Raw genomic sequence first — 55,830 nt, forward strand, 5'->3', positions numbered from 1 at the left:
TTCTTGATTAGCGAATTTCAACATGTTTTCGAATTCTTCTGGCGATAAACTGCCATAGTAGAAATTCATAGGGTTGATTCTATCATTGTCTTTCCATACTTCATAATGAAGGTGTGGAGCTTCTGAGCGACCTGTGCTTCCTACGAAACCTATTAAATCGCCTCTTTTTACTTTTTGTCCTTTCTTAACATTGTATTGGCTTAAGTGAGCATATAGACTCAAATATCCATATCCATGTTCAATACGAATATGTTTTCCGTAGCCAGATGAGTTATTGTCAGCTCTAGTTATTTTACCATCACCTGCAGCATATATAGGGGTACCTTTTGGAGCGGTAAAATCCATACCATAATGCATTTTTCTAGCCTTTGTAAAAGGATCTGAACGCCAACCATAACCAGAAGCCATACGTTTTAGGTCTTCATTGTTGATAGGTTGAATGGCTGGTATCGACATTAATAATTTTTCTTTTTCCTCTGCTAGTTTGGTAATTTCATCCAATGATTTAGATTGAATGGCCATTTGCTTTTTAATGATATCTAGTCTCTTTGTAGTAGAAACGATCATTTCAGAATTATTAAAACCTTCTAATGATTTATATCGGTTTATACCACCAAAACCAGCTTTACGCTGCTCGTCAGGTATGGGGTTAGCTTCAAAATATAGACGGTAAATATTGTTGTCGCGGTCTTCGATATTGCCTAGAACCTCTTCAATTTGTTCCATTTTCTTGTTCAAAAGCTCGTACTGTAGTTCATAATTTTTGACTTCACGAGATAAAGAAAGTTCTCTTGGTGTATTGACTAAGTTGGTGTTAAGCAGTAGAATAAGTGCTAAAAAGCCAAAAAGGCATGACCCCAAAATAAAGAAGGCTATATTTCTATAACGTTTAGATTTTTCGGGTTCTATTTTACGGTACGACAGCGTGTCTGGGTCGTAATAGTATTTTACCTTAGACATGAATGTTATTTATCCTATTTTTGTTTTTTCAATTATTAGGGAACAAACAAATATAAAGATAGTTTTATATAAACCGTTAAAATTTGTAAAAGCTTAGCATTTTAGATGAATTCCAAAGATACAAGAACTCAATTTCTGAATTTTTTCAAAGGTAAAGAACACAAAATCGTGCCTTCTGCACCAATGGTCATTAAAGATGATCCGACCCTGCTTTTTACAAATGCGGGCATGAACCAGTTTAAAGAATACTTTTTAGGTATAAGTCAACCTAAAAGTTCTAGAGTGGTAGATACTCAAAAATGTTTACGTGTAAGCGGTAAGCATAACGATTTAGAAGAGGTTGGTAAAGATACCTATCACCATACCATGTTCGAGATGTTAGGTAATTGGAGTTTCGGCGATTATTTTAAAGAGGAAGCCATTACATGGGCATGGGAGCTGTTGACCGAGGTTCTTAAAATTGATAAAGATAGTTTATACGTATCTGTTTTTGAAGGAAGTAAAGATGCGGATCAATTAGAATTAGATAAAGAAGCTTTTGAGCTTTGGAAAAGTATTGTGCCTGAAGATAGAATTATCATGGGTAACAAGAAGGATAACTTTTGGGAAATGGGTGATCAAGGTCCGTGCGGACCATGTTCAGAGATTCATGTAGATATTCGTTCTAAGGAAGAAAAAGCAAAAGTTTCTGGAGCAAGTTTGGTAAATCAAGATCACCCGCAGGTGGTAGAAATTTGGAACCTTGTATTCATGCAATACAACCGTAAAGCAGATGGGTCGTTAGAAAGTTTACCGGCGAAGCATGTAGATACCGGTATGGGTTTTGAGCGTTTGTGTATGGTTTTACAGGGAGTTCAATCAAACTATGATACAGATATATTTACACCGTTAATTCGTGAAATAGAAACTATTACAGGTTCCGATTACGGTAAAAATGAGGAAATTGATATCGCTATTCGTGTTATTAGTGATCATATACGCGCCGTTTCGTTTTCAATTGCAGATGGTCAGTTGCCAAGTAATACCGGTGCAGGTTATGTAATAAGAAGAATATTGAGAAGAGCCGTGCGTTACGGATTCACATTTTTGAATACCAAAGAACCCTTTATGTTCCGTTTGGTAAATGTGTTGACAAACTCTTTAGGAGATGCATACCCAGAATTGAAAAATCAAAAGCAATTAATTGAAAACGTAATTAAAGAAGAAGAGCATTCTTTCTTGAAAACGTTAGATCAAGGATTGTTGTTATTGGATACGATTATAAAAAATACCGAAGGCAAAACAGTTGATGGTGGTAAAGCTTTTGAGTTGTATGATACTTTCGGCTTCCCTATAGATTTGACTGCTCTGATTCTTAGTGAAAAAGGATATCAATTAGATGAAGCGGGATTTGATGAAGCTATGCAGCAGCAAAAAAATCGTTCAAAATCGGCATCAGTAGTTTCAAAGGAAGATTGGGAAGTTTTACAGGATGATAACGAACAGGAGTTTGTTGGTTATGATATGCTAGATGTTGAAGTGAAAATCACCAAATACCGTAAAGTAGTTTCAAAAAAAGACGGTACTCAGTTTCAGTTGGTATTCAATCTAACTCCGTTCTACGCAGAAGGTGGTGGTCAAGTAGGGGATAAAGGATATTTAGAAGATACCCATGGCGATGTCGTATACATTACCGATACCAAAAAAGAGAATAATGAAACTATTCACTTCGCCAAGAACTTACCTAAGCATTTAGGTGAGAGTTTTAAAGCAGTAGTAGATAAAAAACAACGTAACAGAACAGAAGCGAACCACACGGCAACGCATTTGTTGCATCAGGCTTTAAGAGAGATTTTAGGAAATCACGTAGAACAAAAAGGTTCTGCAGTACATTCTAAACACTTACGATTCGATTTTTCTCATTTTTCTAAAATGACGTCAGAAGAATTACAGGAAGTAGAGAATTTTGTAAACGCACGTATAGACGGGCATTTACAACTTCAAGAAGAAAGAAATGTACCAATGAAAACTGCAATAGAAGATGGTGCCATGGCATTGTTCGGTGAAAAATATGGCGATTCGGTAAGAACAATACGTTTTGGTCAATCAATAGAATTATGTGGTGGTACACACGTAAAGAATACTGGCGATATCTGGCAATTTAAAATTAAGTCAGAAGGTGCCGTAGCTGCTGGTATTAGAAGAATTGAGGCAATTACAGGCGACGCAGTTAAAGATTTGCATGTAGATAATGATAAGTTATTGTCGAAAATAAAAGTTGTTCTTGGTAATACTCAGGATCCTGTAAAATCGGTTTCAAGTCTTCAAGAAGAAAATAGCAGTCTAAAAAAGCAAGTAGCCGAATTGTTAAAAGACAAAGCGAAGAACCTAAAAGGAGATCTACTATCAGAACTTAAAGAGGTAAACGGAGTACAATTTCTAGCAAAAAAGATAGATTTAGATGCTGCCGGTATAAAAGATTTAAGTTTTGAAATGGGTGCTAATAAAGATAATTTGTTTTTGCTGTTCGGTACAGAGCAAAACGGAAAAGCATTATTATCGTGTTATGTGTCTAAAGAATTAGTGGCTTCAAAGAATTTGAATGCGGGTACTATTGTTCGCGAACTTGGCAAGTATATACAAGGTGGCGGTGGTGGTCAGCCTTTCTTTGCAACTGCAGGAGGTAAGAATCCGGCAGGTATAGAAGAGGCATTGGCGAAGGCTGAAAGCTATTTGGGGTAAGTTCTAAAGAGACATAAAATACAATAATCATGGTTAAATGTGGTTTTATATCAACCAATTAAACATTTAATCATGAAGAATTATTTTTTATTATTACTGACGTTCATAAGTTTCTCAGGATTTTCACAAGTCTCTTTTGGTGCACGCCATGTAGGTAAGCCATCAGATTTAAAACCTAAAGCTTTAGAAGAATTTAAAGCATCAACAACCATTTTTGTCTTATCAGATGTTATTGACGCCGACGAATACGCTAAAATTTTAGAGGAAACTTGGACAGTGACCCCTTATAAAATAGTTCCTCAAAGTGAATATGATTTACAAGAGTATTATAACAAAAATTACTCTATAGCAGAGCTTGTAGGATTCAAGCGTTCTAAAACTACCAAAATGGGTAGTGTTGTGCATTCATTGCATACCTATATTAATATCGGATTGTATGATGCTGAAACCATAGATGAAAAGTTGTCTAAGGTAAAAGCGAAAAAAGAGAAGAAAAGAGAAGAAAAGATTAATGAAATCTTCAGAAATAATAAAAAGCCGATAGCTAAAATTTATCTTTTTCCAACATCAGATTTTGTAAATACTGCTCTTTCTGAAGAGAAGGAAGTTATTGTAGAAGAAATGTATACTGAAAACGTTTTCTTTAATTATTCAACAGGATTTCTGAAAAATTACTTTCAACAAACAAACGATCTTATAGACAAAGGTGAAACATATTGGATGTATGAGAAAGATCATGATTCTAAAAAGATTGCAGGTTTGACTACTTCTAAATTATATGTACCAAATTATATCACGCAAAGAACAAATGCTTTTACCGCAGAAATTTCTGATGGAGAGAATAAAGATGTAGAGAAGTTATTTAGCAAATACGATTATGATTATGAGTTTATTTCTACTGAAGATTTAGACAAAGCTATTGAAGAGAATAAAGAATTTTATTATTTACGATACGCTAGAGCAAATGCAGAACGGTTTTTACAGGTAGTGAATTCAAAAACAGGAGAAGTGGTTTATAGAGAATACATCACTGGATTAAGTTATAATTTAAAAGCTAAAAATTTAGGAGAACTAAGTGATGTAATAGCTAAATCTGCAAAGAAATTGGCGAAGTAGTATCATTTAAAATGATATTCTATACAGAAATTTAAGATGCTAAAATCTAAAATGGAATTTAGCATCTTAAATTATTAAAACTATCTTCAGAAAATATTATCCTAACTTTACTAGACTAAATTGAAGTTCCCAATGATTAGGTAGGTTTATGAAAAAATATATCATCTTGTTATTACTGTTTATCTGGAGTTGTAATCTTTCGAATAAAAATAAAGATGTTGTAAAAAGTACTCAAAATTTAGAGTCAGAAGTCTTAACTGGTATAGACTCAATGCATATTAGGGAGTATGTTGAAAAATCATTTCAAACTCCGTTGCATTCTCTAGAGCATCAGCAGTATTTAGATTCTGCACTTGCAATAGATCCGGCAAATGCTTGGCTTTGGCAGCAAAAAGCAATGCCGTTATATAAAGCTAGAAAGTATCAATTAGGTAGACCATTTTTAGAAAAGGCTGTTGAGTATGCCCCTGAAAAATATTTAGATTACAGTGGTTTTATGAGATGTATTTTCTCAAAAGACTACCTAAAATCTATAACTGAATTCATGAGAGCAAAAAAAGAATACGGTGATGGCTATGTAATGGACCATACCTATAATTTTTATATTGGGCTAGATTACCTTCAATTAAATAAATTCTCTAAAGCCAAAGAATTCTTGTTGCTTAGTAAAGAGCAGCAGTTTCAAGATTTTCCTAATGACACGCCGCAAGAAGCCTGTCACTATTTAGATTGGTATTATTTAGGTATTGCAGATTTTGAATTGGGTAAATATGAAGAGGCGATTACTTCTTTTGATATGTCTTTGAAAGTATATGAAAATTTTGCCGATGCACTTTATTTTAGAGGTAGAAGTATGACCAAATTAGGAAATGAAGAAGGTGCTGAATGGGAGAAAAAAGCTTTTGAATATGGAGATAATACTATAAATGAGGATAATGTTATTTATGAAATTTATCCATATCAAGTGTTTCATAAGTTAAACGAGAGTGTACGACCTAAATGAATCTCTTAACCAAAATACCATTATCGAAATCTGAAAATTCAATTGATTATTCAAGTCAGTTGTTACTTTTGGGTTCTTGTTTTTCAGAGAATATTGGGGCTAAACTAGAATACTTTAAATTCCAGGGATTACAGAATCCGTTAGGGATATTGTTTCATCCTCTGGCAATTGAAAAACTCATTCAAAAGTCAGTTTATCAAGAGGTGGTTACGGAAAAAGATGTGTTTCATGCCAATGAGCAATGGCATAGTTTCGATGCGCATTCTTGTCTAAGTAATCCATCCAAAGAAAAAATTATTGACGATTTAAATGAAGCAGTACAGAACACTACTGCGCAACTAAAAAAAGCAAGTCACATCATTGTCACTTTAGGTACTGCTTGGGTATATCGTAATAGTGCGAGTGAAAAAGTTGTTGCCAACTGTCATAAAGTGCCTCAGGTAAATTTCAATAAAGAGTTATTGAGTGTTGATGATGTTAAACAAAGTTTAGAACATACTATTGAAATGGTGCAATCGATAAACCCCGCTGTTCAATTTATATTCACCGTATCGCCCGTTCGGCATTTAAAAGACGGCTTCGTAGAAAATCAATTAAGCAAATCGCATTTAATTTCTGCTATTCATAAAGTTTTAGAGGATAATAAAATCTCATATTTTCCTAGTTATGAACTTATGATGGATGAGCTTCGAGATTATCGTTTTTATGCAAAAGATATGATTCACCCTAACGAAGTGGCAATAGATTATATATGGGAGAGATTTTGCGAAGTATGGATTGCTTCAAATGTTTATCCTACTATGAAAAAGATTGAAAAAATACAAAAAGGGATTCTTCATAAACCCTTCAATGATAAATCAGAACAACATCAGAAATTTCTTTTAAAACTAAATGTGTTGAAATCTGAAATTCATAAAGAATATCCAGACCTTGTTTTCTAGGCTAATTAAGAACTTTGTCGAATTTTTTTAGGCTTGGATATTAATACTATAGTTTTTTCAGTACTTTCCAGTTTTACGTCCAATATGATTAAAAAGTTAAGCTGTCTTGTTTTATTAATGTTTAGTGTAATTACTGCTAGCGCTCAGCTTCCATTAGATGAGTTAGAGGCATTACAAGCGTTATATAATGAAACCGGAGGTCCTAACTGGGTTAGTGAAACAGATGTAGATCCTACTGATAATTGGGTTTTTGCTACGCCGTTGATTGATACCGATGTTACTAATTGGTATGGGGTCACCGTAAGTTTAGGGCGCGTTATATCAATAGATTTGGATAATAACACAAATACAGGAAACAATTTGATTGGTACAATACCAACGGAGTTAGATAATTTGGAGAACTTGGTGTATCTAGACCTTTCTGATCAAACTAACCTCACTGGTCCCATTCCAGACAGTATAGGTAATCTTCTAAACCTTGAAAGTTTATTTTTAAATGGCAATGAGTTATCAGGATTTATACCTCCTGTATTGGGAAATTTAAGTAATCTAAAGGTTTTATGGTTGAACTCAAGTAATTTAAGTGGAACTATACCGCCCGAACTTGGTAACTTAAGTAATTTAGAAACTTTACTGCTTTCAGGAAATCAACTTACTGGAACCATACCGATTGAATTGGGGGATTTAAATAGTTTACGTGTATTACAACTTTCTTTCAATCAACTTACGGGAGAAATACCTGCTGAATTAGGTTTGCTTTCAAATTTATTTAGTCTGTCTTTAAGACAAAACAATCTTACGGGAGAAATTCCTGAATCGATTTACGATTTAAGCAATTTAAGGTTTTTATTTTTGGAAAATAATCAGTTAGAAGGACCCATTTCTCCTAGCATTGGTGATTTAAGTGTTCTTGAATTACTGACCATTAGATTTAATCAATTTGAAGGAAGTTTGCCAGAGGAAATTGGAACTATAACTACATTAAACAGTTTGGTGCTATCTCACAATAATTTTACGGGAACAATACCCGATTCTTTCTCAGGTCTAATAAATTTAGCATCATTTGAAATTAATGATAATAACATAGAAGGTGTTTTACCTGCGGCCTTAGTAAACTGGACCAATCTGAGTGGTTTTGATATTTATAATAATAATATTGAGGGTGATATACCAAGTTTTGTTTTTTTAAATGAGGGTACATTTAGAATTTATGGTAATCGTTTTCAATTTGGTGATTTTGAAGATGAATTTAATTACTATAACGGCTTCAATAATTTTGTTGATACCCCACAGGCTTTAGTGAATGATATTGAGAATATAACTGGATGTGTTGGTGGTTCTTTAACCTTAACCACTACAGTTAGCGGTAGTGCAAATGTATATGAGTGGTTTAAGGATGGTGTTGCAGTACCAAATTCTAATACACCAGATTTAGTTTTGACCAACCTTCAAGTAACAGATTCGGGTGTTTATACATGCGAAATTAGTAGTACTATAGTAACAGATTTGGTATTGGAGAGAAACCCAATTACCCTAACAGTGAATAATGACGGACCTACTGCAAACGATATTGATGATATCGTGCTATGTGATATCGATACTGACGGATTTGCCACATTTAATTTAGATTTGACGGCTATTGAATCTCAAGTAGTAGGAAGTCAAACAGGATTAACGGTTTCTTATTTTGACGGCACAGGAAGTCAAATAACGTTAACAAACTCATTTGATAATACTACTGCAAACCAACAAGATATTACAGTTAGGGTAGAGGCATCTGCAACCTGTTTTGACGAGACTGTTTTTAGTCTTATTGTAAATCCTTTGACCGTGGCAGATGTGTTCTCTGATGTCGAAGTTTGCAACGCCTATATTCTACCAGCATTGAGTGCAGGGAATAACTATTATACAGCTACAGTGGGTACTGGAACGATATTGAATGCAGGTGAAGAGATTACCGAATCGCAAACAATATACGTGTATGCAGGGAGTGCTACGGGAGCGGAAGATTGTTTTGATGAAAGTAGTTTTTTCGTTGATATCACTGAGGTCTCAGTTACAGAGTTCGATGATGTAACGGCTTGTCTTACGTATACACTACCAACATTACCAGATGGACAGGATTACTATAGTGAAGCAGATGGTAATGGAGTTATTTTATTGGCTGGAGATGAAATTTCAGCGTCCATGACTATTTATGTATTTGCAGAAGAGAATGGTTGTTTTAGTCAATCTAGATTTACGATAAATATAGATGCTGTTGCTTGCCAAGGTGTAGAGTCTTTGGCGTTGCCTAAGTTTTTTACTCCTAATAATGATTCATATCATGATGTTTGGGATACTTCAAAACTATCTGGTACAGGTGATATAGGTATATTTATTTATGATCGTTATGGTAAGCTCTTAAAGCAGCTTGACCCTAACGCTTCTAATAGTGCTTGGGATGGTATGTATAATGGCAAGCAAATGCCTTCAACTGATTATTGGTTCAAATATCTGAATTACGATACCGGAATAGACCTTTCGGGTCATTTTTCGTTAAAACGATAGGCTGTATATTCGTTTGTTCCTTAATTTCGAATACATTGTTTTTTTATGAAGAAAATACTTTTAGGCTTAGTAATAGGAGCGACATTATTGTTTGCCTTTCAAACTTGTCAAGATGACAAAGAAGATAAATCTATTCTAGAGGAGAATTCTATGCTCATTCAGCAAGAAATCACCAATGTTTCTAAGTTAGTGGTAACAGAAGGGCATTTTGCTGAGGTCTATAATTATAAAGACTCGAAAGAACTTTTTGGTCCGCTTTTAAGAGCGGAGAAAAAAGCATTAGTAGTCGTAAATGCAGATGTAACCGTCGCTTATGATCTAAGTAAGATTAACTTTGAAATTGATGAGGCAACCAAAACGGTAAAAATCAATAGCATACCAGATGCAGAGATTAATCTGAATCCTGATTTTGAATATTACGATGTCACTGCAGATTACTTGAACCAGTTCGATGCTGCCGACTACAATAAAATAAAGAAAACGGTAAAGGCATCTTTAATGAAAAAGGTAGAGGCTTCTGCGTTACGCACCAATGCCGAAAATAGGCTAATAAGCGAATTACAGAAATTCTATATTCTCACCAATTCTATGGGTTGGCGATTAGCGTATCAAGAACAGACTATTGAATCTTTAGATGGCTTGCAAGTCATTAAACCCTAGTTTTTGTAGTTGCTAATTCTAATCCGTCATCAATTAATTGTCCGAGGTTAGGTTGATCCCGCTTAATGTTTTCAAGGTGTACTTTTATTTTCTCTGGCAGTATTTTTTCGTTACTTAAAATTGCCAGTTCATAAATTTCAATCGGCAATAACCAGTCCTTAGGATATTTTTCTTGTATTACTTCAAAAACCTTTGTTCTAGAGATGATGGTGTTGTTACCTTCTCTAAAATCGCGAATAAGCTTATAGTACGATTCCAGCTCACTTAAACCTAGTTGACCGCTATTTTGACTACCGGTACTTAGCGAATGGTCTAAAAGGTCAAAACTCTTTAAATCTGCAGGACCATGGTAGGCAGAAACAATTTCTTCGCCAATAGCCATGTTGTATAATTCTTCGTTAGATTCAAAAAGTGTGATGCCTTTATGTGTCACCTTACAATTCTCGAAAGTGATTAGAATAATGCGCCCCTGAAGATTACGCGTACCGGTTATAATTTTACCGGTAACATTAATACCACCAGTAAAATCTAATGAAACAATTTCTCCTTCATAGATTTTATAGGCTTTAAGATCACGCGGACTCATATCTTCGATAGGAATATTGATACCTTTAAGTCTGCCAATTGGGGATCCAAAACCAGTTTCATGCTGATTGACATCTTGCCCAACTAATTCTTTTTCTCGGTACGCCAAAGCAGATTTCCCTTTTGTTTGAAAGTAAATAGGTTTGCCTTCGTGAGAAATCAACGATTCGAAATTACCGGATACCTGTAAGCCAGTACTTAGTTCGATAGTACCTAATTCTTTAGAGTCGATAAGTTTTTGTAAACCTGAAAGTCCGCCTTTTCGCAATGCCATAGTATTGGCAAAATCTTCTAACACCTGACTTAAAAATGCGAAATCGGGAGTAACGAAGAGTTGTGGTTGTTTTTTTGTAATATCAAAAGATGTCTTAGCCGCTTCAATAGAATAAGGCAGTTTTTTGACGTTGTCGGTCATGCACCATTGACTTTCGCCAATAGAAGATAAAAGCCCCGCACCATAAATTTTAGGGTCTTCTAGCGTGCCTATAAGTCCGTATTCAACTGTCCACCAATGCAGGTTTCTAATAAAAGCCATTTCACTAGGTTCGCCCATATTATCTTGAAGAAATTCTATGTGCTTCTCAGATTTTTCTATTTCTTCTAGAGGTGTGCCTTTGGCTTCTTTAATAATCGAAAGATGGCGTACTGCTTCGTAAAGTTCAAAATCTTTAGCACTAGATATTGCTTTGCATCCTATTTCACCAAAACGTCTTAAATAAGCTGCATATTCTGGGTTAGCAATAATTGGGGCATGCCCGGCACCTTCATGAATAATATCTGGGGCAGGTGTGTAAGCAATGTTCTCTAACTGGCGAATGTCTGAAGCTATTACCAGAACATTATAGGCTTGAAATTCCATAAAAGCAGCAGGTGGAATAAATCCGTCAACCGCAACAGCAGCCCAACCTAAATCCTTCAGAATACGATTCATACCGTACATGTTGGGAATATTGTCAATTGAAATACCTGTTTTGCGTAATCCTTCAGAATAAGATTTATGCGCAACCTTACTAAGGTAATCTACATTCTTGCGCATTACATAACGCCACACCGCCTGATTGATAGGCGTATAATCCTCATAGTTTTGAGGTTTTATGTATTGTCTTAAATGCTTAGGAAGCTTATCTAAAATAGGATTGCTTTCGTATTCAGAAGTATTCATACACTAAACTTTTATGTGGTGAATTCACATTATTTCTATTAAATATATCATTTACAGTCCAATTAATTGTTAATATTATTTAAATTAGGAAATAACACTTTTAAATAATATTATTAAAGGAATAAGTGCTTTTTAGATGTAGCTTATAATCATAAAACAGGAAAAAATTATGACAGAGAAATTAGATGACATAGATCGAGCGATATTAAAAATACTACAGAAAGATGCCAAGACAGTGGCAAAGTCTATAGCAGAGCAATTGGGATTAACCAAAACGCCCGTTTATGAGCGTATTAAAAGATTAGAGCAAGATGGTTTTATCAAGAACTATGTCGCAATCTTGAATAAAGATAAAATTGAAGAGAGTATTACTGTTTTCAGTTTTGTGTCATTAGAAGCACAAAAAGGTGCTATGATGGATGATTTTTTTGAGCAGGTGATGAAATACCCAGAGGTTGTTGAATGTTTTGTTGTGGGTGGTGAATTTGATTTCCATTTAAAAGTCGTCGTTAAAAACCTAGATGCTTATTATAATTTTGCGAAATTTAAAATAGCATCTCTGCCAAGTGTAGGTAATGTTAAAAGTGCATTTGTTTTAAACGAGGTAAAGAACGATACTCATTTTCCGTTACTATAAATAAAAAGGGGTTGTAGATAAATTTATCTACAACCCCTTTTTAAACTTTAATCTTTTATTATTTCATTGCAACCGTACTAGGTGGGTATTGCTCTAAAATTTGAGAAACAAATTCTCTAATTCGTTCTTCTTTTTTAGCAATATTTTTAGTGTTAGATAGTGTACCTACACCTTTACCTTGCCATACCAATTCGCTTGTTTTATTGTCAATAAGGTCAATATATAGAGATCCTTGTGTGCTTGCGCTTACACTGGTACCTCCACCCCAGCCAAAACCAGGACCCCAAGAGTAAGGGTTGTAACCCCAACCCCAGGCGCCGCCCCAACCGTAGTTGTTATTATAAACATCAACTCTTTCTTGTTCTTTAGTAAAAATGCTTACCAATATGTCTGGCGTTTCAGATTTTACAAAGCCTCTAGAACTCATTTCAGTTTCAATAGCTCTTAGAATTCGTTTTTTATCCAAATCAGATATCTGCGCTTTGTCTATACCTGTTTTGTAGAAGGCGTAAGATTTATAACCGTTAAAATCTGCTTTTTGATCATAATCAGAAAGTACACTAACTGATGAACATGAAGTAATAAAAACTAAAAGTAGCAGCGGTAAGCCAAGTAATTTGATGTTTTTCATAACGTTATATATTTTAAGTACTAGATTTTCTATTAAAAAATAAATACAAATATCATGCCGAGGTATGTTAAAACTTATTGCATGTTTGTTTTTGGGTCATAGCCATATGGGCAATGTCTACAACCGCTCTCACAGCAATATCCTCGTTTAAGGTGAAATTGTTTGGTGAATACCCTAAATCCGTTTTCAGACCAGTAAAAATCACCTTCCTCTATGGGGATTATCTCTTTCATGTAATCGATGTTTTTTAATAGCATAAAGTTACTTCTTTCTGTTGATAACCTAAGGGCATGTTGATTAGAAGATAGCTATTAAAGCGCTTAAGCGATAGATTGACCATTAATCGGTTTTGTTGGCAACAAAAACTAGTAATTTTCTGACAACCTATTTTTGGCTTTATCTTTGTAATAGTATTATCAAAGTAAATCTATGATATTGGTTTTTAGACATTTCTTCTATAAAAATTATGTGGGGCTTTCACTATGGCCCTTTATATTTTTAAAAAATGGAAGTTTAAAAAATGATGATGTTCTTATAAATCATGAGAAAATTCATTTGCGCCAGCAACAAGAATTATTGATTTTACCTTTTTATGTCTTGTATTTAACCGAATGGGCAATTCGTGCCATTTGCTATTTAGATACCTATAAGGCATATCAAAATTTAAGTTTTGAACGTGAGGCTTATATTCATGAAAATGATATGGATTATCTTACGAATCGCAGAACGTTCAGCTTTATTAAATATCTTTGGCGATAAATTCGCCCTACTTGCAAAGCATCAATCAACTTGTTCAACATCCTTTATTAGCAGAAAAGCAAGTTACCCTTGTTATTAAACGCGAAGATTTACTGCATCCTTTCATTTCTGGTAATAAGTACAGAAAGCTCAAATACAATTTACTGGCTGCTAAAGCAGATAACCAAAATACCATATTAACTTTTGGAGGAGCATATTCAAACCATATTGCGGCTACGGCTTATGCGGCAAAAGAAAAAGGTTTTGATGCGATAGGAATTATACGTGGCGAAGAGCTTGAAAATTCTTGGCAAACAAACACTACATTAAAGAAGGCGTATGACGATGGAATGCGTTTTAAGTTCATAAGTAGAAGCGATTATCGAGAAAAAGAATCTGCCGCATTTATTGAAGGTTTAAAAATTGAGTTTGGTGATTTTTATTTAGTACCAGAAGGTGGTACAAATAGTTTAGCCGTAAAAGGTTGCGAAGAAATTATTACCAAAGATGATGAAGAATTTGCTGTTGTTTGCAGTAGCGTAGGTACAGGAGGTACAGTATCCGGATTAATAAATGCATCTTTTCCAAATCAGAACGTTTTGGGGTTTTCGGCATTGAAAGGTGATTTTTTGAAAGATGAAATTGATAAATTGATCAATAATAAACGTTGGCAACTATTGACCGATTATCACTTTGGGGGTTACGCAAAAACATCCGAAGAGCTAATTCTATTTATAAATGAGTTTAAAGAAAAAACAGGTATTCCTTTAGATCCAATTTATACCGGAAAAATGATTTTTGGGTTGTTCGATATGATAAAGCGCGATATTTTTGTGCCTAGAACAAAAATTTTAGCAATACATACAGGTGGTTTGCAAGGTATTGCTGGCATGAATAGTGTACTGAAAAAGAAAAATTTACCTTTGTTGAATATATGAAAAAGATAATTTTATTGGTTTTGTTAATGGGTATAGGGTTGACATCTTGTAAATCCAAGAAAAGTTACTCAGACCAATTACGTACAAAAAACGTTCAAAACGAACGTAGAAAATCAACTACAGATATTTCTAAGAAAGAAGGAAATGCGAGTCTGCCTGAAGAGCCATCTAAATTTGTTCGTTTCAATATAAGTTCTCCGACAGAATACATAAGCACATTTGCAGAAACCGCTCAGCTAGAGATGATGGGGTATGGCATACCTGCGAGTATTACTTTGGCACAAGGACTTTTAGAAAGCGGTAATGGAAAAGGAGAATTGGCAATGAAAACCAATAATCACTTTGGTATTAAATGTCATAAAGGTTGGGAAGGTGATTATGATTTTCATGATGATGATGAAAAGGGAGAATGCTTTAGAAAATATAACCACCCAATGTATTCTTTTAGAGATCATAGTATTTTCTTGACCACAAGGTCGAGATATGCATTTCTTTTTAATTTAAGACATACCGATTATAAAGGTTGGGCAAGGGGTTTAAGAAAAGCAGGTTATGCAACGGATCCGAGGTATCCACAAAAACTTATCTATTTAATAGAAAAGTACGATTTGCATCAATATGATAAGCAATCTAGAAAAGTCAATTATAACAATACAGCGGTAGTCACAACAGATTCTAATAACATACATACGGTACAAAAAGGTGATACTTTATATTCATTATCAAGAAAGTACTATATGAGCGTCGATGAACTGATGAAGTTGAATAATTTGCGTAGTGCAGATTTGTCTATTGGGCAGCCTATTAAAGTCAAATAATAGTAAAATTTAGTAAGAGAATGATTTATCAAAGAAGTAGCGCTCTGTTCGCAGAGGCAAAAAAATATATACCTGGCGGCGTAAATTCACCAGTACGTGCATTTAAAGCTGTTGGTGGTGATCCAATTTTTGTAAAGAAAGCCAAAGGTGCTTATTTGTATGATGAGGATGGTAATAAGCTGATAGATTACATAGCATCTTGGGGGCCATTAATTTTAGGTCATGCCTACGAGCCTGTAATCAACGCTGTTGTAGAAAAGGCACAGAACGGTACTTCATTTGGTATGCCTACTGAAATGGAAACAGAGCTTGCGAAACTGGCTATTTCTATGGTGCCTAATATGGATAAAATTAGGTTTGTGAACAGCGGAACAGAAGCTTGCATGAGTGCAGTTCGTTTGGCAAGGGGATTTACAGGCAAAGACAAAATTATTAAATTCGCCGGATGCTACCATGGTCATTCAGATTCGTTTTTGATCCAAGCGGGTAGTGGTGCGGTAACTTTTGGTAGCCCTAATAGTCCCGGTGTTACTCAGGGCACGGCAAAAGATACTTTGTTGGCAGATTATAATGATTTAGCCGGAGTAAAAGAATTAGTAACGGCAAATAAAGGAGAATTGGCTGCTATTATTATTGAGCCAATTGCCGGTAATATGGGGTGTATTGTACCTACGGATGCTTTTATGAAAGGGTTACGTGATATCTGTACCCAAGAGGGAATATTATTGATTTTCGATGAGGTAATGACCGGATTTCGTTTAGCGAAAGGCGGAGCACAGGAAGTTCTGAATATAAAGGCTGATATTGTTACTTACGGTAAAGTTATAGGTGGCGGATTGCCAGTAGGTGCTTTCGCTGCTAGAACAGAAATCATGGACTTTTTAGCTCCTGATGGTCCCGTTTATCAAGCAGGAACCTTAAGTGGTAATCCGTTGGCCATGAGCGCAGGTTTGGCTATGTTGACTGAATTGAACAATAATCCTGAAGTATTTAAAAGTCTGGCTGAAAAAGCAGAATACTTACATAAAGGCATTGCAGCAGTATTGACCGAGAAAAAGGTAGCTCATCAAATTAACCGTTATGGTAGTATGATATCTGTACATTTTACTGATGAGCCTGTTGTTGATTTTGCTTCTTCTGCAAAAGGTAATAATGAAACTTTCAAGAAATACTTTCATGGTATGTTAGAACGCGGGGTTTACTTGCCGCCAAGTGCTTTTGAAAGTTATTTTCTAAATGATGCTTTAAGTTACGAAGATTTAGACGCAACTATAAATGCATTGAAAGAAATAGAATTTTAATTTTTAGACTGATAAGATTTGTAAATCCACCAACCGGCAGCTATAAATAGTATTTGAACAGCAAGACGAACCATAGCACCGACTTTGGACCCGATTGCAGGTATTTCTTTTGTTAAATCCCAAATATGAATTGGTAAGAATAGTATCATCAATATAGCAAAACCGAGTCCGCCCCATTTTCTATATTTAGGAATAATCAAAGCAATACCAATTATTGCTTCAGCAATTGTTGATAGTATATTAGCTAGTTGTTCGGGTATAAAATTTGGTATAAATGCTTTATAAGTTTCAGGTGCATAAATATGATTGAATGCACCTGCAAGCATTAAAAATGCAAATAAATATATTAGAACTATTCGTATAATTTTCATGATGTATTTTAAAATTAGAAGTAAGTATCAATCTAATGATTATTCTAAAACAAAAGAATTATTCAAATATACTATTACTTATGTTTGAAAGCGTGGTTGTCTAGAAAGACCATTAAAATAGTGTAGAAATTCTAAATAATAGCATAGTATTGTTTAGTTGAACTAAAGTAAAAGAGCCCTCATATGAGGGCTCTTTTTGTTTGAGTTAGTTATAATGTTATTTAAAATTATACTGAATACCTAGTTGAACAGCATTTGAGAAAAACTGATCAATTGTAAAGTAAGAGTAGTTTAGATTAATAGTGGTGAAGTTTTTAATTCTGTATGACAACTCACCTTCATAACGTTGAAAGCTATCTTCATCTTGCTCGGCAAAAAGAGAGAAATCACTCTTCAGGTTAAAATCAGAATCATCATTGCCAAGTTGAAATTGCAATCCGCCACCGGCAAAAAGTCTGTCTTCGGTCAACCAGTATGGAAAACCGTTTCTTCTATCTTCAGAACCAACGCCGTAAGCACCCTCGACTAAAGGTCCGAGTTTAAATTTATCTAAGTTTAATAGGTTGTATTCTACGCGCGTACCACCAATTGCATAGTATTGACTATCGGTATAGTAATCTGCTTTTACATAGAATTCATGGTTTAAATTAGATGAGTATTCAAACTCTTGTGTAGCTTTTACCTGTAGGTCGTAGATATTTAAATCATACCCCGGACCAGTTGTAACAGGGTGTGTTTTTAAGGCTAAAGAAGATTTGCTGGTGTCACCAATGAAATCTATGCCCGTTTTAAAATGAAAGAATACTTTATTAAAGTTGTCCATTTCAACTCTTGCGCCAACATAGAATGGGCTTTTTTGGTCAGATTCTTTTTTATAGACATATTCTATGCCTAGTAAATCTCTACCAATATCATTAGGTACTATGGTATCTTTTAAAATAGTATATGCTGTACCTTGAACAATTGAGAACTGGTGAAAATCTAGTTTCTTATTATAAAAACCAAAGTGAAAAGCATTATTAAATAATGTTGGGTTAAACTCATCTGCTATAGCCATTGAGGTAAGCCCTATAGAGTGACCTTTCTTTTTTCTTGCTTCAACCTCTGATTTTTTTACAATGGCATCATCCATTAATACTTTAAACTTACTAATGTATAAAGATTGCTTTTCGTCAGATGTTGCTTTTACTTCATTGTTGAAAGCAATTTTAAAATCGGGATCAATTTTAGACGGTGGTATTTTGATGGCAATTTCACCAGCTGCATTGATATCACCTTTTAATAAGAGCAATTTTGCCATGTGACTCATAGTATTATAATCTCTAGGATTTTTATCTATATGGTTCGCATAGACTTTGTTTAAATATCTGCCGTTTGCAAATTCTAAATTCCAATCTAGTAATTTTGCTACAGGTATGGTATTCGTACAAGTGCTCCAATCCAAAGCTTTTTGGTACTGGGTATAATCGGCAAATAATAATGCTATGTTTTTGGATATTCTTATTAGGTCGGGTCTACATGTTTCAATATCCCTTAATTCTGTAACCGCTTTGTCTGGGTCATTAACCAATAAATATCTTACATAATATTCGAAATCTGTAAACTTCTTACTTTCTATTGTTCTTGTTTTTTCTTTCCATTCTTTAACAATTTCTGGAGAAATATTTCCGCATTTTTGCCATTGCTCTGCCTTTTCAAAATTTAGCTTATCGGCATATACCTTGCTTATCGATGTTGCTAAATCTCTGTTCGAAATACTACAAGGTTCAATGGCATCAAGCTTTTTTAAAAGATCTTCATTATTAGAATTTACTAGAAATTCGTAATAGGTCAATTTATTATTTTCGGTAGGTTCTAAAGTGTACAATACTTCTAAAACCTGTTCTATAATTTCAGTGTTGTCATCAGTATTAAAATTGTCGTAGTATTCTTTTAGTATGGTAACATCATTTTGTCCCCATTCCATCTGTCTTTCCATCCACATTTTTTTAATTGCGGGCGAAGGATAATTACTTACGGTACTAATATCTCTAGAAAAATCAGCATACGAACTAGAAGGGTTTTTTAAGTATAGACTGTTTAATTGAGACCAAAGTTGTTTTGTTTTCCCTTGCTTTTCCATTCCCTCTGCATAGCTGACTATCTGTTGGGTATTAATGAACTTATTATCCTTGAATAATTTCTCCATTAAGTTTGTTGCCTCTTCGGTTTTTTCCTCCACAACCAATCTGTCGATTTTTTGCTTGAGTGGTACCATAGTCTGTTTGCTCTTATTATAAGATTTATAGTCGCTTTTAGTGTTGGTAATCAACGTTGAGGTGGTGCCTATAAGAGTTCTTATTTCTGGACGAATATCTGGTACGCTAATATTCGGCGAATTCGTTTTAATACTATAAAGAAAACCGTTTAGTAAAGGAACCGAAGAGAATTCGACCTGATCAAAGAATAGTTTTTCATGTACTTTAACATTGTTATGTTCTTCAACATACATGAGCCAATACGAGTCTTTTTTCTCATCGGTATTTAAAGAACTAGAAACTTCATATTGCCCTTCGTAGCTTAAATGACGTATACTTTGGTAACGCCAGTCCATTGCAGCCTCTGTAGATTTTTTGGCAGTTAAAAACTTCATGTATGGGTGTCTTTTTTTGTAATCAACAATGTGCTTTTTTAATTCACCAATAGCATTTGATGTGCTACCGATTTTTAAAACATCATTAGTATTTAATACATGAGACCAAATACCGGTATATAAGTATGTAGATTCTATTGCCCATTGTTCTTGCTGTGAAATGGTATAGCCGCTACTTAAACGCGGGTAATCAAAAAAGCGATTGTTTAGTGGGTCTGGGTCGAACTCTCTATTGCCACCTTCATATACATCTCCTAAAAAAGAAGTGTGTAGAAAGTTTAAGCTAGGAAACCCTTTCTTTAGCGCTATAAGACCTAGACTATCTATTTGATTGTCTGGCGCAACATAAGAATTGGGCAATGTTTTTGAAACATTATCTTCCCATTTATTGGCAGAAGCCTTGGCGTTGTCTAAAATAAGATCGGTGTCTTTCCATAATTTTTTAGAAAGCGGTAAGTCGTTGTAACCACGAAAACCAAGTTCATGACCCCTATTGGTAAATTCATTTGTTAACCATTTATTGGTGCCGTTATCATTTTTTCCGTCTAATAAGCCAGTTTGATCCCAGCTTTTAAAATTGGGGTCTCCGGTATTTTTTTCATTGGCATTAAAAGTTACGTAGGCAGAGTACTTAATATCTTCTTCTTGAGCTAGTTTTTTCATTTTTGGCCACCAGTCAGCCTTTAGCATCTCAGATTTGCTGATACCTTTTTGTACGTTAATCGCTTTGCCGTTATCATCGTACATGGAAGATGGAAAATCATCTAGAAATAAAGTTCCAATATTCGCAATAGGATAAGGAATACCTTCAAGCCCTAATAAACTTGCAGAAAATAAAAGACCTCTCATTTCTTTTTTGAGAATTTGAGATGAGTTGTAAAGAATAACTTTTCCGTTACCTATTCTATTTTCAATTAAAACAGGATATTCTTTATTGTTATGTGCCGCTACCAAAATATTTACGTTGCTAGAAAAGTTAGCTCCGTCAAAACCTAAGTGAACAGTTTTATTGTCAAAACCACGCCCTTGCATACCCGGAAAAAGCGCTTTGTTAAAGAATAGACCAGAAGCCTCTTTGTTTGTGCTCCAGTCAGCACCAGGCGTCATTCCGAAAAAGTACGACATGCGCTCATCTTTGGCAGCTTTGGTAACGAATAAAGTTCCGCCTTTAGAAACAAACTTTAAAAGACTGTCTATGGCGATTGTACTTAAGCCTGCAGTTTCGTGTACCATTACAACCCTCGTAGTAGGTGCAATATTAAGTTTCTCGTTGAATTGGTTAACCCATAAAGTTTTGTGGGCAATTTTAGAGTAGTCAAAAGCCTTTGCCAAACTCTCTGTTTCAAGAATAGCGCTATAATTTGTAGGCTCTATCAAAAACTGAACAAGAGGTTCTTCGGTACTCTTTTCAGGAATATTAAACTTGTTGTTAGACTTGTATAGTTCTTGTTGACAACTGGTCAATAAACTAAAGGCTATAAGAAGTAATAAATAACCTATTTTCTTTGATATCATGGTTTTGTATCTTAAAATTCTAATCGTAGACCACAGGTTGAAAATTAATTAGGTCTTTAATTCGAACTAACTAAGTACCTTAATAATAGCAGTATCATAAAATTTATTGGTTAAGTATGCAAATTCATCCATGAATGAATCATTTATGTGCTTAATACTGTGTTTTAGGGTGTTTTAAGAATAAATCACGAATCGATTAAATGCAAAAAAGACCTACTAAAAGCAGGTCTTTTTTTATTTGATGTAGTTTAAAAACTATTCTTTAGACGAACGTTTTCCTTTTTTGTCGCCTTTATCTTTACCATGACCACGCATTTTTTTTCTGTGGCTCATTTTTTCCCATTTATCAAATTGATCAGCGGTAAGAATAGATTTCATTTCTTTCTTACGTGCTATTTGGTGATCCAATCGCTCATTTTGCTTAGCATATTTTTCTTCAGAAGTTAGTACTTTTTTACCATCTTCTTTGCTAGCTTTTCTATCTGCCATTTTTGCTTTTCTAGCTGTAGCATCTTTAGTAAGAATAGTTTTCACTTTAGCTTGTTGCGATTCATTTAAATCTAATGCCAAGGTCATTTTTTTAGTTTGTAGGGTAGCTACTTGTTCAGGAGATAAATCCTTCATGTCGCCTCTTTTACCTTTCATGTTATGATCTTGTGCACTTACCGATATTGCCGCCATTACTAAAATGGCCATTACTATTTTTTTCATGTTTATTATTTTATTTATTTGCTTCTTTGACATGAATACTTCAAATAGGTTTAATGCCAAACTTCATTTTAGTAAAAGTTTAACGGCTGAGTATAGTGCTTAAAATAAAAAAGCGCGGCTGTAGGTAGCCGCGCTTTTAAGTAGGTAAATTTTGTAAATTTTTAATTCGAAGGTGTTCTTCCCTCCATAGTTTTGTAAGGATTAATTACAATGTCAGCTTCTTGAACGTAAGTGTTAGTTACAATTTCTTCTTGTACATTATCATTCGTGTTTTGGTGGTATACAACAGATGCACAAATGAAACAAGCTAGGTAAATAAGACTTTTTAATTTATTGGTCATGATTTGGGGGTTTAAATTCATTGCTAATCTAAAAAAGAATAACGCATGAAAAAGCCCATTGTTGTGTAATGGGCTTTTTTTGATGTCTAGGATATTTAAAATGTGGTTAATACATTTCATTCATCGATGATATTGGTTGTTCATCGAGAAGTGCATTTAATCGATCATAAAATGAGTTCTTACTTAGGGTCTAAAATGACGTTAATACGCTCAGAAACATCGTCGTAATGATATTTTGTCATCATATCAGAGGTTCTATTACGTGCATTTCTAATATCTCGCTTTAATATGTTCAGTTCTGCTCTTGCAATAGTCCTAATGTCAGATTGGCTAGTGTTGACAACTGTCGATTTTCTGTAGCCACCGAAATCAGAAGCTTTCGCTTGATTGTCTGCTGTTAGTAAATATTCTAAACGATCGATATGTGCTTTTTGTAAGTTTCTTCTGTAGGTATCAACGGCTTTACCATTTTTAGCTTCAGACCAAATTCCTTTTCTTAATTCGCTCATCATTTGTGCGAGAGCATATGCTTCAGCCTTATCAATAGTTTCATTTTCTATTAATCTCGCCATTTTACCTAAGCTTAATACATTGTTTAATGTACGTACTTGCATAGAACGCATTTGCTCTAAGAAACCGGAGTATTCTGTGCGCTCCAAAATATCTTGATCTAACATCCACATTGGAGTTTCGAAAAGCTGTTCATGTAGAAAAACCATTGCTCTTTGTTGTTTCTCTTTAGGTACAGTGGTGTAAACAGCACCTTCTTGATCATAGGTTTTGTGGTTTTCGTAAACTCCACCAATGTTATTAGAGACATGACCCATGTATCTATTGAATTGAGAGAATACTTGTCCGTATAATTTATCTAGGTCTTCATAAGTCTTACCATCTTCGGCTGTCCAGTCAATTAATTTCGGAACAATCCTTTTAAGATTGGCAATACCGTATTCGCTAGCTTTCATGGCATCATCACCTAAATCTTCAGTTTGTGAGCTTGGATCAACGATATCACCTACCTGTTGGTGTCCAAAGCGATATAAAGGATCACCTGCATGTGCCATAATCCATTTATCTAATATAGATTTTTCTTCTTCTGCAGTGGTATTCGGTATAGGCTTATATCCCCATTGAATAGCATACTTATCGTAAACACCGATATCTGGCATTAAAGCAACGCCTTCATCACCAGGTTGTGCTATGTAGTTGAAACGGGCATAATCCATAATAGATGGAGCGGTGCCGTATTTCTCTGTAAAGGTTTTAGAACGAAGCGAATCTACAGGATATGCAACACTACTACCCATGTTGTGTGGTAAACCTAAAGTATGCCCTACTTCGTGAGACGATACAAAACGGATTAATCGCCCCATAACATCATCATCGAAAGAAACGCCCCTAGCTGCCGGGTTAATAGCTGCTGTTTGTACAAAGTACCAGTTTCTTAATAGGGTCATTACATTATGGTACCAATTGATATCAGACTCTAATATTTCGCCACTACGAGGGTCACTAACATGTGGTCCGTTTGCATTGGGTATAGGGGATGCTAAATAACGCACTACAGAATAACGCACATCTTCAGGAGACCATTCTGGATCTTCTTCTTCAGTCGGAGCTTCTTTGGCTATAATGGCATTTTTAAAACCTGCAGCTTCAAAAGCAATTTGCCAATCTTCTATACCTTGTTTAATAAAAGGCACCCATTTTTTAGGTGTAGCTCTATCTACATAATAGATAATTTGTTTTTTAGGCTCAACTAATTCGCCATTCTTGAATTTTTCGGCATCCTCATCTTTTACCTCTAAACGCCATCTGTCTAAAAATTTGATGGTCTTGCTCTCTTGAGCTTCTAATCCGTAATCAACTTGACCACGAGCAAACCAACCAACACGTTCGTCAAAATAACGTCGTTTCATCTGTTCTTCAGGTAGCAATACCATAGAGTTATTGATTTCTACAGATATAGAACCCAAACTTTGGTTGCTAGGTGCGGCACTTGCTAAATATGTTTTAATGTGGCGAACCTCTACATTTAGAGGGTAACTCTTGATTGATTCAATATAGCCTCTACCTTCATCTAAACGAGAAACCTTATATCTTTTTCTAAATCTATCTGGCATACCAAAAGCCTTGGTATCCTTTATAAAAATATCATTGACTTCTATAACCGTAGTTGGATTAAGAGAATCTTTTTGGACAGCTTTAATATCAAACGAGTATAAAACTGGCTCAAAATTAGAGTTTAGAACAGCTTCATGAACAGGAAGAGAATCTGCTGCAACCACATCATGAGAAACTACACGAAGCAATACCTTCTTGTCTTTCTTCTCCCATCGTAGAACCTGGGTATTAATTTTTCCGCCACCAAAACCAATGCCCGAAGCTGTCTTGGAAATACGGCTTACCATCAACATTTCTTTATTGAATAGTGAATCGGGAATTTCAAAAAAGTGATTTTCGTCTACTACGTGGGTAGTAAAAAGTCCGGCATCACTAACGGCATCTTTTGTAATAACCTTATTATAAGGTTGAATTTTGTCTTTTGATGATTTACTGGCTTCTTGCTCAGTATTCTTTTTCTTCTTTTTAAAAATTTGAGCTTCGGCATTTTGGTAGCCGAAAACACATACAAATAGCAATAATTTTACTAGTAATTTTCTTTTCATTTGTGAGTTAGTTAGGTAATCTTTCAAAGATTGAAATAATATCTGGAACAAATAGTTAATAATTTCTTAAGCCTATTTGTAACAATGCAGAGAGAAAGGCGTCTATTAAGTAGGAATAAACATTTTTTCATTTCTGAATTAGTCGATTATAAAGCCTTTGCAACTGCAAGGGCTTTATTTTTTTTAGGGAAATTTTAAAACAAAAGCGGCAGAACAAATTGAAATAAACCTATTAATAATGCCACTGCAATAAGGTTTAAGATGACACCCGCACGCGCCATTTCATGAACCTTAATATAACCACTGGCAAAAACAATGGCATTTGGTGGTGTAGCCATAGGTAACATAAAAGCGCAACTACTTGCAATGGTAATAGGTATCAATAAATAAGTGATGGGTATGCCTAAGCCAATCGCAATACCTGCCACTACAGGCGCAAGTACGGCAACAAGAGCTACGTTGCTCATCAGCTCTGTCATGAACAACATTAGTAAAATCAATAAAGACGCGGTGAGTAGAATGCTTAAATCACTTTGTCCAATAAGTGCTGCTACTAAATCGACAATACCGGATACAGACATTCCTTTTGCTAAAGAGAGTCCGCCACCGAATAGAATTAGAATTCCCCATGCGAGCTTTTGGGTATCTTTCCATTGCAAGATGAAATCTCCTTTTTTAAGATTATATGGAAGTGCGAATAGTGTAATGGCGGCAAACATACTGATTAGTGTATCTGATAACCCTAGACTTGGAAATATAGAATTGATTAAGGTTCTAAATACCCAAAGAAAAATAGTTACTCCGAATATGGCAAGAACCATTTTTTCTTTACCAGATGTTGGACCTAATTTGTGAAGCTCTTCGTGAATGATAGTTTTTGATGCTTTAAATTTTAATCCATGAGTAGGAAAAAAAACTTTTACGAGAACAAAATAACAAATGGATATCATGATTAAGGAAAATGGAAGTCCTATGACCATCCATTTTAAAAATGATATTTCAATATTGTATTCATTTTCCAATAAGCCAATGAGAACTGAATTTGGCGGAGTGCCAATAACAGTTGCAATACCGCCAGCGTTAGCGGCAAAAGCAATGCCTAGCATCACACTTAACGCAAAGTTTCGATCTCGTTTTGTGAATCCGTCTTCATCTTCAATCAATAAATTAATAACCGACATCGCAATGGGCAGCATGACTACCGTACTAGCCGTATTACTGATCCACATGCTTAAAACTGCGGTAGCAATCATAAAACCGAGCACTACTTTGTTAGCGGTTGTACCTGTGAGTCTAATAATGTTTAGGGCAATACGTTTATGAAGATTAACTTTCTCTAAAGCCAATGCCATGACAAAGCCACCAAAAAATAGAAAAACTATAGGGCTGCCATAATTTGCACCAACATCGCCAATAGGCATTACTTTTAGAATAGGGAAAAGGAGTAACGGCAGCAGTGCGGTTACAGAAATAGAAACCGCTTCGGTAACCCACCAAATAACCATCCAAAGGGCAACAGCAATTACAGCGTCTGCATTTTCAGAGATGAGTACATTCGGTAAAGAAATAAGAATGAAAAATATGATAGGACCTGCGAACAGACCTATTTTGCTACTTAAATTCATGCTGGTTGGTTTTGCCAGCTTCTAAGCTACTATTTTTTAACGTCCCTTGAAATGACTATTTTATAATTTCTACTAAAAGTACATCGTCTTCTTTGTAGATTTTAGCCAATTGTTGCTTCGTAATCCCTTTAATGCCTTTGTCCCAAGCTTTGTTACTTAAGTCAGATTTAGCTTTAAGAGCGTCAAGCTCCATTTTCTTTTCTGCCTTAAGAATATCGAAAATTACCTTTTCGTTTTCAGACAGTTGTAAAGGCTTCTTTTCTGGTCTCATTTGAGGGAAAAACAATACTTCTTGTATAGATGCATTGTTGGTCATCAACATGACCAAACGGTCAATACCGATACCAATACCAGAAGTTGGAGGCATACCATATTCAAGAGCTCTTAGAAAATCTTGGTCAATGAACATTGCCTCATCATCTCCCTTTTCAGAAAGCTTCAATTGATCTTCAAAACGCTCTCTTTGATCAATAGGATCATTAAGCTCAGAGTAAGCGTTAGCCAACTCTTTACCATTAACCATAAGCTCAAAACGCTCTGTCAATGCAGGGTTGTCGCGGTGTTCTTTCGTAAGCGGACTCATTTCTTTTGGGTAGTCAGTAATAAATGTTGGTTGTACGTAGAAGTGTTCACATTTTTCACCAAATATTTCATCGATCAATTTACCGATGCCCATAGTTTCGTCCACTTCAAGACCTAATTTTTTGGCAGTTTCACGAAGTTCATCTTCTGGCATACCAGCAACATCGTAGCCCGTATGTATTTTTATCGCTTCAAGAATTGGCACACGTGCATACGGAGCTTTAAATTCAATTTCATGCTCACCAACGGTAATTTTAGTGGTACCGTTAGAATCCATCGCAATTTTCTCCAATAATTTCTCGGTAGTATCCATCATCCAGTTGTAATCTTTGTATGCAACATACAATTCCATTACAGTAAATTCTGGGTTATGGGTACGGTCCATTCCTTCGTTTCTAAAATCCTTTGAGAATTCATAAACACCATCAAAACCACCAACAATTAATCGTTTAAGGTAAAGTTCGTTTGCGATTCTTAAGTATAAAGGAATGTTTAATGCATTATGATGCGTTAAAAACGGACGTGCAGTGGCACCACCAGGTATAGGTTGTAAAATCGGAGTTTCCACCTCTAAATATCCGGCTGCATTATAAAATTCACGAATACTCGTGGTTATTTTAGTTCTTTTAATGAAGGTTTCTTTCACCTTTGGGTTAACAACCAAATCAACATAACGTTGGCGGTAACGCAATTCAGGATCATTGAACTCATCATATATTTTACCTTCGGCATCTTTTTTAGGTAATGGTAACGGTCTTAGCGATTTACTAAGCATGGTAAATTTCTTTACCATAATCGTTTTTTCACCTACCTGAGTGGTAAAAAGGTCACCTTCGATACCAATGATATCACCGATATCAAGTAATTTCTTGTAAACATCGTTGTACAAGGTTTTATCTTCACCAGTACAAATTTCATCTCTATTGAAATATACCTGAATACGACCGGTACTATCTTGTAGTTCTGCAAAAGATGCTTTCCCCTGAATACGACGAGACATAAGTCTACCGGCAACAATAACCTGTTTACCTTCTTCATAATTAGATTTGATACTTGCAGATGTGGCATCTACAGGATATAAAGCTGCTGGATAAGGATTAATACCTAGTGCTCTTAATTTCTCTAATTTTTCTCTTCTGATAAGCTCTTGCTCCGATAATTGCATGCCTTCGTTTATTTAGCTGGCAAATATAATCGATATGTATTAATCTTTCAATCTTGTAGACACTAAAGGATAGAGTCTTTCTACAAATTTTTCATAAGCAAGCCCAGAAGGATGCAATCCGTCATCAGCCACCAATTCTGGTTCATCCAAACCTTTTCGCGTGATATCTGTAATATCGAGGAAGGTAACTCCCTTTTCTTTTGCAATAGACTTGGCGAAATTATTATACTCATCCAGCTGTAAAGAGATCAGTTCGTTTCCATTACTTTGTCCATACGGTGTGTAATAGTAATCAGGTATTGAAAGTATGATTACTTTGTTAGCATCATTGCCAGCTAGATTAATTGCTTTGTTTAAAAGGGTTGTAAATTCGGTTTCATATTGAGAAAAAGGTCTAGATTGAAACTGGTTGTTTACACCGATTAATAGCGTAACTAAATTATAATCTGCAGATTCGCGACCACCAACAGCTGAAATAAGCTGGTCTGTTCTCCATCCGGTTTGTGCAATTACCGTTGTATTGACTAGAAGATTTTTATTTTCTTCTATTCGTGTACTTAATTGAGCAGGAAAACTATCTTCAAAATCAACACTTTCGCCTATGGTATAACTATCGCCAAGGGCTAGATAGGTGATAATTTCTTGATTATTGGATTCGTCTACGATTTGTTCAGATCTTATTTCTTCGGTCTGGCTGCATGATGGTATAAAGCTGAGCAGCGAAAAAATGAAGGTTAATTTATAAAGCATGTGAGCGTATTTCATAGTAATCTAACGTAATAGCGGTTATAATGGTTTTAAAAGTTACTATAAAATACGCTCACATGCTTTTGATTGATGAATAATATTAGTCGAAATGTAATGAAGAAGCGTAGTTAGGAATGTATTCTTTTTGCGAAACAATTTGCAATATGTCACCTTCTAAAGAGGTAATAGGCGTTTCGATAATTCTATTCACTTCTCGTCCGTTCCTGTAGAAAATAAATGTAGGAACCCTACGGATGTTCAATCCCCATTCTTCACCTTGCGGACTTTTCTTGTACGATTCTTTTCGATGGTCAAGAGCAACTATTTTCAAGTTTTCCATAGGGTAATCGGCAGATTCTAGAATTTTAAGAAATCTAGGAACTTCGCGTTTGCTGTCACCACACCAAGTACCCATAAAAATTAAGATTTTGTAAGAAGCTAGTTGCTCTTTAAATACATCAATTTGAATTTGGTCACTCTCATAGTCTTCGAAATTAGGTTCGAACCATGTTTTGTAGGACTTGGCTGAGAGTCCGCCAACAGTTATTTCTCCCAATAAAAAGGGTTGTTGATTGTCAATAACAATCTCTTGGTTGGTGTTTTGAGAAAATGTGTTGAAGAAGAAGCTTAAAAGAAGTGTGGTCAATACAAATGATAATTTCATGATTTTCAGTTTTTATATTAGACCTGAAAATTCTAGAAATTACGAGAGTAAAATTAATTTCGTTGGGTGGAAATAGGTACTAGACCCTAGGTGGAAATTTAAAAGATTATAGAAAACGTTGTTTTATTTCGTCTCTCGATGACACCTCTAATTTCTTGTAAACATTGTTGATATGGGTCTTTACAGTGCTTACACTGATAAACATGGTAGCTGCAATTTCCTTATTGGTTTTGTTTTTGAGAATTTGTTGAACAATGTTATGTTCTTGCTCGGTGAGCTTAGCAAGAGAATCGTTTTGCAAGTTTCTTGAAGTTTTTCTTTGTTTTAAAACAAAGTATACATTTAGCGATATAGAGAGTAGAAGTAAGGTAAGAAGTAACCATTTCCAGAAATTAGAATTTGATGAAGTACCATCTTTTAATTGTTGGTCAATAGCTATTTCATTTAAATACAAGTCAGTAAAGGGCGCAATTGGGTATTTCGAAAGTAATCGCTCGCCAAGTTCGTTATAGTAGTTTGTCTTGCTAATATCTTTTAGGTAATAGCTATAGGTGTCATTTCTTTTATCTGATAAAAAGTTAAAAATATAGAGTTCGGCTAAAGGCTCATTTACATTTTCTCCGAAATCTTGCAAGGTCGAGAACCACTTTTTAGAATTTAGCTTTCTATTGGCATCACTTCTAAAGTCATTAAAATCGAAAGCCATTTCCTCTTTTAAAACATCTATATCTAAAAAGGTCGATGATTTACTGTTTGTTGAGGTAATTTCACAGAGCGCTTCATTTGCAAAAGAAGTAGGGAAAGTAATGGTGTCGTTATTATTGGCTATAAATAAAATGTTTTTGCTGAACTCACAACTACCAAAAAAGTGTTCAGAGTTTGAAGAAGCGTCAGAACAATCATCTAAATGAATTCTGTAAATTCTATTGTCATCGTTTAGGTTATTGCCTCTGAAACTAAAATATCCTAACGAGTCGGTAGTAGTTTTTTTAAGAATCTGTTCCATCGAAATTCTACCAAACTTCCTGTAATCTTCAATGATAGATAGGTAAATGGTCTTTCCACTTTGTTCATCGGCAATTTGACCTTCGAAACTATATTGAGATAAACCTTTAAAACAAGAGAAAAGAATAAGGATTAAAAATACTGTTCTGAACATTGATTAGTTTGTGGATAATAAAATTAATAGATTTTGTAACAAAGTGTTTGCAATTGCGACCTATAAGGTACATCAATCAATCAAAATAATAATCAAATGAGTTTAATTCGAGTATTGCTCGCCATCTTTTTTCCTCCTTTAGCAGTTTTAGGCAAAGGTTGTGGTTCTTTTGTAATTGTTCTACTTTTGACTTTCTGTGGCTGGGTACCAGGGGTAATCGCTGCATTAGTTATATTGAATAATCCTAACTAGAACCAAAATACATGAGACTTTTTAAAATTCTATCTGTTGTTATTATAACAGTACTTTTCGCTGCCTGTAATTTTACTGAAGAAATTTATTTCAATGAAGACGGGTCAGGTAAAATGAGCATTCTTTTCGACGGTAATGAAATGATGCAAATGATACCTGAAACTGATTCTACAGAATTAGATAAAGCAATAGATTCTACTTTAGTCTTTAAAGACTTACTAAGAGAAAAAAAGGATAGTATAGCCCAGTTATCGCCAGAAGAGCAAGCTAAGCTAAAAAGATTAGAGCCTTTTAGTTTACGGATGATAGTTGATCCTGAAGGCGGAGTCATGAATTTTAATATGTTTACAGACTTCAAAAAAGTGTCTGAGGTTAATGATGCATTTAATGCTTTTCAAAATGCCAGTGCTATAGGTCCTGTTGCAGGCGGTAAATCAATGCCAGCTGGTGCAACAGAAGAAACAACAACTGTAAATTACAGTTTTGATAAGAACAAATTTAAACGTGAGACGGTAATTTTAAATCAAGAATTATTTGAAAAAAGTTTAGATAGTTTGGCTAGTGCAGAAATGTTTTTGTCTAGTTCTACCTATACTTTTAAGTATCATTTTCCAAGACGTGTAAAGTCTACCAATATTGAAGAAGCAACTTTTTCTATGGATGGAAAAACTATGGTACATGAAGTAAATTTCTTAGAGATGATGAAAGATCCAGAATCTATGGTCATCGAAGTAGAATTAGAAAAATAGGATATTCCTTTTCATATCTTTGTAAGATGAATAAGAAGGTGCACGTACAAGATTTAGGTCTGAAAGATTATAAAGAAACTTGGGACTACCAAGAGCAATTATTTAAAGATACCATTGACCTTAAAATACGAAATAGAAGAGAAGAATTGAGTTTAGAGACTCCTAATCATTTTCTGTTCGTTGAACACCCACATGTGTATACACTTGGTAAAAGTGGAGACATTTCTAATCTCTTAGTAGATGAAAAAGTATTGGCAGCTAAAGGAGCTACTTTTTATAAAATAAATAGGGGAGGAGATATCACCTACCATGGTCCTGGGCAAATAGTGGGTTACCCTATATTGGATTTGGACAATTTCTTCACAGACATACATAAGTACCTTCGATTTCTGGAGGAAATGGTCATATTGACCTTGGCAGAATACGGAATAAAATCAGAGCGATCTCCAGGAGAAACCGGCGTATGGTTAGATGTCGGTACCCCGTTTGCACGAAAAATATGCGCAATGGGCGTAAGAGCATCACGCTGGGTAACCATGCATGGCTTTGCATTAAACGTAAATGCCGATTTAGGATACTTTGATATGATGATTCCATGCGGAATAAAAGGGAAAGCCGTGACTTCTTTAAATGTAGAATTAGGAAAAAAAGAGGTATCGATGGATGAGGTTAAGCAGAAATTACTAAAACATTTTCAAGTGCTTTTTGAAGCCAAGATAAACGAAAAAACCGAGGTGTAAGCCTCGGTTTTTTATGCTTTAAAATCAGATTAATATTCTAATCCATAATAGTCCATAACTGCATAATAGTCACTGGTGTCAATACCTGCAGACTTTAAGTTGGCTAATGTGTTTTCTTTACTAGATTTGCCAGAAGTAGTGCTATTAGATTCTACAATAATTAATTTTAATTCGTCTAATTGACCTGCAGTTACAGATTTTAAGTTTTCTGTGCCAACTTCATAAAAGAACATCCAATACCTGTTCAATCTTATCTCTACCGCAATATCGCTGTAGTCACCAAGTCCGAAAGCATAAATGGGTGCAGGAATAGGTGTGTAGACGCTGCTATCTTTTGAGAGATACCCAAGAATCAAATCGTTGTCTATTACCTCTTGAGTTAAGACTGTAGCAGCTACGGGTATACTTGATCCAGATTCTGAAGAAAGATCGTAGGTGTAAGTGGTGACATTAGAATTACCATCCTCTCCGTCCTCACCGTTAGTTCCATCAGTTCCGTTTGTACCGTCAGTTCCATCTTCGCCAGCAGGTCCGGTTGCACCAGTTTCTCCTTGTTCGCCTTGCGGGCCGGGTACGCCTAGAGCTTCTCCATCTTCACCTGCGGGTCCTTGTTCGCCATCTTCGCCCTGTATACCCTGTTCGCCTTGTGGACCAATAGGCCCAATGTCGCCATCTTTTGAGCATGAGGTAAGTGTGATAGCGAATATTAAAATTGCGCATTTGATAAAATTTGTTGTAGTCTTCATTATTAATATTTTAGGATTATTTCTCTTTAATGAAGCTTTGAAAGAAAGGTTAACATACGGGCATAAAAAAAACCGAGACCTAAGTCTCGGTTTTTTCTTTTTATTAAAATAGGGGTGTGTTACTTCAGCCCTAGGTAATCCATAACTTCATGGTAATTAGAAAGATTTACGCCGTTCTCTTTCATTCCGCTTATAGTATACCTGTTATTTTCTCCTGATTTAAGTGAAAGGTAAGCAGGGGCTATTAATAAATAGCGAACAAAACCATCGGTAGGGTCAATAGTGCCTACTGTATCTGGGTTGCCCATTTCAGTAATTTTATATTCGCCAATAGACATTCTTTGTTCCATGGTAAAAGATCTGAATAAAGGCTCTGTAAATGGTATAGCATAGACCTCAGAAAAAGTATCAGAAAATGAGAAATACCCTAGAACAGTATAATTATTTAATACATCTTGTGTAATTCTAGAATCACTTATAGTAACGGTTGCAGCAGAGTAAGAGTAGCTTTCAGGAAAGTCTGCAACTAACCAACTTGACGCTACAACATTAGCATTGCCATCTTCTCCGTCTTCACCGTTGGTTCCATTTGTACCGTCAGTACCATTAGTTCCGTCTTCTCCAGCAGGTCCGGTTGCGCCAGTTTCTCCTTGTTCACCTTGTGGGCCAGGAACACCTAGCGCTTCTCCATCTTCACCTGCGGGTCCTTGTTCTCCATCTTCGCCCTGTATACCCTGTTCACCTTGTGGACCAATAGGTCCAATATCTCCATCCTTAGAGCATGATGTAAATGAAATGGCGAATATTAAAATTGCGCATTTGATAAAATTTGTTGTAGTCTTCATTATTTGATATTTTAGGATTATTTCCCTTTAATGAAGCTTTAGAATAAAGGTTAACATCACCGCATTTAAAAACCGAGGCGGAAGCCTCGGTTTTCGTAATTAATGTATACACTGAGACTATTGGGTTATTAATGCAGTGCCATGTTCACTGGTGTAAATATTAAGTCGTTTTGAAATATAATTGGGGTCTCTTGTTTCACCCCCATAATCAGCAACTATAAACTGAAAATTTAAAACATCTATTAAAACATGTGTGGTGAAGTTTCCAGTCAGTAAACTTCCAGTTACAGGATTAGCTGAATCACCAAACCAACTAACTGTAGGAGGAGTTTGGTTTGAATCTTCATACGTCCACGGGCTTGTTATTGGGGTAGCTATTCTTGTCGCAGTACTATTGTTAATCCATTGAATACGTTCAAGACCTCCATCGTCACTTCCTGCAAGTGTAAAATTGTAGGTAGTACCTGTTTTAAGTCGCAACTGTATGTTTTCAAAATCGGTATCTTGATCAAATGTGTGAAAGAAATCATCTCCATGAATTTGAAAAGAAAATTCTGGAGGTGTAATGTCAGAATCAGGAATATCTACCGTACAGCTCTGTACAGCGATTAATAAAAATAAAATTGGTAATAGTTCTAAGATTTTTTTAGGTGTCTTCATTATTAAAGTTTTTAAGGATTATTTCCCTTTAATGAAAATCAATAGAGAAAGGTTAACACTATGGTAGATATAAAGTTGGTAGTTCTTATAATTGCGTATATTTATTCAGCACTCCAAATATTATCCTCTAGTAAATCGCTCATAGAGCTATCTGGGCGATATCCGCCGAATATCCACAATTTGTTATTATAGTTTAAACTTTCATGACTATGTAAACCTTTAACTAGAGGTTGTTTTTTATCATAATTAAACCAGTACTTCATATCACTAGAATACCATATGTCTCCATAGAATTTACGTGTTCCGGTTTTATCCCAGCTTTGACCTCCAATAATCCATACTTTTCCGTCAAACACTGTTGCCGTATGTTTTATTCTGCTTTCAAAGATTGAAGATGCTATTCTATTTTGATGCCAATGAATACCATCAGTGCTTGCCCATATTTCATTTGTTAATTCACTTCCACGAAGTAACCCGCCAATTATATAAATGTTTTCCTTGTAGACAATTGTTTTATATTGATTTCTTACTGGAAAGGCATTTTGTGTTTCCATTCGCCAATTAATCCCGTCAGAAGATGACCAAACCTGTTCATGCTCTCTACCGTTACCCAAAAAAATAAAAAGTCTGTCTTTAAATACAATCGAATTGTTTTGACCTATTTCAGTTAAAGGAGATAAAGATCGAACTTGGTTCCAATGCATACCGTCTTCGGTATTCCATATATCGCTAAGTATTTCATTATTATCATTTATTCCGCCAATGAGCCACATCTTACCTTTGTAGGTTAATAACGAATGATTTCTTCTATTATCGAATTGGTTAAAGGTGGCCAATTTCCAATCGGTACCATTTTTACTTTTCCATACTTCTGAATGAACTGTCCAAGGAGCAGAATTGGTATTATCTCCACCAACTAACCATAGGTGGTCTTTGAACGCTGTCATAGAATGACCGGCAAAACCACCCATGTTCGTACGTGTTGTTTCTAAATCCAAATCTAATGAGGCACTAGGATGCAAAAGAGTTCTACTTGATGTAGATTGTAAATCAGTATGGTTTTTTGTTGAGTATGTTTCTAAATCTTCCTTTTGGCAAGAAAAAAACAGTAAACCAAATGTGATAGCTAAAATCGATTTTAGTGTTTTCATAATGATAATTCTATGGGTTTATCATTAATGGTAACAATTAGATAAAGGTTAACAAAAGCGCATAAAAAAACCGAGGTGTAAGCCTCGGTTCAAAATTGGTATTTGGTTAAGTTATTATTTGCTGTGTGCCGTAAGCAATGTGCTGCTCATTACGTCTCCATTTTTCTTATAGGTTTCTTGTTTAACCATGCCTATGCCTTCTGCAAGCCAAACTCTAGATGGGTACACTTGGTTAGCCATCATCATTTTAGAACGATTTTCGCTATATAGAACAAAACAATCGAATGTGCCAGCAGTGGTAGTTACACTTTCTTTCTTTTCAACCTTTCTATTGGTCATGTCAACGGTCATATTCATGTTAATACCACTCATGCCAATTTTCATAGCTACGTTAGCATCTTTCAAATTTTGACCTACGGTTAGTTTATTGGGTATTTCAATGTCATTGCCAGATATTTCAATATCCATATCACCATATTGCTCCATCATTTCGGTAGGTAATAAAGATTCGTAATCTAAAGTAACTGCGTTGCCGCTACAAGCTAAATTGTAACTAGTACTATAAATATCTTTGCCTTTGTTGTCTTTTAAGTTTATTGACATGGTTGCAGTAGTAGTATCGCCATTGTGGTTTGCTTCGATAACTTTGTAGTTGCTAACACCTTCAATTTTTCCTTTTTTATTGTAATTGGTATACTCCATTGAAACACCTTCGTTCATAGGGTAGAATGTGCTACAGTTGTCTTGAGCGGTAACGAATACGATCCCGATTAAAAAAAATAATGTGTTAAGTAATTTAATTTTCATTTTTAATATAGTTAAGGTTCTGATTAATAACTGCTTAAATATATGAAAATCATTTTACTGTTCTGAATGATATGTGTAATCGGTATTTAAATGCTTGTGAATTTAACTTTCAAGTGTATTATCGTATTTTAAAAACTTTAATGCTGTTTTCTTGGTCTTTAAATACAAATTCTGGTTTTTTATTTCCGTTTATATCTTCCATGTCAATTGGTGAGCTACCAAAAATGGGAAAATTTGGAATTGATTCAGCCTGACTGTCAAATAGGTATATCTTCTGATTCTGAATATCAGTTACAGATACATATATTTTATCATTAAGGTAGAAAATGGTGGGTTTGGAGTATACCCCTAATTCAAGCTCTATTTTCTTGTTGCGAATCTGTAAGGTATTATCGTTCATGATCGCTAAAGTTCTTGAAGTGGCATCCATGCCGTGGTCTTTAGCGAGATTTAAGTTGTTTGAAGATATTTTCCCTTGAGAATCAATTTGATACAAAAGACCATCAATAGAAGTAAAAGTGAACTTGTTTTGATAAAGTCTTATTTCGTTATCGGAAAATGAGAACTTGTCTTTAACGTTGATTCTAGTTTTACCAACCCTGTTAGTTATTTTTAATTGACCGTTCTCTAATTTGAAAACGATATAATCTTTTTTACCGATTCTAAAATGTTGAGGAGCGGCTACTATGGGTGCTTCGGCAGTATCATAAGTAAAACCTTTGACAATGTCTCCTTTGCTGTTATACATGAAAACGTTTTTATCTTGAGTAACAACAAAGCGATAATTTTTACGACCCTCATAATCAAATACTGCTAAAGGGTTCAAGTTGCCACCAGTGTACTTTTTGGTAAATGGTTGAACCTCTTTTCCATTTCTATCTAAAATCAAGAACTCGTTGTTCGTAGTAAATGCTAACTGTAATTTTCCATTCTTAAACAGGTCAACCTGCTGAACTTTGCCTTGAATAGTTCCGTTAAGTTGTTTTTTCCAAAGAATCTTTCCGCTATTAGAAATCAAGTAGAGTATATTTTCTTGATCTTGAACTATAATCTCTTTTCTTCTATTGCTATGGTTCGTTACAAATTGTGGTAAGGTAGCCAAATCAGTATCGAATTTTACTTCAAAAGCAGAAGATACAGAATTTGATTCCTCTTCTTTTGTAATTTTTTTTATTAAGAAATTGGTATGATAGAATCCTGCATCTGCGATTATCTGAGAGCCAAAAACATAATTGTCTAATTTGCTTTTGGCAAATGAATTGCCAAAAGTTTTAGAAATAGATTCATTCATTGCGGTAACAAAACCTTTTAAATTGGAAATGGACACTACACTTGAAGAAGAAGTAAGTTTGTTTTCTGCATTATTAAATAAGGTGGTCTTGTCAAAAGTATCACCCGTTTTTATTTTAGTGATTACAGATTCAAGCGTGCTCTTAGACTTAGAAAAGAGAAAAGTATTCTCGACAATACTCGCAAATTCAAAAGAGTGTTCTCCAATTAAAGGTGTTAACGGGTCAAATATTTCAAGATTTGGTTTTAATTCCCAAATTTCATTACTGCTAAATTCTTCGGCAGATACTTTCTCCTCATTAATATAGTCAAGTAGTGTTGCGGTACCGTATGTTCTCAAAAATAAAACGTGCTCGTTATCAAATTGGGCGACTCCAATTTCTTCAACGGTACTAAGAAGTGAATCTAAAACCGTAGAGGGGTAGTTGTTTAGTTTCTTGTTGTGAGCGTATTTATTAAAATCTTCTAAACCAAATGATGTCATATTGTTGGCATCGCTAGGTGTTAAATTCCATGTTTTGTTTTGAATAGGTTTTGTGTCGTTGAATAGATTGAGGAATAGATTTTTACCTGCACTTGATTCAGCGACCCCGTTCAATAAGATTTCGGTGTCATTTAAGGTTAAATCTAGTGACACGGAACTGCCAAATTTTGAAATTTGCTGATTATCAGAAAGCAGTTTTTGAAATAGCAATTCGCTATTTTCTAAATCTATCCAAATATTTACAACCTTGTCAGTGTTTGAAACTTCGTAAAAGCGGTCTAATGCACCATTTTTAATTGGGTTTTCAATAGTATTGATTAGGTTTTGTAATAGTGGCTGAGAAGAACTTAAAACCCGATGTTTCTCGATAAATGTACTGTAAAAAGTATCCTTTTCAATTTCGTATGTGGTGATGGCTACATCATTATAATTAAGCGTTTCAATTCTTTTATTCGAAATACTATCGCCATTAGTAATCACTAAACTATCTGTTGATATGTAGGTGTAATCTATGCTACTGCTATCAGCTGTTAGTGCTAATAACCCTTTTTTCTGATTAGAAATGTAGTTAATTGAATTTAGAATTCTCTTTACATCTATAAATGGCTTTTGCGACTCAAGTGAATTTAAAATTTCGTTAGTCGAAATCTCATCATTAAGCGTTTCAAAATCATTTATTTTAAAAACTATGCGGGCATTATCAGGAACTAAATCTAAGATAGAATTCTCAGATTTCTTTTTAGATGTACAGGAGATGCCTAAAAGGATAATTAAAGCATATAAAAATGTAAGCCTCATGCGAAAAGTTTGTGCAAAGTTATACTATTTGTTAAATAAACTTTAGTTGTCTGGTAAAAGCTTAAAACTCATTCTGTGGTACTTGGTAGGTCCGTATTTTTTAATGGCTGCTCTGTGTTCTTTAGTAGGGTATCCTTTATTCTTTTTCCAGTTGTACATTGGGTATTCATCATGTAGTTTAAGCATGTAGGCATCACGTGCGGTTTTTGCCAATACAGAAGCTGATGCAATACTTAGATACTTCGAGTCGCCTTTTATAATGCAAGAGTGGTCTATATTTTTGAATGGTTTAAATCTGTTACCATCTACAATTATGTACTCGGGTATTTGAGATAGAGATTCTATCGCATTATGCATCGCCAAAATAGAGGCATTTAAAATGTTGATGTCATCTATTATCGTAGGTTGAATATGGGCAATGCCAAAGCATATACTTTCATTTTTTAAAAGTGGTTCAAGAAGTTCTCTTTTTCGTTCAGATAAAAGCTTTGAATCTGTTAAAATGGAGTTTTCGAAAGATTCTGGCAGTATTATTGCTGCAGCGGTCACAGGACCCGCCAAACAACCTCTTCCAGCCTCGTCTGTACCAGTTTCGTTAATGTTTTTGTAAAATTTAAGAAGCATTATGTTTTTTTTAACTTAAAATTTTGAATTTTAAGTATTGATTTATTGTTAAATAATTGTTTTATTTTCAACAAAAATGACCAAAGAAGGAGAAAAAAATAATAATAAGTGTTTTTTTAACATATATCTTTTTTGAGTTAAGATAGCTTTTGGAATACTAAGCAAATTTTTGGACTTTTGGCGCAAGCTAATTCAAAAACAAATTTTATGAAACAGAAGTTGACGTGGATGTTGACACCTTTATTGGTGCTCTTCATGACATTTTCCTTTGCACAGGAAAAAACAGTGACCGGTGTTGTAACCGATCAAAGCGGTTTACCGCTACCGGGAGTGTCCGTTGTAGTTGTTGGAACAACTAACGGGTCTCAAACAGACTTTGATGGTAATTATGCCATTAATGTAAATTCAGGTGAAAAATTGAGATTTTCTTACCTAGGTCAAAAAACAGTGACGATGAGTGTTGGTGCATCCAATACCATTAATGTACAATTAGAAGAAGATGCTGAAGCATTAGAAGAAGTTGTTGTTGTAGGTTATGGTTCTAGATCAAAAGAACTTTCAACATCTGCAATTGCAACAGTTTCTGCTGAGAAAATCGAAGCATTCGTACCATCTACTAGTATTGATAACATCTTACAGGGTCAAGCTGCAGGTGTACAGGTTACTGCTTCGAACGGTAGACCGGGTAACACTGCCTTTGTTCAAATTAGAGGTGTTGGTTCTATTAACGCGCAAACTACTCCTTTGTATGTAATTGATGGTGTTCCAATTCCTATCGATACGGAAAGAGACTTTAACCCAATTAGTAACCTGAACCCAAGTGATATTGAGACATTCTCTATATTAAAAGATGCGGCTACCGTTTCTAAGTATGGTTCTCGTGGTGCTAACGGTGTAATTTTAATTACAACCAAAAAAGGTAAAGCTGGTGATGCTAGAATTAAATTTTCTTCATCTTATGGTTTCGGTGAAATGATACCTAACAATTTTGACGTTATGAACGCTTCTCAGAAGTTAGAGATAGAACGTCAGTATGCAGCTTTAGGTGTTAATGCTGCAAGTAGTATGCCTGGAGCAAATGCTACTCCAGAAGAACTTGCAAGACTAACATCTTTAGATACAGATTGGCAAGAGGCGTTACTTAAGAACTCTATCATTCAATCGAACAATCTATCAGTTTCTGGTGGTGATGAGAAATTAACGTACTACATGTCTTTAGGGTATGATAAGAATACAGGTATTATAAAAAACATCGATGGTTTTGAAAGAATGTCTGCTCGTTTAAATACAAATTACCAAGCGAAAGATTGGTTGAATATTGGAGCTAATGTTTCGGTATCTCGTAGTACTACAGATTTACCAAGAGATAGAAACAATGTTCAGAATCCTTTTAGAGCAATGTATGATTACAACCCGTATGATCCTTTATTTTCAACTAATGCCGATGGTTCAATAGTTACAGATGACCAGGGTAATAATGTTTATAACCCTACAAGATCAGGTTTTCCTATTGCTTTAGCATTACAGACTGAGCAAGAAGATACAAGAAACTTATTGTTAATTGGTAACATAAGTGCGGGTATGACCTTCGGTGATAAATTTTCTAACAACTTTAGTGTTGGTTTAATTAGTAATAGATACAACAGAACTACGCGTTCTATTGCTGGTGGTGTATTACAAGGTTTTGTTGGTGATGCTAACTTTCCTGGTACACAGACAGATAATTTAAATATAGATTTTGAATACAATGTAAACAATGTATTTACGTATGCTGATACATTTAATGGTGTCCATAATCTTTCAGCTAGTTTCTTATTAGAGTACAATGAGAATATTGCTACAGATATGTTTGCTTCGGGTAGAGGTTTTCCTTCGCCGAGTATTCCTTATTTAGATGTAGCTGCAGAAGCAACATCTGTAGGGTCAACAGAATCTAGAAGAATTTTATTCTCTCAAGGTTTGTTTGCTGATTATGACTATGATGGTAAATATATACTTTCTGGTTCTGTAAGAAGAGATGGTTCTTCTAGATTCGGTCCTGATAATAAGTATGGTTATTTCTATAGTGGTAGTGCGGCATGGAACATTGCTAACGAAAGCTTTATGGAAAACTCTATTTTCAATACCTTGAAATTAAGAGCATCTTATGGTACTTCTGGAAACCAGAATATTGGTGATTTTCAATATTTGAACTTGTTAGATTTCGCAAATACATATAATGGTCAAACTACTGCATTGCCTGTAGGTGTTGGTAACCCGCAAATACAATGGGAGTCTCAAGCTATATTTGATGTAGGTGTTGAATTTGGTTTGTTTAACAACCGTGTAAATGGTGTTGTTGATTATTTTAAGAAAAATTCAAATGAATTACTTTTAGATCGACCTATTTCTTATACTGTTGGTGATGAGAACAACTCAATATTCTCTAACATTGGTGAGATTCAAAACTCAGGTATTGAAGTTTCTTTAAGTGGAGATGTTATTAGAACTCAAAACTTTAAATGGACACTTGGTGGTAACATTACGTTCATTGATAATGAAGTTATTGAATTAGTTGATGGTGAAGATATCGTAACAGGTACATTTAGCGATAACATTTTACGTGTAGGTGAAGAAATAAATTCTTACTATATGGTAGAATATGCTGGTGTTAATCCTGCAAATGGTGAGCCGTTGTATTATGATTTAGATGGTAATGTAACAAACCAATTTAGTGATAGTTTTCAGCAACTTCAAGAAGGGAAATCTCCTATAGCTGATTTTGAAGGTGGTTTTTATACTGCATTCTCTTATAAAGGATTTGGTTTGAGAACGGATTTCGTTTATAAAGGAGGGAATTATATTATCAATAACCAACTTCAACAAGGTGTTGCAATAGGTAATATTGATAGTAATTTAAGAACCGATGCTTTTAATTACTGGAAACAACCAGGTGATACTAACGTTTTACCTAGTCCATTATTTCAAGGTACTGCGGATGAAACTTCAACAAGATTCTTGGAGAAAGGTGATTATTTAAGGTTACGTACAATGACTCTAGATTACAATATGCCAAGAGATATGATTGATGGTATGGGTCTAAATTCATTAAGATTCTTCGTAGCTGGACAAAACTTATTTACTATCACTGATTTTAGCGGTGATCCTGAAGTTGGTTTAGGTTCTGCTGAATCAGGTGAGCCTGGCGATGTAGGTTTCGTACCTGGGTCATTTAACCTATTTAGCTATCCAAACACAAGGTCATATACTTTTGGTGTTGAAGTAGGATTTTAAAAACAAAAAAAAAGTTAGAAATGAAAAATAACATAAAAATATTAGTTCTTTTATTTTCGTTCGGGTTCTTTATGTCCTGCGATGATGAGTTGAATGATCTACAACCGTTTGTAGAAGGAAATCCTGAAACATTTTTTAATAGTGTTTCTGCATTTCAGAATGGAGTAGATGGTGCTTACAGACAATTGTGGAACTATTACTCAAACACTGGTTCAGGTTTACAAGGTATTCCTGATATTTTGTCTGATAACGTAATTATTGCACAAACAGGTAGACGTTCAAATCAAGATTTTTATAACTACAGATATGTTGCCGGTACAGGTGGTGCAATTGATTTGTATTGGAGTGAAGCTTACGAGGCTGTGAACGTTGCCAACTTGGTAATTGCTCAAATTGATAACTTAGGTGATGGTGCTGATAAGGACAATATCTTAGGTCAAGCATTAGCAATTAGAGCGTGGGCTCATTTTGATCTTGTTAGAGTTTATGGTAAAATACCAACTCAATCTGCAGATGCTAACGCTTCTTTAGGTGTTGTTTACATTAAGGTTGAAGATGGTGATACAGAAGATCCTTTTGCAGAACCGGTAAGAGAAACTGTTGCTAGCAACTATGCTGAAATTATCGGCGATTTAGAAAGAGCTAGTCAGTTAATTGGAGCAGATAACGGTCAAGGAAAATTAAATACAGATGGTGTTTATGCACTTTTGTCTAGAGTTTACTTGTATAATGGTGAATACCAAAAGGTTATTGATGCTGCTGATGAAGTAAGTGTACCATTGGCAACTGCAGAAGAATTAGAAGGTTTATATACAGATGCTAATGAAGCTGGTATCGTTGTAAAGCTTGCCATTAATACTTCTTCTGAAAGTGGTGGTAACAATGTAGGTGTTTTATATAGCCAATCAAATGCTACTTCTACTATTTCAGAATATGTTTTTGATTTTGATTTTATTAATAGTATTGACGAAGATGATTTAAGAAAAGATGTTATTTCTTTTGTAGGTTTAAATGCGGATAATCAATATAATGCTATTTCTAAATTTTTAGGGGAAACCGGTCAAGTAAACGGTCGTGTTGATGTTAAGGTTATGAGAGCTGCAGAAGTTTTATTGAATAAAGCAGAAGCACAATTCGAATTAGGGCAAGATGCTTTGTCAACACTTAATGAGCTTAGAGATTTAAGATACGTAGCTTATGATGGTGGTGAAGCTGGTCAAGATTTAGAAGATGCTATTCAGTTCGAAAGAAGAGTTGAATTATCATTCGAAGGTCATAGATTCTTTGATTTAAAACGTCGTGCAGAATCAGTTATGCGTTCTACAATGGGTGACATTATTGATGGTACTGGAACACCTCCAGATTTTCCAACTTTAGATGCTGACAATTTTAGATTTCAGTTGCCAATTCCTATTGCTGAAATTAATGCTAACCAAAACATAGTTCAGAATCCTGGCTACTAAAAACAATAGAATTATGAAAAAGTATATTTTAATAATTGCAGTACTATTTGCTTTTGCTTCATGTGAAGAGGAGAATATAGTATTTGATAATGAAAACGGACAAACTGGTGTTTCTTTTGCAACAACAGAATATAACGTTTCAGTACCTACAGAAGGTTTAGATATAGATGTGCCTGTTAATGTAACTACCGTTGCAACTGCAGATAGAACATTTAGTGTTTCTGTTGATGATACAACGGTTGGTGATGCTGGTAACTATGCTTTAGGGTCTGTTACTATTCCTGCAGGTGAGTATAGTGGAGTATTAAATGTTTCTTTAAATTTTGATCCTTTAACAGAAGGTGAAGTTTATACATTGGTTGTAAACTTAGATGCGCCAGCAGATGGTGTTGCCTTTAGCGAACAGGTTGAAATCGAATATTTCAAGGAGATTATCTGTAATGATATTATTGTTACCGTTGTTACTGATACCTATGGAGGTGAAACTACATGGGAAATTACAGATGCTGATGGAACAGTTGTAGCATCTGATGGTCCTTTCGCTAATGTAACAGGAGGTGATACCTATACTCAAGAGGTATTCTTGGAAGATGGTTGTTATACATTTACCATTTTTGATTCTTACGGTGATGGTCAAGTTGATGGAACAGTAACTGGAAATTACACAATTACGTGTTCTATTTTGAACGTTCTTGAAGGTGGTGGAGCATTTGGTGCTTCTGAAGCTAAAGAATTTTGTATAAATCAATAGTGATTTAAATACATCATTATATTGTTTATTTAAAATCAGGCTGAAGCAATTTAGCCTGATTTTTTTTTGAATAAAGATTAAGTTTAGGCTAAATCTTACGACATAATTAAGACCTTAATAACCATACATTATGAAAATCAAATTTTTGACCAAATTCTTGGGTTTATTTTTCTTGTCTTTATTTTTAGCATGTTCATCAGATGATGATGTTACTGTTGTCGATGAAATGGAACCTGAGGAAGAGGTTATTGAAGAGGAAGAAGAGCCTGCAATACCAGAGGAAATAGTTTATCCAATTGAAGGAGAAACGGGGACAATACTGTTGAATGATAAATTATTATCTCAAGAAGGTTATGTGTTAGTGAATGAGTCTTCTGAAGATAGAGTGTATTTAATGGAGAAAGATTCGGCGCTTATCGTTCATGAGTGGCAGCTAGAATTTGGACTTGGTAATGATGTTGAATTATTATCTGATGGTAGATTGTTGGCGTCATTAGGAGTAGAATCACCAGATTTTAGTTTTGGTGGTTACGGTGGAATTATTCAACTTATTAATCCTGATAGTTCTGTTGATTGGGAATTCACGTATGCAAATGAAGAGCATATAATTCATCATGATGTTGAAATGTTACCTAATGGAAATATTTTGGCAATCGTTTGGGATTTGAGAAGTAGAGAAGAATTAGATGCTATTGGTTATTTAGGTGAAGAAGAAAAGGTGTATACTGAAACTATTATTGAAATAAATTCCGCTACAGATGAAATAGTTTGGAAATGGGAGTCTTGGGATCACATAGTACAAGATACAGATGATTCTAAACCACGTTTCGGGATAATTAATGAACATCCAGAATTAATAAACATCAACTATATTGATATACTGCGAGAAACTGTAGAGCCAGATGGTGATATAATGCATGCAAATGGATTTGATTATGATGAAGAGAATGATCTAATTTATATGACCATTAATAATTTTAGTGAGGTGTGGGTAATAGATCATAGTACAACCAACGCTCAAGCCAAAACAAATACTGGAGGTTCTTATGGCAAGGGTGGAGATTTAGTATACAGATTTGGTAATCCTACTGCTTACGATAATACATTTGGCGAACGTTTATTTTATAATAATCATTTTCCTAATCTACTAGAGAATGATGTGCCCGGTGATGGAAATATTTTGGTTTATGTAAATGGTAATGGAGATTCAAAACAATCTGTTGTATATGAGTTAAACTTGCCTGCTAACTTTAATTTACAAGCAAATACAAGTAATGAATTAGATATAATTTGGAGTTATACACGAGAAGGTTTGTATGCGCCAAGAGTATCAGGTGCGGTTCGTTTAGATAATGGTAATACGCTAATCACTTCAGGAACTTCTGGTTTTATAGAGGTGACTAATGACAAAGAAGTAGTTTGGGAATTTGAAGGGTCAGGTTTTTATTGGAGATCTTATCATTATGATTTAGGCAGTTCGGCACTTTCCTTTTTGAATAATTAAATTCCTTAGTATTCTGTGGTAATAGCTGTTATGGAATTAAACAAACTAACGTTAGATTTTTAAGTTTTTAATAACATTTTTTAAACCTATGAATCAATTAGAAACAATTAAATTGAAAAAAAATTAATGAATAAAATGATTAAAAAGTTCACAATCTTTACAATTGCTGCCTTAGCTTTTAATAGTGTAAATGCGCAAAATGCATATTCTCCAGTGCCAGAAGAGGGTATTGTTAATTTTGTTACTAGTAGCACTGAAATAGCACCTACAAAAGCAAAGGGAACTCCGTATTTAAATGAGGAATTTGTTCATGGAGAGGTTATTGTACACGGTAAAGTCGAAGAAATAGGAAAGATGCGTTATAACGCATATAGAAATGAAGTGGAGATTTTAGATAATATCTCTAAAGATTCCTTTTACTCCTTATTAAAACGTGCTTATATACAAGTTGAAATTGGAGGTAAGATGTATAGTATATATACGTATGTTGATACTGACGAATCTATAAAAACCAGTTATTTTACTGATTTGAATGAGGGTAATTTAAAATTGTTGTTCAAGCCAGAAGCTTTATTAAAGCAAGCACGTAGTCCTAGTACATCTTATGAAAAGTATTCTCCGCCAACATATGTTTGGAATAGTTCTTATTATTTATTAGATGAAACTAATACTGATAAAGAGAACCATGCAGTAAAGGTTCGTTTAACCAAGAATCAGATATTAGATTTTACTGGAGCAAAAAAGGAAGAAATGAAAACGTATATTAAAGAAAATAATCTAAACCTTAGACACGAGAAAGATGTAGTAAGTTTTCTTAATTACTTCAATTCGTTATAGAGATAAATTTAGTGTTAAAAGAAAAAGCCAAAGATGCAATTGCGTCTTTGGCTTTTTTAATTACTCTACTCTAAATTCAAACAGTTCTGAGTTTGAGGTATTGTCAAAAGAATCTTTTGTAATTACTTTCCAATAATACGTAGTGCCAGCAGTAATTGTTACTTCTATAGAAGACTCTGTTGTATCACCTAACGATTTTACCGGTGTTTCAGCCGTATCGAACAATACTTCGTAAGAAACAATATCATCATCAACATCTGAAGTTGACCATTCTAAAGTTATTGTTGTGTTAGCACTAGAAATGGTAGCACCTCTCTGCGGACTTATGGCAACTGCAGGGAATGGCGCGTAATTTTCTATTCCTTGTCCTTGATTATAAAAAGCCCAAGTTTCACTGGTTGCAGTAGAAGATGTTCCATTGGCTAAAGAAATAACATACCATTCATAAGGTGTACCTCTATTTATACTTATTTCTTTCTGGCTGGTAGTAGAAATGGCTGTAGTAATACTGCCTGTTTCAAGATTCTTTACTTTCACTTCATAAGAATCTGTATTTTCAGAAGCAGACCATTGAAAGGTTACGGTACTCTTAGTTTCGTCGTTTGCATTTACGACACCTTCGTTACATTCAGTATTATCTTCAGGGAAAACTAAACCAGCTGCAGCGGGATCTAAGACAACTGGTGCAATTGGATCAACAGGGGCGGGTTCACTGTCCGAGCCACCACCACATGATATGAAAACTGTGGCAAGCAGAAATGTAATAGTTATATATTTTAATGTTCTCATTTTCTTATTTTCTTATGATTTTGTAATTAGATAGCGTGTTACCAGATTTAATGTTTAAAATATAGACTCCGGTTGCTAGTCCATCTACACTTAGTTTAATTTCGTTATTAGTAGATTTCATTTGTTTCGATAGAATACTTGTGCCATTTACATTAAATAATGAGATAGTGACCTCTGGTGTAGCATTTGTACCTAGGTAGATAGTTAAATCTCCACCTTCAATTGGGTTTGGATAGATAAACAAATCATCACTTAATACTATTTTTTCAGTATAAACCCCTTGGCAATCTAATTCGGTTTTTACGGTAATCAATGTCGTTACATCCTCTAATGGTAAAGTAATCTCTTTAGCCGTTGTAGAATACATTTTTTCATTTAAGAAAATAGTATATAAATCACCACCAGAGAAGCTTAATGTAACTTCATTATTCAGCGAACTGATTTTAGAAGAAACAGATAAAGCATCTGGCTCTGATATGGCTAAATCAAAACAAGCTTCATAGTCCGCTTGACCTTCAACAGTAATACATAATTGATAATCTCCCGCAGCTAAATCAGTAAATGTACTTTCGTCTGTAAAGCTAGCATTTGTGGTGCCGTCAGTATTTGATAAAACTGCGTTATACGTGTACGAAGTATTTGCGGCAGTTATTAAAATACTTCCATTATTACTTGCGTTACAAGCTCCGCCAGTAGTCTGAATTTGAAAGTTAGTATTCGGTAAAGAGAAAACTTCACAACCTTCAACGTTAACTATAGTCCCGTTAGGAGTATCATCGCATTGGTCAATATTATTTGGCACTCCGTCATTATCGCTATCATTGTCACATAGATTACCAATACCATCTAAATCATCATCTTCTTGACCTGGGTTTGCGAATAAAGGACAGTTGTCATCAATATCTAAAATGCCGTCATTATCATCATCGGTATCACAAACATCACCTTCACCATCATTGTCAGTATCTAATTGATCGGCATTTGCTGTTAAAGGGCAATTATCATCAATATCTAAAATTCCGTCGTTATCATCGTCATCATCATCGGGTGAGCCATCAACTATGAAATCATCAATAATTATACCCTCTTCTGTAACTGAAGGGTCAGATTGAAAGACAATTCTAAATAGTACATTAGTCTCGCCGGTAAGGTTTTGCTCACCATTAGCGGCATTTAAGTTAAAATCATAAGCGTATGCTGTCATTTCGGTGCTTTCACCTGTCCATTGTGCTCCAGGACAATTTTGACAATCATCTGCTTCTTCAGAAAGGGCATTGGTTCTATCACTACTATACCAATTTGGTTCACTATTGATACTACCTAGAATATCCCAATTACTACCGCCGTCAATAGAGTATTCGGCATAAACTATATCAAAATTTAATTCAAGGTCATATGCCATATTAAATTTAAGAACCGGTGAGATAATAGAGGTCATATCATAACAATTGCTTAGAAGTATGGCTTTGGTGCTATTTGGGTAATCTCCACTTAGGTTGGTTCCGTAAACATTACTGCCAGATGTAGCTGTGTTTAAGTTAGAACCTGTGGGTATGCCTCTTTGCCATACGCTTTCAGAATTACCATCATTATATGCAATCAAAGATTCTTGTTCAGTTTCAAAAGTATTTAGTTCACCACCTGAACCAGGAGTGTTTAAAAAGAATCTGTTTTGTAAAGTATTGTTGTCATCATAGCTATCGTTGTCAATAGTGGCAGTCAGCTCGATTGTAGACTCACCAAAATTAACATTTGTTTCTAGTGGTAGTTCTATAATAACTGTTTCATTGCTTAGTAAATTACCTGTCCAGTTGAAGTTTTGTGTAGTATTACCATTAATAGAATATTCAATATCAACAGCAGTAATGGCATTAACTCCTTGGTTTTCTACAGTAGCAGTTGGTGCAAAGTCATTGCATAGTACTTCATTTGAATTAGGTGTTATAGAGACTAATCTAATTTCATTATCTGGTATTTGAACTGGTATTGTAGATTCCCACACTCCTCTACCGTAAGTAGAAGCTATAATTTTTTCATCATCCAAATTAATTTCAATATCGCTAACAGCTACATTCGGGAAATTAGTATAATACTCTTCCCATTCCGTTAAGGTGTCATCAAGTCTATATACACCTAAACTAGTGCCTACGTAAATAGGATTGTCAGTATGTCTACCTTGGTGAGCAATCGAGAAAAAAGCTTGATCTGTCGGTATATCAAAAGTTATATTTTCAGAAGTTGTTTCTGTTTCACCGATGGTAACTTTAAAGACACCTCTTTCTGAGGGTTGGTCGCTTAAGGCAATACCTACTCTGTCAGAAGTCGTTATATAAATAATGTTGCTATCGTTTGAATTAATGCTGATATCTGAAATTTCAGAATCCATTACTTTAATTAAACTAAAAGTTACGCCGCCATTTCTACTTCTATATAAAATGTTGCTTTCAGCGGCAAATATGGTTTCAGGATTTTTAGGATCAATTTCTAAGTCATCTATATTACCAGACCCAATAGAAGAAGAAATTTTATTCCATTGATTATTTTCAAGTCTATATAAAGCATCAAAACCTGCATAAACAGAGCCGTCAGAGCTAACTGCTAGAGGCGTTACCCAATTTCCTTCAATGGTATTTCCATTTGCGTCAGTTGGAGCACCGACCACACCAATAGATTGACCAGAATCAGATGATATAAATAAGCTTCCTCCAAATTGTACAAACCCATAAACTAGGCTACTATTGTTAGGGTCAATTTCATAATCCATTCCATCACCACCAGTAAAAACATTCCATTGTCCTTGATCGCGAATAAAGCCGGCATTATCTTGTAACCCTCCTGTTATTTTACCAGAATCATTTTTAGCAACAGATATTCTGTAAAATTGACTAATAGAAATACCAGCTGTATAATCAGTAAAAGTATTACCGCCATTCTCAGACATATAGATGCCACCATCACTACCTACGTAAACTTTGTTGTTGAAAATTTTTATAGAATGTATATCTGCATGGGTATAACCTTGGTCAGTTATATTCCATCTGTTGATTCTGGTAAAGATATCACCACCGTTTGTGCTCTTCCATACATTTAAGCAACCAGTATATATTTCGTTAAAATTAGTGGGTGAAACTTCAATGGCAAGATCAAACCAAGCCTGATTTGATTCAAAAATATCTTGTTCACTAGCAGTTTTTGTAAAAGATTCGCCGCTGTCTAAAGATTTGTATAGACCGCCAAAAGCAAAACTATTACCACCAGTTAATGCTCTAAGAACATATACTCCCGATGGATTTGCTGCACTTGTACCTATTACCAATCGACCAGAACTTTCTGGAATACCATCGGTTATTTCTACAAAGTTGTTACCGCCATCTGTAGATTTTACAAAGGTATTTGAGGTTACGGCATAAACAGTATTAGGGTCGTTAGGTTTTAATTTGAAATCTTGAATGTTTCCTGTTGCTTTTACCTCCCAAGTAGTACCTCCATCTGTAGATTTCTGAAGACCAACACTAGTGGCTACCCAAATAGTGTTAGAGTTAGTTGGGTCGATGGTAATCTCATTCATCAATAAATTAATATTTGACGTACTAGGGTTCAAACCTGTTTCATTCCAGCTGTTTCCTCCATCAATAGACTTGAAAACACCTACGCTATAGGAGTCTGCAGCATCATCATCTCCTGTTGCTATGTATATAATTTGCGAGTTATTAGGGTCAACGGCAATGCCAGAAACACCAATTTGAGGAAAATCATCAAAAAGGTTTGCCCATGAAGAGCCCCCGTCAACAGATTTCCAAATACCACCGGCTGGTGCACCCACATACCAAATATTTTCATTGCTTGGGTCTACGGCAATTGCATTAACTCGACCTTGACCAGAAAGTGCACCTGAATAAGTGTCGTGAGTAAAGGGTCCGATAGCATTCCAGTTTGCAGTAGGGTTGGTTGCTTTACCGATGCTCTCTTGTTTGCTTTTCCAAGAATTCCATAATTGAGAAGAAGTCGGTAGATTTCCATTTTTATCTACATAAAAATTCCAATAATTCTCCCATCTTTTATAAGGTTTAAAACCACTACCTTTCTTAGAATAGTCTTTATTGCTCCAATATTCATTAAATGCATTCGATATGTCATATAACGAATGTGTGTTAGTAGAAGATTTTGAAGATTGTTGATTCTCGGTTAAATCTTTCATCCATGGGGCATTCTCATTGAACTGAGCTGATGCCGATGTAAACGCTAAAAATGCGAAAACATTAAAAAACAGTACTTTCATTAACATTTTTTTATAAAAATCAGAAAAATATTCCTTAAAATAATAATGTTCACAGTTAAAATTTAATAATAGTTTAGCAGTCCTTTATATTCAGGTATTTAAAGTCAATCAAACTTTCACATTTACTTAGCAACAAAAAAATTAACTTTGCAAGGGTAACAATGCTTCATGAAATATATAATTCTAGTTTTATTGTGTTTAACATCTTCGATTGTTTTAGGTCAAGATGTAATCGAAAAGTCTGAGAAAAGAAAAGATTCGCTTCCTCTGGGTAAAAAGACTAAGCCTATAAATCCGAAAGACAAACTGCAAAATGATTCTATTGTATTGACGATAGAAGATTATAAAATTATTTCATTTGCAAGAGATACTACCTTTTTAGATACTACACTTACTATTCAAAAAGAGTATAAGTACAATTACCTGCGTGAAGACGATTTTGAATTAATGTCATTTTCTAATATTGGTCAGGCATATAATGAATTGGGTATAGATTTTGAAAGAGTAACCAGTTATCCGAATTTAGGTGCCATTGCCAAAGACCGTAAATATTTAGAGAAAGAGCAGATCAATTATTATAATGTAGCTACGCCAATGACCGAGTTATTCTTTAAAACAACTTTAGAAGAAGGTCAGTTGTTAGATGCTAACTTAGCTTTTAATACTTCTAGAAGGTTAAATTTCTCTATTGGTTATATCGGTTTTCGCTCATTTGGTAAGTATAATGATACACAAATAGAATCTGGCAACTTTATCACCACAACAAATTACTTGTCTAAAAACGGTAGGTATGCACTTAGGGCACATATAGCAGCGCAAAATATTTCTTCTGAGGAAAATGGAGGTTTGGTAGAAAAGGAAGAACAATTTGAGTCTGGTGATGAAGATTTTATTAATAGACCGAGAGTAGATGTTTATTTAGATGATGCAGATAATAAGATTTTAGGTAAAAGATATTATTTGGATCATACCTATAAATTGGTTAGAAAGCAGTTAGATTCAACTCGATTTGAAAAGACTTCATTGTCAATTGGTCATAGTTTCGATTATGAAACCAAATATTATCAATTTGTACAGACAGCGAGCGATACATTATTTGGTGATGCTATACTTAGCAGTATTAATGATAAGGCAGTTTTAAAAACGTTTTATAATGAAGTTAATGCAGAATTTTATAATAGAACTCTTGGTAGATTAACAGGTGGCGTCAACGTATATAATTATGATTACTATTTTAATAGTCGATTTATAGAAGCAGATGGTAACATAATACCTAATAGATTAAATGGAACTGAATTTGGAATAGTAGGTAAGTACGCAAAGCGGATAGGGGAATTTGATTTTAATGCTGACTTAAAATACAATCTTTCTGGTGAGCTGGCTGGTAATCTTTTTAATGCATCGGCTTCATATAGTATAAATGAGAATAACAAACTGAGATTCTCTTTACACACTTCTAGTAGAATGCCAAATTTCAACTACCTACTGTATCAAAGTGAATACCTTAATTATAACTGGGATAATAGCAGTGTGTTCGAGAAAGAACGAACAAGTAGTTTAAAAGGGGAGCTGCTATCTAAGGTTTGGGGTAATTTAATGGTGAAGTACAGTAATCTTGATAACTATACATACTTTTCGCCTGTGTCAGAAGAGGAAATAACAGACGGATTAAACAATGCATTTATAAAGCCATTACAAGAAGGTAATGCTGTATCGCATTTAAAAGTTAAATATGAGAAGGAGTTTAAGGTAGGTATGTTTGCTTTGAATAATACGGTGATGTATCAGAATGTAACCCAAGACACTCAAGTATTGAATGTTCCTCAATTAGTAACTCGAAATACATTGTATTTTTCTTCAGATGTATTTAAGAAAGCAATGTACTTGCAAACAGGTATTACGTTTAAATATTTCTCCAGTTATAACATGAATGGGTATAATCCTATTCTTGGTGAGTTCTATGTGCAGAATAAAGAAGAGTTAGGCGGGTATCCTTTATTAGATTTCTTTATTAATGCCAGAATTAAACAAACGAGAATTTATTTGAAGGCAGAACACTTTAATGCGTCTTTTTCTGGGCGAGACTATTATGCGGCGCCTAATTATCCATACCGTGATTTTGTTATACGCTTTGGTTTAGTGTGGAATTTCTTCTCTTAACGTAAATATTGATTCGTTTAATATATTTAAAATCAACACCTTAAATCCGATTTACCGCTTAAGTAGCTGTGGTACAGTAAGTTGGTTTTATTCGTTTTTCCTTGGTTTCTAACGTACGGTAAATCATGCTGTTATGCTGAGGATAAAAAACTTTGTTTTTTTTATTTCAAAAAGGCTTGTGTTATTAAGAATAGTGTGTACATTTGCACCCCGCAAACGAGGAAGATTAATTTGGAATCGGGGGTTGGAAAAAGGTTCATAGATATGTTGTTTTGGTTTGGCGAAAAAAAGAAAAATTTTTTTTTCGATAAAAGTTGTCAGGTTAAAAAACAGTTGTATATTTGCAGCCGCTTAGGGAAACACCTAAGGGAAACGAGGCGAGGAAATCGAGAGATTTGAAGCTTAGTGGATAGAAGTTCATTGAAATATTGTGGAGATAAGAATCGAGTTCAGGTGAGGACCTGGAGGAGAGGAACAAGAATTAAGGAAACATACAATTTAGTATATCTTAGGGTATATATAAGGAATTGAATCGAGAGTCGGGGCCGGGAGAAATTTAGACTTCGTTGGGACGAATATTTACAAAACAACGATGAAGAGTTTGATCCTGGCTCAGGATGAACGCTAGCGGCAGGCCTAACACATGCAAGTCGAGGGGTAACATTTGTGCTTGCACAAGATGACGA

General features: G+C 34.7%; 43 protein-coding genes and 1 rRNA gene (1 of these 44 only partly in view). 21 read left to right on the top strand and 23 right to left on the bottom strand.

Annotated elements, in window-relative coordinates; genetic code table 11:
• Window positions 1–960, bottom strand: the 5' portion of a protein-coding gene (locus tag ACJJVT_RS19965; protein ID WP_073240362.1) for a M23 family metallopeptidase. Its footprint begins 18 nt before the window's first position; the window shows 960 of its 978 coding nt (coding positions 1–960); it begins with the start codon at window positions 958–960; its stop codon lies off the left edge, out of view.
• Between the two features lie 105 nt (window positions 961–1,065).
• Here ACJJVT_RS19965 and alaS point away from each other — a divergent pair, with 105 nt between their 5' ends.
• From alaS to ACJJVT_RS19995, 6 genes are all read left to right on the top strand, one after another.
• Window positions 1,066–3,681, top strand: a complete 2,616-nt coding sequence (alaS, locus tag ACJJVT_RS19970) for an alanine--tRNA ligase (RefSeq protein WP_405400999.1) — start codon at window positions 1,066–1,068, stop codon at window positions 3,679–3,681.
• Window positions 3,682–3,753: 72 nt separating this feature from the next.
• The gene (locus tag ACJJVT_RS19975; protein ID WP_299800769.1) at window positions 3,754–4,797 is read left to right on the top strand and encodes a hypothetical protein; all 1,044 of its coding nucleotides are present in this window, start codon (window positions 3,754–3,756) and stop codon (window positions 4,795–4,797) included.
• A 148-nt stretch (window positions 4,798–4,945) separates the two neighbouring features.
• Window positions 4,946–5,800: a tetratricopeptide repeat protein gene (locus tag ACJJVT_RS19980; RefSeq protein WP_405401000.1), complete on the top strand. Its 855-nt coding sequence runs from the start codon at window positions 4,946–4,948 to the stop codon at window positions 5,798–5,800.
• The gene (locus ACJJVT_RS19985) at window positions 5,797–6,741 is read left to right on the top strand and encodes a GSCFA domain-containing protein (RefSeq protein ID WP_405401001.1); all 945 of its coding nucleotides are present in this window, start codon (window positions 5,797–5,799) and stop codon (window positions 6,739–6,741) included. The genes ACJJVT_RS19980 and ACJJVT_RS19985 overlap by 4 nt, the downstream gene beginning before the upstream one ends.
• 84 nt (window positions 6,742–6,825) lie before the next feature.
• A complete protein-coding gene (locus ACJJVT_RS19990) occupies window positions 6,826–9,291 on the top strand; it encodes a T9SS type B sorting domain-containing protein (protein ID WP_405401002.1) in 2,466 nt (821 codons plus the stop codon).
• A 45-nt stretch (window positions 9,292–9,336) separates the two neighbouring features.
• Window positions 9,337–9,951: a DUF4230 domain-containing protein gene (locus tag ACJJVT_RS19995; RefSeq protein ID WP_405401003.1), complete on the top strand. Its 615-nt coding sequence runs from the start codon at window positions 9,337–9,339 to the stop codon at window positions 9,949–9,951.
• Here ACJJVT_RS19995 and ACJJVT_RS20000 read toward each other — a convergent pair.
• Complete coding sequence (locus ACJJVT_RS20000) at window positions 9,941–11,698, bottom strand: aromatic amino acid hydroxylase (protein WP_405401004.1); 1,758 nt, start codon at window positions 11,696–11,698, stop codon at window positions 9,941–9,943. The genes ACJJVT_RS19995 and ACJJVT_RS20000 overlap by 11 nt on opposite strands.
• 169 nt (window positions 11,699–11,867) lie before the next feature.
• On the opposite strand from ACJJVT_RS20000, the gene ACJJVT_RS20005 reads away from it, so the two are divergent.
• Window positions 11,868–12,335 (top strand): Lrp/AsnC family transcriptional regulator, encoded by a 468-nt coding sequence (locus ACJJVT_RS20005; protein WP_405401005.1) that lies wholly within the window; start codon window positions 11,868–11,870, stop codon window positions 12,333–12,335.
• 58 nt (window positions 12,336–12,393) lie between these two features.
• Here ACJJVT_RS20005 and ACJJVT_RS20010 read toward each other — a convergent pair whose 3' ends face one another.
• Both ACJJVT_RS20010 and ACJJVT_RS20015 read right to left on the bottom strand, forming a co-directional pair.
• The gene (locus ACJJVT_RS20010; RefSeq protein ID WP_405401006.1) at window positions 12,394–12,966 is read right to left on the bottom strand and encodes a DUF4136 domain-containing protein; all 573 of its coding nucleotides are present in this window, start codon (window positions 12,964–12,966) and stop codon (window positions 12,394–12,396) included.
• Window positions 12,967–13,040: 74 nt separating this feature from the next.
• Window positions 13,041–13,199, bottom strand: coding sequence for a DUF5522 domain-containing protein (locus tag ACJJVT_RS20015; protein WP_166638585.1), 159 nt, complete (start codon window positions 13,197–13,199; stop codon window positions 13,041–13,043).
• A gap of 196 nt (window positions 13,200–13,395) precedes the next feature.
• Between ACJJVT_RS20015 and ACJJVT_RS20020 the strand changes: the two genes are divergently transcribed.
• From ACJJVT_RS20020 to hemL, 4 genes are read left to right on the top strand one after another with little or no spacing between them, the layout of a single operon-like run.
• Entirely contained in the window at window positions 13,396–13,725 is a 330-nt protein-coding gene (locus ACJJVT_RS20020; RefSeq protein WP_405401007.1) for a hypothetical protein, read from the top strand.
• An 11-nt stretch (window positions 13,726–13,736) separates the two neighbouring features.
• Window positions 13,737–14,642 (top strand): 1-aminocyclopropane-1-carboxylate deaminase/D-cysteine desulfhydrase, encoded by a 906-nt coding sequence (locus ACJJVT_RS20025; protein WP_405401008.1) that lies wholly within the window; start codon window positions 13,737–13,739, stop codon window positions 14,640–14,642.
• Window positions 14,639–15,460, top strand: a complete 822-nt coding sequence (locus ACJJVT_RS20030; RefSeq protein WP_405401009.1) for a glucosaminidase domain-containing protein — start codon at window positions 14,639–14,641, stop codon at window positions 15,458–15,460. Before ACJJVT_RS20025 ends, ACJJVT_RS20030 begins: the two co-directional genes overlap by 4 nt.
• A 20-nt stretch (window positions 15,461–15,480) precedes the next feature.
• Window positions 15,481–16,761: a glutamate-1-semialdehyde 2,1-aminomutase gene (gene hemL, locus ACJJVT_RS20035; protein WP_405401010.1), complete on the top strand. Its 1,281-nt coding sequence runs from the start codon at window positions 15,481–15,483 to the stop codon at window positions 16,759–16,761.
• Here the strand turns inward: hemL and ACJJVT_RS20040 are convergent.
• The 10 genes from ACJJVT_RS20040 to ACJJVT_RS20085 all read right to left on the bottom strand — a co-directional run bounded on the left by ACJJVT_RS20040 (window position 16,758) and on the right by ACJJVT_RS20085 (window position 30,942).
• Window positions 16,758–17,132, bottom strand: a complete 375-nt coding sequence (locus ACJJVT_RS20040) for a hypothetical protein (RefSeq protein ID WP_405401011.1) — start codon at window positions 17,130–17,132, stop codon at window positions 16,758–16,760. The two genes, hemL and ACJJVT_RS20040, sit on opposite strands and share 4 nt — an antisense overlap.
• Window positions 17,133–17,349: 217 nt before the next feature.
• Entirely contained in the window at window positions 17,350–21,279 is a 3,930-nt protein-coding gene (locus ACJJVT_RS20045; protein WP_405401012.1) for a DUF2194 domain-containing protein, read from the bottom strand.
• A 255-nt stretch (window positions 21,280–21,534) separates the two neighbouring features.
• Window positions 21,535–21,990 carry a hypothetical protein gene (locus ACJJVT_RS20050; RefSeq protein WP_405401013.1) on the bottom strand — a complete coding sequence of 152 codons (456 nt, stop codon included), beginning with the start codon at window positions 21,988–21,990 and terminating at the stop codon, window positions 21,535–21,537.
• Window positions 21,991–22,151: 161 nt separating this feature from the next.
• Window positions 22,152–22,331 carry a hypothetical protein gene (locus ACJJVT_RS20055; protein WP_405401014.1) on the bottom strand — a complete coding sequence of 60 codons (180 nt, stop codon included), beginning with the start codon at window positions 22,329–22,331 and terminating at the stop codon, window positions 22,152–22,154.
• Between the two features lie 179 nt (window positions 22,332–22,510).
• Window positions 22,511–25,000: a zinc-dependent metalloprotease gene (locus tag ACJJVT_RS20060; protein ID WP_405401015.1), complete on the bottom strand. Its 2,490-nt coding sequence runs from the start codon at window positions 24,998–25,000 to the stop codon at window positions 22,511–22,513.
• 194 nt (window positions 25,001–25,194) lie between these two features.
• Window positions 25,195–26,625 (bottom strand): SLC13 family permease, encoded by a 1,431-nt coding sequence (locus tag ACJJVT_RS20065; RefSeq protein WP_405401016.1) that lies wholly within the window; start codon window positions 26,623–26,625, stop codon window positions 25,195–25,197.
• A gap of 55 nt (window positions 26,626–26,680) precedes the next feature.
• On the bottom strand, window positions 26,681–28,372 hold the full coding sequence (gene lysS, locus ACJJVT_RS20070) for a lysine--tRNA ligase (RefSeq protein ID WP_405401017.1): 1,692 nt from the start codon (window positions 28,370–28,372) through the stop codon (window positions 26,681–26,683).
• A 39-nt stretch (window positions 28,373–28,411) separates the two neighbouring features.
• Window positions 28,412–29,122, bottom strand: a complete 711-nt coding sequence (locus ACJJVT_RS20075) for an SGNH/GDSL hydrolase family protein (RefSeq protein WP_405401018.1) — start codon at window positions 29,120–29,122, stop codon at window positions 28,412–28,414.
• A 97-nt stretch (window positions 29,123–29,219) separates the two neighbouring features.
• A complete protein-coding gene (locus ACJJVT_RS20080; RefSeq protein ID WP_405401019.1) occupies window positions 29,220–29,783 on the bottom strand; it encodes a thioredoxin family protein in 564 nt (187 codons plus the stop codon).
• 106 nt (window positions 29,784–29,889) lie between these two features.
• The gene (locus tag ACJJVT_RS20085; protein WP_405401020.1) at window positions 29,890–30,942 is read right to left on the bottom strand and encodes a helix-turn-helix transcriptional regulator; all 1,053 of its coding nucleotides are present in this window, start codon (window positions 30,940–30,942) and stop codon (window positions 29,890–29,892) included.
• A 96-nt stretch (window positions 30,943–31,038) separates the two neighbouring features.
• Between ACJJVT_RS20085 and ACJJVT_RS20090 the strand changes: the two genes are divergently transcribed.
• From ACJJVT_RS20090 to lipB, 3 genes are read left to right on the top strand one after another with little or no spacing between them, the layout of a single operon-like run.
• The gene (locus ACJJVT_RS20090) at window positions 31,039–31,194 is read left to right on the top strand and encodes a YqaE/Pmp3 family membrane protein (protein ID WP_073240341.1); all 156 of its coding nucleotides are present in this window, start codon (window positions 31,039–31,041) and stop codon (window positions 31,192–31,194) included.
• A gap of 11 nt (window positions 31,195–31,205) precedes the next feature.
• Window positions 31,206–31,943 carry a hypothetical protein gene (locus ACJJVT_RS20095; protein ID WP_405401021.1) on the top strand — a complete coding sequence of 246 codons (738 nt, stop codon included), beginning with the start codon at window positions 31,206–31,208 and terminating at the stop codon, window positions 31,941–31,943.
• A 26-nt stretch (window positions 31,944–31,969) separates the two neighbouring features.
• Complete coding sequence (lipB, locus tag ACJJVT_RS20100) at window positions 31,970–32,683, top strand: lipoyl(octanoyl) transferase LipB (protein WP_405401022.1); 714 nt, start codon at window positions 31,970–31,972, stop codon at window positions 32,681–32,683.
• Window positions 32,684–32,712: 29 nt separating this feature from the next.
• Here the strand turns inward: lipB and ACJJVT_RS20105 are convergent, their stop codons facing one another.
• The 7 genes from ACJJVT_RS20105 to ACJJVT_RS20135 form a co-directional block, all read right to left on the bottom strand.
• On the bottom strand, window positions 32,713–33,429 hold the full coding sequence (locus ACJJVT_RS20105) for a hypothetical protein (RefSeq protein WP_405401023.1): 717 nt from the start codon (window positions 33,427–33,429) through the stop codon (window positions 32,713–32,715).
• Between the two features lie 119 nt (window positions 33,430–33,548).
• Window positions 33,549–34,274 carry a hypothetical protein gene (locus tag ACJJVT_RS20110; protein WP_405401024.1) on the bottom strand — a complete coding sequence of 242 codons (726 nt, stop codon included), beginning with the start codon at window positions 34,272–34,274 and terminating at the stop codon, window positions 33,549–33,551.
• Window positions 34,275–34,391: 117 nt separating this feature from the next.
• Window positions 34,392–34,934: a hypothetical protein gene (locus ACJJVT_RS20115; protein ID WP_405401025.1), complete on the bottom strand. Its 543-nt coding sequence runs from the start codon at window positions 34,932–34,934 to the stop codon at window positions 34,392–34,394.
• A gap of 101 nt (window positions 34,935–35,035) precedes the next feature.
• Window positions 35,036–36,085, bottom strand: a complete 1,050-nt coding sequence (locus ACJJVT_RS20120) for a kelch repeat-containing protein (protein ID WP_405401026.1) — start codon at window positions 36,083–36,085, stop codon at window positions 35,036–35,038.
• A 114-nt stretch (window positions 36,086–36,199) separates the two neighbouring features.
• Window positions 36,200–36,892, bottom strand: coding sequence for a hypothetical protein (locus tag ACJJVT_RS20125; protein WP_405401027.1), 693 nt, complete (start codon window positions 36,890–36,892; stop codon window positions 36,200–36,202).
• 118 nt (window positions 36,893–37,010) lie between these two features.
• Window positions 37,011–39,464: a ribonuclease HII gene (locus ACJJVT_RS20130; RefSeq protein WP_405401028.1), complete on the bottom strand. Its 2,454-nt coding sequence runs from the start codon at window positions 39,462–39,464 to the stop codon at window positions 37,011–37,013.
• Between the two features lie 42 nt (window positions 39,465–39,506).
• Entirely contained in the window at window positions 39,507–40,088 is a 582-nt protein-coding gene (locus ACJJVT_RS20135; protein ID WP_405401029.1) for a ribonuclease HII, read from the bottom strand.
• A 207-nt stretch (window positions 40,089–40,295) separates the two neighbouring features.
• On the opposite strand from ACJJVT_RS20135, the gene ACJJVT_RS20140 reads away from it, so the two are divergent.
• The 5 genes from ACJJVT_RS20140 (at window position 40,296) to ACJJVT_RS20160 (ending at window position 47,916) form a co-directional block, all read left to right on the top strand.
• Window positions 40,296–43,361, top strand: coding sequence for a SusC/RagA family TonB-linked outer membrane protein (locus ACJJVT_RS20140; RefSeq protein WP_405401030.1), 3,066 nt, complete (start codon window positions 40,296–40,298; stop codon window positions 43,359–43,361).
• Between the two features lie 20 nt (window positions 43,362–43,381).
• On the top strand, window positions 43,382–44,824 hold the full coding sequence (locus ACJJVT_RS20145) for a RagB/SusD family nutrient uptake outer membrane protein (RefSeq protein WP_405401031.1): 1,443 nt from the start codon (window positions 43,382–43,384) through the stop codon (window positions 44,822–44,824).
• A 13-nt stretch (window positions 44,825–44,837) separates the two neighbouring features.
• The gene (locus ACJJVT_RS20150; RefSeq protein ID WP_405401032.1) at window positions 44,838–45,575 is read left to right on the top strand and encodes a hypothetical protein; all 738 of its coding nucleotides are present in this window, start codon (window positions 44,838–44,840) and stop codon (window positions 45,573–45,575) included.
• 130 nt (window positions 45,576–45,705) lie between these two features.
• Window positions 45,706–47,079: an aryl-sulfate sulfotransferase gene (locus tag ACJJVT_RS20155; protein WP_405401033.1), complete on the top strand. Its 1,374-nt coding sequence runs from the start codon at window positions 45,706–45,708 to the stop codon at window positions 47,077–47,079.
• A 135-nt stretch (window positions 47,080–47,214) separates the two neighbouring features.
• A complete protein-coding gene (locus ACJJVT_RS20160; RefSeq protein WP_405401034.1) occupies window positions 47,215–47,916 on the top strand; it encodes a hypothetical protein in 702 nt (233 codons plus the stop codon).
• 60 nt (window positions 47,917–47,976) lie between these two features.
• Here ACJJVT_RS20160 and ACJJVT_RS20165 read toward each other — a convergent pair whose 3' ends face one another.
• Complete coding sequence (locus ACJJVT_RS20165; RefSeq protein WP_405401035.1) at window positions 47,977–48,705, bottom strand: hypothetical protein; 729 nt, start codon at window positions 48,703–48,705, stop codon at window positions 47,977–47,979.
• Window positions 48,706–48,709: 4 nt separating this feature from the next.
• The gene (locus tag ACJJVT_RS20170) at window positions 48,710–52,984 is read right to left on the bottom strand and encodes a thrombospondin type 3 repeat-containing protein (protein WP_405401036.1); all 4,275 of its coding nucleotides are present in this window, start codon (window positions 52,982–52,984) and stop codon (window positions 48,710–48,712) included.
• A gap of 168 nt (window positions 52,985–53,152) precedes the next feature.
• Here ACJJVT_RS20170 and ACJJVT_RS20175 point away from each other — a divergent pair, with 168 nt between their 5' ends.
• Both ACJJVT_RS20175 and ACJJVT_RS20180 read left to right on the top strand, forming a co-directional pair.
• Entirely contained in the window at window positions 53,153–55,144 is a 1,992-nt protein-coding gene (locus ACJJVT_RS20175; RefSeq protein ID WP_405401037.1) for a putative porin, read from the top strand.
• Between the two features lie 589 nt (window positions 55,145–55,733).
• Window positions 55,734–55,830 (top strand): 16S ribosomal RNA (locus ACJJVT_RS20180); the annotation flags it as partial.

The organism is Maribacter sp. Asnod2-G09 (assembly GCF_045063795.1).
Lineage (GTDB): Bacteria > Bacteroidota > Bacteroidia > Flavobacteriales > Flavobacteriaceae > Maribacter.

What these genes read in the sequence shown, in the direction of transcription:
- alaS (WP_405400999.1), top strand. Translation starts at nt 1,066, where the DNA reads ATGAATTCCAAAGATACAAGAACTCAATTTCTGAATTTTTTCAAAGGT.
- ACJJVT_RS19975 (WP_299800769.1), top strand. Translation starts at nt 3,754, where the DNA reads ATGAAGAATTATTTTTTATTATTACTGACGTTCATAAGTTTCTCAGGA.
- ACJJVT_RS19980 (WP_405401000.1), top strand. Translation starts at nt 4,946, where the DNA reads ATGAAAAAATATATCATCTTGTTATTACTGTTTATCTGGAGTTGTAAT.
- ACJJVT_RS19985 (WP_405401001.1), top strand. Translation starts at nt 5,797, where the DNA reads ATGAATCTCTTAACCAAAATACCATTATCGAAATCTGAAAATTCAATT.
- ACJJVT_RS19990 (WP_405401002.1), top strand. Translation starts at nt 6,826, where the DNA reads ATGATTAAAAAGTTAAGCTGTCTTGTTTTATTAATGTTTAGTGTAATT.
- ACJJVT_RS19995 (WP_405401003.1), top strand. Translation starts at nt 9,337, where the DNA reads ATGAAGAAAATACTTTTAGGCTTAGTAATAGGAGCGACATTATTGTTT.
- ACJJVT_RS20000 (WP_405401004.1), bottom strand. Translation starts at nt 11,698, where the DNA reads ATGAATACTTCTGAATACGAAAGCAATCCTATTTTAGATAAGCTTCCT.
- ACJJVT_RS20005 (WP_405401005.1), top strand. Translation starts at nt 11,868, where the DNA reads ATGACAGAGAAATTAGATGACATAGATCGAGCGATATTAAAAATACTA.
- ACJJVT_RS20010 (WP_405401006.1), bottom strand. Translation starts at nt 12,966, where the DNA reads ATGAAAAACATCAAATTACTTGGCTTACCGCTGCTACTTTTAGTTTTT.
- ACJJVT_RS20015 (WP_166638585.1), bottom strand. Translation starts at nt 13,199, where the DNA reads ATGAAAGAGATAATCCCCATAGAGGAAGGTGATTTTTACTGGTCTGAA.
- ACJJVT_RS20020 (WP_405401007.1), top strand. Translation starts at nt 13,396, where the DNA reads ATGATATTGGTTTTTAGACATTTCTTCTATAAAAATTATGTGGGGCTT.
- ACJJVT_RS20030 (WP_405401009.1), top strand. Translation starts at nt 14,639, where the DNA reads ATGAAAAAGATAATTTTATTGGTTTTGTTAATGGGTATAGGGTTGACA.
- hemL (WP_405401010.1), top strand. Translation starts at nt 15,481, where the DNA reads ATGATTTATCAAAGAAGTAGCGCTCTGTTCGCAGAGGCAAAAAAATAT.
- ACJJVT_RS20040 (WP_405401011.1), bottom strand. Translation starts at nt 17,132, where the DNA reads ATGAAAATTATACGAATAGTTCTAATATATTTATTTGCATTTTTAATG.
- ACJJVT_RS20045 (WP_405401012.1), bottom strand. Translation starts at nt 21,279, where the DNA reads ATGATATCAAAGAAAATAGGTTATTTATTACTTCTTATAGCCTTTAGT.
- ACJJVT_RS20050 (WP_405401013.1), bottom strand. Translation starts at nt 21,990, where the DNA reads ATGAAAAAAATAGTAATGGCCATTTTAGTAATGGCGGCAATATCGGTA.
- ACJJVT_RS20055 (WP_405401014.1), bottom strand. Translation starts at nt 22,331, where the DNA reads ATGACCAATAAATTAAAAAGTCTTATTTACCTAGCTTGTTTCATTTGT.
- ACJJVT_RS20060 (WP_405401015.1), bottom strand. Translation starts at nt 25,000, where the DNA reads ATGAAAAGAAAATTACTAGTAAAATTATTGCTATTTGTATGTGTTTTC.
- ACJJVT_RS20065 (WP_405401016.1), bottom strand. Translation starts at nt 26,625, where the DNA reads ATGAATTTAAGTAGCAAAATAGGTCTGTTCGCAGGTCCTATCATATTT.
- lysS (WP_405401017.1), bottom strand. Translation starts at nt 28,372, where the DNA reads ATGCAATTATCGGAGCAAGAGCTTATCAGAAGAGAAAAATTAGAGAAA.
- ACJJVT_RS20075 (WP_405401018.1), bottom strand. Translation starts at nt 29,122, where the DNA reads ATGCTTTATAAATTAACCTTCATTTTTTCGCTGCTCAGCTTTATACCA.
- ACJJVT_RS20080 (WP_405401019.1), bottom strand. Translation starts at nt 29,783, where the DNA reads ATGAAATTATCATTTGTATTGACCACACTTCTTTTAAGCTTCTTCTTC.
- ACJJVT_RS20085 (WP_405401020.1), bottom strand. Translation starts at nt 30,942, where the DNA reads ATGTTCAGAACAGTATTTTTAATCCTTATTCTTTTCTCTTGTTTTAAA.
- ACJJVT_RS20090 (WP_073240341.1), top strand. Translation starts at nt 31,039, where the DNA reads ATGAGTTTAATTCGAGTATTGCTCGCCATCTTTTTTCCTCCTTTAGCA.
- ACJJVT_RS20095 (WP_405401021.1), top strand. Translation starts at nt 31,206, where the DNA reads ATGAGACTTTTTAAAATTCTATCTGTTGTTATTATAACAGTACTTTTC.
- lipB (WP_405401022.1), top strand. Translation starts at nt 31,970, where the DNA reads ATGAATAAGAAGGTGCACGTACAAGATTTAGGTCTGAAAGATTATAAA.
- ACJJVT_RS20105 (WP_405401023.1), bottom strand. Translation starts at nt 33,429, where the DNA reads ATGAAGACTACAACAAATTTTATCAAATGCGCAATTTTAATATTCGCT.
- ACJJVT_RS20110 (WP_405401024.1), bottom strand. Translation starts at nt 34,274, where the DNA reads ATGAAGACTACAACAAATTTTATCAAATGCGCAATTTTAATATTCGCC.
- ACJJVT_RS20115 (WP_405401025.1), bottom strand. Translation starts at nt 34,934, where the DNA reads ATGAAGACACCTAAAAAAATCTTAGAACTATTACCAATTTTATTTTTA.
- ACJJVT_RS20120 (WP_405401026.1), bottom strand. Translation starts at nt 36,085, where the DNA reads ATGAAAACACTAAAATCGATTTTAGCTATCACATTTGGTTTACTGTTT.
- ACJJVT_RS20125 (WP_405401027.1), bottom strand. Translation starts at nt 36,892, where the DNA reads ATGAAAATTAAATTACTTAACACATTATTTTTTTTAATCGGGATCGTA.
- ACJJVT_RS20130 (WP_405401028.1), bottom strand. Translation starts at nt 39,464, where the DNA reads ATGAGGCTTACATTTTTATATGCTTTAATTATCCTTTTAGGCATCTCC.
- ACJJVT_RS20135 (WP_405401029.1), bottom strand. Translation starts at nt 40,088, where the DNA reads ATGCTTCTTAAATTTTACAAAAACATTAACGAAACTGGTACAGACGAG.
- ACJJVT_RS20140 (WP_405401030.1), top strand. Translation starts at nt 40,296, where the DNA reads ATGAAACAGAAGTTGACGTGGATGTTGACACCTTTATTGGTGCTCTTC.
- ACJJVT_RS20145 (WP_405401031.1), top strand. Translation starts at nt 43,382, where the DNA reads ATGAAAAATAACATAAAAATATTAGTTCTTTTATTTTCGTTCGGGTTC.
- ACJJVT_RS20150 (WP_405401032.1), top strand. Translation starts at nt 44,838, where the DNA reads ATGAAAAAGTATATTTTAATAATTGCAGTACTATTTGCTTTTGCTTCA.
- ACJJVT_RS20155 (WP_405401033.1), top strand. Translation starts at nt 45,706, where the DNA reads ATGAAAATCAAATTTTTGACCAAATTCTTGGGTTTATTTTTCTTGTCT.
- ACJJVT_RS20160 (WP_405401034.1), top strand. Translation starts at nt 47,215, where the DNA reads ATGATTAAAAAGTTCACAATCTTTACAATTGCTGCCTTAGCTTTTAAT.
- ACJJVT_RS20165 (WP_405401035.1), bottom strand. Translation starts at nt 48,705, where the DNA reads ATGAGAACATTAAAATATATAACTATTACATTTCTGCTTGCCACAGTT.
- ACJJVT_RS20170 (WP_405401036.1), bottom strand. Translation starts at nt 52,984, where the DNA reads ATGAAAGTACTGTTTTTTAATGTTTTCGCATTTTTAGCGTTTACATCG.
- ACJJVT_RS20175 (WP_405401037.1), top strand. Translation starts at nt 53,153, where the DNA reads ATGAAATATATAATTCTAGTTTTATTGTGTTTAACATCTTCGATTGTT.